At 39.8% G+C, this 57,671-nt stretch carries 47 protein-coding genes, 5 tRNA genes and 1 pseudogene (1 of these 53 running past the window's edge); 43 read left to right on the top strand and 10 right to left on the bottom strand.

Features of this window, described 5'->3' with window-relative positions:
• Window positions 1-215, top strand: a pseudogene (locus tag LO761_RS08455) (IS3 family transposase); the annotation flags it as partial.
• Between the two features lie 373 nt (window positions 216-588).
• Here LO761_RS08455 and upp read toward each other — a convergent pair.
• Window positions 589-1,248, bottom strand: coding sequence for a uracil phosphoribosyltransferase (upp, locus tag LO761_RS08460; protein ID WP_272817854.1), 660 nt, complete (start codon window positions 1,246-1,248; stop codon window positions 589-591).
• 253 nt (window positions 1,249-1,501) lie between these two features.
• Here upp and pckA point away from each other — a divergent pair, with 253 nt between their 5' ends.
• From pckA to LO761_RS08485, 5 genes are all read left to right on the top strand, one after another.
• Window positions 1,502-3,106 (top strand): phosphoenolpyruvate carboxykinase (ATP), encoded by a 1,605-nt coding sequence (pckA, locus tag LO761_RS08465; RefSeq protein ID WP_272817855.1) that lies wholly within the window; start codon window positions 1,502-1,504, stop codon window positions 3,104-3,106.
• A gap of 82 nt (window positions 3,107-3,188) precedes the next feature.
• On the top strand, window positions 3,189-3,839 hold the full coding sequence (locus LO761_RS08470) for a nitroreductase family protein (protein WP_272817856.1): 651 nt from the start codon (window positions 3,189-3,191) through the stop codon (window positions 3,837-3,839).
• A 207-nt stretch (window positions 3,840-4,046) separates the two neighbouring features.
• The gene (locus tag LO761_RS08475; RefSeq protein WP_272817857.1) at window positions 4,047-5,204 is read left to right on the top strand and encodes an NAD(P) transhydrogenase subunit alpha; all 1,158 of its coding nucleotides are present in this window, start codon (window positions 4,047-4,049) and stop codon (window positions 5,202-5,204) included.
• Between the two features lie 12 nt (window positions 5,205-5,216).
• A complete protein-coding gene (locus tag LO761_RS08480; protein ID WP_272817929.1) occupies window positions 5,217-5,525 on the top strand; it encodes an NAD(P) transhydrogenase subunit alpha in 309 nt (102 codons plus the stop codon).
• On the top strand, window positions 5,525-6,970 hold the full coding sequence (locus tag LO761_RS08485; RefSeq protein WP_336385768.1) for an NAD(P)(+) transhydrogenase (Re/Si-specific) subunit beta: 1,446 nt from the start codon (window positions 5,525-5,527) through the stop codon (window positions 6,968-6,970). The genes LO761_RS08480 and LO761_RS08485 overlap by 1 nt, the downstream gene beginning before the upstream one ends.
• Before the next feature lie 543 nt (window positions 6,971-7,513).
• Here LO761_RS08485 and LO761_RS08490 read toward each other — a convergent pair.
• Window positions 7,514-8,962: an aldo/keto reductase gene (locus LO761_RS08490; protein ID WP_272817858.1), complete on the bottom strand. Its 1,449-nt coding sequence runs from the start codon at window positions 8,960-8,962 to the stop codon at window positions 7,514-7,516.
• A 205-nt stretch (window positions 8,963-9,167) separates the two neighbouring features.
• Here LO761_RS08490 and LO761_RS08495 point away from each other — a divergent pair, with 205 nt between their 5' ends.
• The 7 genes from LO761_RS08495 (at window position 9,168) to LO761_RS08525 (ending at window position 15,018) form a co-directional block, all read left to right on the top strand.
• On the top strand, window positions 9,168-9,974 hold the full coding sequence (locus LO761_RS08495) for a helix-turn-helix domain-containing protein (RefSeq protein WP_272817859.1): 807 nt from the start codon (window positions 9,168-9,170) through the stop codon (window positions 9,972-9,974).
• 665 nt (window positions 9,975-10,639) lie between these two features.
• Window positions 10,640-11,584 carry a sugar phosphate isomerase/epimerase family protein gene (locus tag LO761_RS08500; RefSeq protein ID WP_272817860.1) on the top strand — a complete coding sequence of 315 codons (945 nt, stop codon included), beginning with the start codon at window positions 10,640-10,642 and terminating at the stop codon, window positions 11,582-11,584.
• A 25-nt stretch (window positions 11,585-11,609) separates the two neighbouring features.
• A complete protein-coding gene (locus tag LO761_RS08505) occupies window positions 11,610-12,233 on the top strand; it encodes a hypothetical protein (RefSeq protein ID WP_272817861.1) in 624 nt (207 codons plus the stop codon).
• A gap of 4 nt (window positions 12,234-12,237) precedes the next feature.
• Window positions 12,238-12,792 (top strand): cob(I)yrinic acid a,c-diamide adenosyltransferase, encoded by a 555-nt coding sequence (locus LO761_RS08510; RefSeq protein ID WP_272817862.1) that lies wholly within the window; start codon window positions 12,238-12,240, stop codon window positions 12,790-12,792.
• A 72-nt stretch (window positions 12,793-12,864) separates the two neighbouring features.
• Window positions 12,865-13,086 (top strand): DUF2795 domain-containing protein, encoded by a 222-nt coding sequence (locus LO761_RS08515; RefSeq protein WP_272817863.1) that lies wholly within the window; start codon window positions 12,865-12,867, stop codon window positions 13,084-13,086.
• 151 nt (window positions 13,087-13,237) lie between these two features.
• Window positions 13,238-14,293: a pyridoxal phosphate-dependent aminotransferase gene (locus tag LO761_RS08520; RefSeq protein WP_272817864.1), complete on the top strand. Its 1,056-nt coding sequence runs from the start codon at window positions 13,238-13,240 to the stop codon at window positions 14,291-14,293.
• Window positions 14,290-15,018 carry a phosphocholine cytidylyltransferase family protein gene (locus tag LO761_RS08525; protein WP_272817865.1) on the top strand — a complete coding sequence of 243 codons (729 nt, stop codon included), beginning with the start codon at window positions 14,290-14,292 and terminating at the stop codon, window positions 15,016-15,018. The genes LO761_RS08520 and LO761_RS08525 overlap by 4 nt, the downstream gene beginning before the upstream one ends.
• Window positions 15,019-15,025: 7 nt before the next feature.
• Here LO761_RS08525 and LO761_RS08530 read toward each other — a convergent pair whose 3' ends face one another.
• Together LO761_RS08530 and LO761_RS08535 are read right to left on the bottom strand one after the other, a co-directional pair.
• Entirely contained in the window at window positions 15,026-16,156 is a 1,131-nt protein-coding gene (locus tag LO761_RS08530; protein WP_272817866.1) for a glycosyltransferase family 4 protein, read from the bottom strand.
• Window positions 16,153-16,974, bottom strand: a complete 822-nt coding sequence (locus LO761_RS08535) for a LicD family protein (RefSeq protein ID WP_272817867.1) — start codon at window positions 16,972-16,974, stop codon at window positions 16,153-16,155. The genes LO761_RS08530 and LO761_RS08535 overlap by 4 nt, the downstream gene beginning before the upstream one ends.
• A gap of 432 nt (window positions 16,975-17,406) precedes the next feature.
• On the opposite strand from LO761_RS08535, the gene LO761_RS08540 reads away from it, so the two are divergent.
• Together LO761_RS08540 and priA are read left to right on the top strand one after the other, a co-directional pair.
• On the top strand, window positions 17,407-17,988 hold the full coding sequence (locus tag LO761_RS08540; protein ID WP_272817868.1) for a porin family protein: 582 nt from the start codon (window positions 17,407-17,409) through the stop codon (window positions 17,986-17,988).
• A gap of 9 nt (window positions 17,989-17,997) precedes the next feature.
• The gene (gene priA / locus LO761_RS08545; protein ID WP_272817869.1) at window positions 17,998-20,457 is read left to right on the top strand and encodes a replication restart helicase PriA; all 2,460 of its coding nucleotides are present in this window, start codon (window positions 17,998-18,000) and stop codon (window positions 20,455-20,457) included.
• A gap of 1 nt (window position 20,458) precedes the next feature.
• Here the strand turns inward: priA and LO761_RS08550 are convergent, their stop codons facing one another.
• Entirely contained in the window at window positions 20,459-22,567 is a 2,109-nt protein-coding gene (locus tag LO761_RS08550) for an HD family phosphohydrolase (RefSeq protein ID WP_272817870.1), read from the bottom strand.
• An 83-nt stretch (window positions 22,568-22,650) separates the two neighbouring features.
• Between LO761_RS08550 and gltX the strand changes: the two genes are divergently transcribed.
• Complete coding sequence (gltX, locus tag LO761_RS08555; RefSeq protein WP_272817871.1) at window positions 22,651-24,168, top strand: glutamate--tRNA ligase; 1,518 nt, start codon at window positions 22,651-22,653, stop codon at window positions 24,166-24,168.
• A 19-nt stretch (window positions 24,169-24,187) separates the two neighbouring features.
• On the top strand, window positions 24,188-25,411 hold the full coding sequence (locus LO761_RS08560) for a 3-deoxy-D-manno-octulosonic acid transferase (protein WP_272817872.1): 1,224 nt from the start codon (window positions 24,188-24,190) through the stop codon (window positions 25,409-25,411).
• Between the two features lie 981 nt (window positions 25,412-26,392).
• On the opposite strand, the gene LO761_RS08565 is transcribed toward LO761_RS08560, so the two are convergent.
• Both LO761_RS08565 and LO761_RS08570 read right to left on the bottom strand, forming a co-directional pair.
• Window positions 26,393-26,917, bottom strand: coding sequence for a gamma carbonic anhydrase family protein (locus tag LO761_RS08565; RefSeq protein ID WP_272817873.1), 525 nt, complete (start codon window positions 26,915-26,917; stop codon window positions 26,393-26,395).
• A gap of 7 nt (window positions 26,918-26,924) precedes the next feature.
• Window positions 26,925-28,706, bottom strand: coding sequence for an aminopeptidase P family protein (locus LO761_RS08570; RefSeq protein WP_272817874.1), 1,782 nt, complete (start codon window positions 28,704-28,706; stop codon window positions 26,925-26,927).
• Between the two features lie 168 nt (window positions 28,707-28,874).
• Here LO761_RS08570 and rpsU point away from each other — a divergent pair, with 168 nt between their 5' ends.
• The 17 genes from rpsU (at window position 28,875) to rpoC (ending at window position 43,380) form a co-directional block, all read left to right on the top strand.
• Window positions 28,875-29,066 (top strand): 30S ribosomal protein S21, encoded by a 192-nt coding sequence (rpsU, locus tag LO761_RS08575; RefSeq protein ID WP_272817875.1) that lies wholly within the window; start codon window positions 28,875-28,877, stop codon window positions 29,064-29,066.
• A gap of 74 nt (window positions 29,067-29,140) precedes the next feature.
• On the top strand, window positions 29,141-30,022 hold the full coding sequence (locus LO761_RS08580; protein ID WP_272817876.1) for a tyrosine recombinase XerC: 882 nt from the start codon (window positions 29,141-29,143) through the stop codon (window positions 30,020-30,022).
• Window positions 30,023-30,037: 15 nt separating this feature from the next.
• Window positions 30,038-30,337: a ribosome hibernation-promoting factor, HPF/YfiA family gene (gene hpf / locus LO761_RS08585; RefSeq protein WP_272817877.1), complete on the top strand. Its 300-nt coding sequence runs from the start codon at window positions 30,038-30,040 to the stop codon at window positions 30,335-30,337.
• Window positions 30,338-30,432: 95 nt separating this feature from the next.
• Window positions 30,433-30,506, top strand: a tRNA-Thr gene (locus tag LO761_RS08590).
• 22 nt (window positions 30,507-30,528) lie between these two features.
• A tRNA-Tyr gene (locus tag LO761_RS08595) sits at window positions 30,529-30,611 on the top strand.
• 25 nt (window positions 30,612-30,636) lie between these two features.
• Window positions 30,637-30,709: transfer RNA gene (locus LO761_RS08600), tRNA-Gly, on the top strand.
• Window positions 30,710-30,719: 10 nt separating this feature from the next.
• A tRNA-Thr gene (locus tag LO761_RS08605) sits at window positions 30,720-30,791 on the top strand.
• Between the two features lie 55 nt (window positions 30,792-30,846).
• Window positions 30,847-32,040 carry an elongation factor Tu gene (gene tuf, locus LO761_RS08610; protein WP_272817878.1) on the top strand — a complete coding sequence of 398 codons (1,194 nt, stop codon included), beginning with the start codon at window positions 30,847-30,849 and terminating at the stop codon, window positions 32,038-32,040.
• A 43-nt stretch (window positions 32,041-32,083) separates the two neighbouring features.
• Window positions 32,084-32,156 (top strand) — tRNA-Trp (locus tag LO761_RS08615).
• 16 nt (window positions 32,157-32,172) lie between these two features.
• Window positions 32,173-32,367: a preprotein translocase subunit SecE gene (secE, locus tag LO761_RS08620; protein ID WP_272817879.1), complete on the top strand. Its 195-nt coding sequence runs from the start codon at window positions 32,173-32,175 to the stop codon at window positions 32,365-32,367.
• A gap of 13 nt (window positions 32,368-32,380) precedes the next feature.
• On the top strand, window positions 32,381-32,926 hold the full coding sequence (nusG, locus tag LO761_RS08625) for a transcription termination/antitermination protein NusG (RefSeq protein WP_272817880.1): 546 nt from the start codon (window positions 32,381-32,383) through the stop codon (window positions 32,924-32,926).
• A 55-nt stretch (window positions 32,927-32,981) separates the two neighbouring features.
• A complete protein-coding gene (gene rplK / locus LO761_RS08630) occupies window positions 32,982-33,425 on the top strand; it encodes a 50S ribosomal protein L11 (RefSeq protein WP_272817881.1) in 444 nt (147 codons plus the stop codon).
• A 15-nt stretch (window positions 33,426-33,440) separates the two neighbouring features.
• A complete protein-coding gene (gene rplA, locus LO761_RS08635; RefSeq protein WP_272817882.1) occupies window positions 33,441-34,148 on the top strand; it encodes a 50S ribosomal protein L1 in 708 nt (235 codons plus the stop codon).
• Between the two features lie 12 nt (window positions 34,149-34,160).
• Window positions 34,161-34,679 (top strand): 50S ribosomal protein L10, encoded by a 519-nt coding sequence (gene rplJ, locus LO761_RS08640; RefSeq protein WP_272817883.1) that lies wholly within the window; start codon window positions 34,161-34,163, stop codon window positions 34,677-34,679.
• A gap of 36 nt (window positions 34,680-34,715) precedes the next feature.
• Entirely contained in the window at window positions 34,716-35,090 is a 375-nt protein-coding gene (rplL, locus tag LO761_RS08645; protein WP_272817884.1) for a 50S ribosomal protein L7/L12, read from the top strand.
• Between the two features lie 100 nt (window positions 35,091-35,190).
• The gene (gene rpoB, locus LO761_RS08650) at window positions 35,191-39,003 is read left to right on the top strand and encodes a DNA-directed RNA polymerase subunit beta (protein WP_272817885.1); all 3,813 of its coding nucleotides are present in this window, start codon (window positions 35,191-35,193) and stop codon (window positions 39,001-39,003) included.
• 30 nt (window positions 39,004-39,033) lie between these two features.
• Entirely contained in the window at window positions 39,034-43,380 is a 4,347-nt protein-coding gene (gene rpoC / locus LO761_RS08655; protein WP_272817886.1) for a DNA-directed RNA polymerase subunit beta', read from the top strand.
• Between the two features lie 224 nt (window positions 43,381-43,604).
• On the opposite strand, the gene LO761_RS08660 is transcribed toward rpoC, so the two are convergent.
• Both LO761_RS08660 and LO761_RS08665 read right to left on the bottom strand, forming a co-directional pair.
• Window positions 43,605-44,711 (bottom strand): TlpA disulfide reductase family protein, encoded by a 1,107-nt coding sequence (locus LO761_RS08660; RefSeq protein ID WP_272817887.1) that lies wholly within the window; start codon window positions 44,709-44,711, stop codon window positions 43,605-43,607.
• Window positions 44,712-44,750: 39 nt separating this feature from the next.
• Window positions 44,751-45,419, bottom strand: a complete 669-nt coding sequence (locus tag LO761_RS08665; RefSeq protein ID WP_272817888.1) for an HU family DNA-binding protein — start codon at window positions 45,417-45,419, stop codon at window positions 44,751-44,753.
• A gap of 275 nt (window positions 45,420-45,694) precedes the next feature.
• Here LO761_RS08665 and LO761_RS08670 point away from each other — a divergent pair, with 275 nt between their 5' ends.
• The 6 genes from LO761_RS08670 (at window position 45,695) to LO761_RS08695 (ending at window position 54,010) form a co-directional block, all read left to right on the top strand.
• Window positions 45,695-46,387, top strand: a complete 693-nt coding sequence (locus LO761_RS08670; RefSeq protein WP_272817889.1) for a peptidylprolyl isomerase — start codon at window positions 45,695-45,697, stop codon at window positions 46,385-46,387.
• A gap of 41 nt (window positions 46,388-46,428) precedes the next feature.
• Entirely contained in the window at window positions 46,429-46,770 is a 342-nt protein-coding gene (locus LO761_RS08675) for a DUF3467 domain-containing protein (protein ID WP_272817890.1), read from the top strand.
• 281 nt (window positions 46,771-47,051) lie between these two features.
• On the top strand, window positions 47,052-47,624 hold the full coding sequence (locus LO761_RS08680; RefSeq protein WP_272817891.1) for an RNA polymerase sigma-70 factor: 573 nt from the start codon (window positions 47,052-47,054) through the stop codon (window positions 47,622-47,624).
• Window positions 47,625-47,939: 315 nt separating this feature from the next.
• Window positions 47,940-48,941, top strand: a complete 1,002-nt coding sequence (locus LO761_RS08685) for a FecR family protein (protein WP_272817892.1) — start codon at window positions 47,940-47,942, stop codon at window positions 48,939-48,941.
• Window positions 48,942-49,071: 130 nt separating this feature from the next.
• On the top strand, window positions 49,072-52,461 hold the full coding sequence (locus LO761_RS08690; RefSeq protein ID WP_336385770.1) for a TonB-dependent receptor: 3,390 nt from the start codon (window positions 49,072-49,074) through the stop codon (window positions 52,459-52,461).
• Window positions 52,462-52,480: 19 nt separating this feature from the next.
• Window positions 52,481-54,010, top strand: coding sequence for a RagB/SusD family nutrient uptake outer membrane protein (locus tag LO761_RS08695; protein ID WP_272817894.1), 1,530 nt, complete (start codon window positions 52,481-52,483; stop codon window positions 54,008-54,010).
• Between the two features lie 163 nt (window positions 54,011-54,173).
• Here the strand turns inward: LO761_RS08695 and LO761_RS08700 are convergent, their stop codons facing one another.
• Window positions 54,174-54,320, bottom strand: a complete 147-nt coding sequence (locus LO761_RS08700) for a hypothetical protein (protein ID WP_272817895.1) — start codon at window positions 54,318-54,320, stop codon at window positions 54,174-54,176.
• 263 nt (window positions 54,321-54,583) lie between these two features.
• Between LO761_RS08700 and rpsL the strand changes: the two genes are divergently transcribed.
• From rpsL to fusA, 3 genes are all read left to right on the top strand, one after another.
• The gene (gene rpsL / locus LO761_RS08705) at window positions 54,584-54,967 is read left to right on the top strand and encodes a 30S ribosomal protein S12 (RefSeq protein ID WP_272817896.1); all 384 of its coding nucleotides are present in this window, start codon (window positions 54,584-54,586) and stop codon (window positions 54,965-54,967) included.
• 156 nt (window positions 54,968-55,123) lie between these two features.
• Window positions 55,124-55,600, top strand: a complete 477-nt coding sequence (gene rpsG / locus LO761_RS08710; protein ID WP_272817897.1) for a 30S ribosomal protein S7 — start codon at window positions 55,124-55,126, stop codon at window positions 55,598-55,600.
• Window positions 55,601-55,630: 30 nt separating this feature from the next.
• Window positions 55,631-57,671: the 5' portion of an elongation factor G gene (fusA, locus tag LO761_RS08715; protein ID WP_272817898.1), read on the top strand. Its footprint extends 80 nt past the window's final position; 2,041 of the gene's 2,121 nt are visible here — the first part of the coding sequence; its start codon is at window positions 55,631-55,633; the stop codon falls past the right edge of the window.

Consider the following 57,671-nt stretch of genomic DNA (forward strand, 5'->3'; position numbering starts at 1 on the left):
TCATCGGGCGATTCATCCACTTCTACAACTACCGCCGTCCGCACATGAGCATAGCTTATAAGATACCGGCAGTGGCGCATACGGAGCAAGGGGAGCAGGAGAAGAGGTGGAAAAACAGCTTTTATACCGGAAAAAGTGACACGGATGGGAAAAACATCGTAACTTTACCGGGGCAAACGGCAAGTCCGGAGGAAGGCGTAAACCGGTGCCCTTGACGGTCAAAAACCGGAATGCCCCATTGAGGGGTATCCGGTTTTAGCAAACGAGCAAAACCTGGACTCTGCATGTCCGGTTTTCTTGCACTGTCTATCAAAACAGCACGGGTTGCTCGATGGTGTATAGGGAATCAGTATGGCAAGGAAAAAAGTGTCTACAGGTTCAGCTAATGTAGCAAAAAAGTGTCTAGTAAAATCAGGTAAAGTCATTTCACTAATTCATGCGGATGAGTTGCTCAACTCATCCGCATGAGTTTATCAACTGATACGCATGAACCGAGCAACTCATACGTATCAGTTTATTTGTTTGTACGTATCACTCTGATAATCGATATTCATGAACATGTCAAGTGATAAGTTGGCTTCACTTATATTATAGTTTATTTCCGAATGCTAAGTCTCCTGCGTCACCTAATCCGGGAACAATATATTTATGTTCGTTCAGTATCGGATCGATAGCTGCACACCATAAAGTGGCTTTATCGCCGGGGAACAGCTTTTCCAAGTGCTTTACACCCTCTTCACTGGCTATAACACAAGCGAAGTGTAGCCGTTTAGGAGTTCCTTTCGTGAGGAATGCTTTCCATGCCAATTCCATGCTTTCACCGGTAGCCAGCATAGGATCTACTAATAATAAAGTATGTTCGGATAAATCCGGCGCGGCAATGTATTCGATACGGACATCAATCTCATGATTTCCTTTATCTTTATAATAGCGGTAAGCAGAAACGAATGCACAATCGGCTTGATCGAAGTAATTTAGGAATCCGGTTTGCAGAGGAAGACCTGCGCGGAAAACAGTCGCGACAATTACTTTATCATCTGTTGTATTAACATCGGCAATACCCAAGGGAGTCTGTACTTTCTTGGTAGAGTAATCCATTGTTTTGCTAATTTCGTACGCCATAATTTCACCTATACGCTCGATGTTATGACGGAATCGCATCCGATTACCCTGTACTTTTACATCTCTTAGTTCAGCAACAAATCTGTTGAGTATAGAGTTCGTTTTGCTTAGATTGTAAATTCTCATATATATATTTAATTATCGAAATAAAAATGTAAACTCGGCAAAGTAACGAATTTTTTTTCAATTTGTAAAGTAGAAGTGGCAATTAATGTTATACAACTTTAAATCCGTTTCTATTAAGATAATATTTAATTATTAAATTCTTTTTATAAGAATAATAAGTTAATTTTGCACTGAATTTTAAACGGTATGTTGAAAGATTACTAATAAGATTGATAAAACAGCAATTATAATATAATTTAATTCTTAAAAACAAATGGCAAATTTAGATTTAGCAAAGTACGGAATTAAAGATGTAAAGGAAGTCCTTTACAATCCTACTTATGAGGTTTTGTTCAACGAAGAGACAAAGCCGGGTTTGGAAGGTTATGACAAAGGTCAGGAGACTGAGCTTGGTGCAATCAATGTAATGACAGGTGTTTATACCGGTCGTTCTCCTAAGGATAAATATATCGTTATGGATGAGAATGCAAAGGATACAGTATGGTGGAATACTCCGGAATATCCAAATGATAATCATCCTTTGTCAAAAGAGAATTGGGCCGTTTTGAAGAAATTGGCTCAGGATCAGCTTTCAGGCAAGAGATTGTTTGTTGTTGATGGTTTCTGTGGCGCAAACAAAGATACTCGCATGAAAGTTCGTTTCATCGTAGAAGTTGCATGGCAGGCTCACTTCGTAACAAATATGTTCATCCGTCCACAGAATCAGGCTGAGTTCGATCAGGAACCTGATTTCGTTGTGTATTGTGCTTCCAAAGCAAAAGTTGAGAACTTTAAAGAGTTAGGCCTTCGTTCAGATACAGCTGTTGCATTTAACGTAACAAGCAAAGAGCAGGTTATCTTAAATACTTGGTACGGTGGTGAAATGAAGAAAGGTATGTTCTCTATGATGAACTACTATTTACCATTGAAGGGCATTGCTTCTATGCACTGTTCTGCAAATACTGATATGAACGGTGAGAATACAGCTATCTTCTTCGGTCTTTCCGGTACAGGTAAGACAACTTTGTCAACTGATCCTAAGCGTAAGTTGATTGGTGATGATGAGCACGGATGGGATGACAATGGCGTATTTAATTTGGAAGGTGGTTGCTATGCTAAGGTTATCAATTTGGATAAGGAAGCCGAACCAGATATTTATGGCGCTATCACTCGTGACGCTCTTCTTGAGAATGTTACTGTTGACAAAGCTGGTAAGATTGATTTCGCAGATAAGAGCGTAACGGAGAATACTCGTGTTTCTTATCCTATTTATCATATCCACAACATTGTACGTCCTATTTCTCATGCTCCGGCAGCAAAACAGGTTATCTTCCTGTCAGCTGATGCATTTGGCGTATTACCTCCGGTATCTATCTTGAATGCCGAGCAGACTAAGTATTATTTCTTGTCTGGTTTCACGGCTAAGTTGGCAGGTACAGAGCGTGGCATTACAGAGCCTACTCCAACATTCTCTGCTTGCTTCGGTCAGGCATTCTTGGAATTACATCCGACTAAGTACGCTGATGAATTGGTTAAGAAGATGCAGAAGAGTAATGCGAAAGCTTATTTGGTTAACACCGGCTGGAACGGAACAGGCAAGCGTATTTCTATTCGCGATACTCGTGGTATTATTGATGCTATCTTAGATCACTCTATTGATCAGGCTCCTACAAAGACTATTCCTTATTTCAACTTTGTAGTTCCTACTCAGTTGAATGGCGTTGACCCACATATCCTTGATCCTCGTGATACTTATAAGGACGCTTCTGAATGGGATGTTAAGGCTAAGGATTTGGCCGGTCGTTTCATCAAGAATTTTGTTAAGTATGAAGGCAATGAGGCTGGAAAGGCATTGGTTGCTGCCGGTCCGAAACTCTAATAGAATTTATCTTTAGACTAAATAAAAGAGGGGAGTAACCAATGGTTGCTTCCCTCTTATTGTTTCATTAATAATGAGGTATATGAAAAATCTATTTGTAACCATATTGACTGTCCTCACGCTATTGATGCCGTCGTGTCAGTCAAAAGCTCAGTCTGATGCAACAACCGAGACTGTGCCTCAAAATGATGGTAAGAATGTGGTAGTCGAGACCATTATGGCTCGCCGAAGTATTCGTAAATACCACCCGCAAGCAGTGAACCGCGATACCATGAACATAGTTCTGAAGTGCGGTATAAATGCTCCCAGTGCAATGAATGTTCAAGATTGGGAAGTTCGTGTAGTCGATAATCAGGAATTTCTTAATGGCCTGACAACAATCTTTAAAGAGAAGAATAAGGAGATGGCTGAACGTGACAAGGAAATGAGGAATATGTTTCGTAATGCCCCGACAGTTGCTTTTATAGCAGCAAAAAAAGATTCAAAGTTCTCTTCTGTTGATTGCGCTTTAATGGCAGAGAATATGATGATTGCAGCCAAGTCAATGGGAATTGGATCTGTCTGTATGGCCGGACCGGTCGAATTTTTAAAAGGTCCGGATTGTGCGGACTATTTGAATAAACTGGGATTCAGTGATGATTATGAATTGTTGTTGACCATTGGTTTCGGTTATCCTGCAGAAGAACCGGCAGCCAAACCGAGAGATGAAAGCAAATGTAAATTCGTCGATTAATAGATTTTGATATATAAGTAGAGTAGCGTTTTGATATGTTCAAAAGGCTACTCTTTTTATTTATTCTGTTTCTATGTATAAAAAGAATGTTAAATTCCATAGATTTTTTATCAAGTTGATAAAAATGAACTATATTTGAAGAAGTGAAAAAAGGAAGAATTTTTATTCTTTCCTCCATATTAAAAAATAACCTTAAATATAAGTATCATGATTATTGGTATTCCAAAAGAAATTATGCATGACGAGAATCGTGTTGCATGTACACCTGAAACAGTAAGTAAATTTGTTAAAGATGGTTTTGAAGTCTTAGTTGAAAAGCATGCTGGTGAAGGTGCTTTGTATCGTGATGAGGATTATATAGCAGCCGGAGCTAAAGTGTTAGCTGATCCTCAAGAGATATACGATAAGGCCGAACTGATTCTGAAAGTGAAAGAACCACTTTTCAACGACAAATTAGGTAAGCACGAAGTAGATATGATGCATAAAGGTCAGTATCTGATTACCTTTATTCATCCGGCATCTCCGGTCAATCATGAGATGGTGAAGAAGATGACGAAACAAGGTGTTATTGCGTTAACATTGGATTGTATTCCACGTATATCCAGAGCTCAAAGTATGGATGCGCTGACTTCTATGAGTACTTGTGCCGGATATAAAGGAATCTTGATGGCTGCCGATCATCTGACAAAATTTATGCCTCAGATGTTTACTGCCGTAGGCAGGATAGAACCGGCAAAAGTGATGGTTATCGGTGTTGGTGTGGCAGGTCTTCAGGCTTTGGCAACAGCAAAACGTTTAGGTGCTGTGGTTTATGCGGCAGATATTCGTCCGATGGCTGTGGAAAATGCTCAGAGTTTAGGAGCAAAAATAGTAGATACTACCGTTCCAGAGGAGTTGGCTGTGGGTGAAGGTGGCTATGCAAAGAGCCTTCCGGAAGATGTATTAGCTAAAGAACGTGAAGCCTTAAAGAGTACTATCCAAGATATGGATATCGTATTTTGCTCCGTTCTTATCCCGGGAAAGATCGCTCCTATGATTATTACAGAAGATACTGTTAAGGGAATGAAGCGTGGTTCTGTTATCGTTGACATTGCTATTGATCAGGGAGGTAACTGCGAAATCACTCCGAAAGGGGCTATTGAGGTCAAGCATGATGTTACGCTCATTGGCATAAAGAATATTCCGGGAGAATTACCGCAAAGTTCAACTTGGATGTTCTCGAATAATATGTACAACTTGGTTAAATATTTGACCAAGGATGGTAATATTGTTTTGAATCGTGAAGACGAAATAGTAGCCAAAAGTTTGGTATGTATAGATGGAGAATTAGTTCACACCGGAGCTCGGGAAGCGATGGGCTTATAATTTTCGCGTATGATTGACCCAATTTTATTAGTCATTATATTTGTAGTGTGCACCGTGGTAGGATATTTTATTATCCGCACGGTGCCCAGTTTGCTTCACACTCCGTTAATGTCGGGTATGAATGCCTTGTCGGGAGTTACTATTGTTGGAGCCATCACAGCAGCAGGTGTTTCGTTATTGAATCCGTTTGGTTCGGTTTTGCTTTCTCAAATATTGGGATGTATAGCTATTATTCTGGCGGCTATTAATGTTGTTGGAGGTTTTATGGTTACCCACCGTATGCTCAAAATGTTTGATAAAAAAGAAAAGGAGGATAAGTAATGGGGACAATACAGGTTATATTTAGTGTTATTCTTTCCATAGCTGTCCTTATCGGAATATCTATGATGAGCAAGGTGAAGACTGCTGTTACCGGAAACTTGATTTCTGCTTTGGCCATCCTGATAGGAATAGTCGCGACGTTGTTGTTAAGTGGAGTAGTGAGTGCGTGGACTATATATCCGGCAATGATCATAGGCTTACTGATAGGTAGTTTGATTGCCAGAAAGGTAAAAATGATACAAATGCCTCAGACGGTAGCATTGTTTAACGGATTAGGTGGCGGTGCTTCTGCGTTGGTTGGTATTATGACAGCTTTACTTTATGGCTTTACTGCGGAAGAGTTAAATGCTTTTTCTACCCATGGGGCGAAGTTTATAATGTTTACGTCTCTTTTGGCAATTGCCGTGGGAATGACGACATTGATAGGTAGTTTGGTAGCTGCCGGTAAATTGAGCCGAATATTGAATCAGCGTCCGGTGATTTGGGCGGGGCATTCGGCTATCACTATATTGCTCATTATATTGACATTCATTTTCATTGTTTTAGGAACTATTGACGGATGGGTTAATGTATCCTATATAGTAGGAGTGTTAATTACTTCTTCGCTTTTTGGATTGTTTTTCTCCGTGAGGGTTGGTGGGGCAGATATGCCTATTACCATCTCATTGCTGAATTCTTTATCGGGTGTGGCAGGAGCTATTGCAGGTATGGCAATCAGTAATATTTTCCTTGTGGCTGTTGGTGGAATTGTTGGTGCATCAGGTTTGTTACTTACTCAAATTATGTGTAGAGCGATGAATCGTAATTTAATGAGCATTCTTTTAGGCGGAACATCAAAGCAACCGGTAAATGTTCAGAAGGAGGAGAAATCGGCTGAGGAGAAGATAACAGACAGCCCTTCTGCTGAGGAAAGAGTGATAGAGGAAAAGCCTGTTGCTCAAAGGAGTCCGGGTGAAATTCTGGCTATGGCAAAAGATGTGATCATTGTTCCGGGATATGGTATGGCTTTGGCACAGGCACAGCATTTAGTGAAATTATTGGCAGACAAATTAGCTGCTAAAGGGGTGAGAGTACGTTTCGCCATTCATCCGGTTGCCGGAAGAATGCCCGGACACATGAATGTTCTATTGGCTGAGGCTGATGTTCCATACGAACAACTCTTTGAGATGGAAACGATAAATGAGGATTTTGCTAAGACAGATGCTGTGGTGGTGATTGGAGCTAACGATGTGATGAATCCGGCTGCACGAAATGCAGAAGGTACGCCTATATACGGTATGCCGGTATTGAGTGTTGATCAAGCACCGGAAGTAATCATCTGTAATTTTGACCTTAAACCGGGATATGCCGGTGTTGAGAATCCACTTTACTCGAGAAAAGAAGGCGTTTATTTGTTGTTAGGTGACGCAAAAGAGAGTTTAAATAAGCTGATAACTCAGTTTTAAATAGAGTTTCTTGTGCTGTAAGAAGGGTGTTTCATTATGAAGTGTCTTCGAAAGTTAGATAAAAACTTTCAAGGTTCACTTCATTTGATACACCCTTTTGCTTATGGATAACGGAGGTGAATTAGCCGAGCTTTTTGGGATAGCTAAAAAGCTGGAAGTAATGTGTTTATTACTATCGACTTTTACGCTTTATGGCGGAAGGGTGTTGTGAAAATACGAATAAACTTATTAGACAATACATACTAAAAGAATCTGATATCAGCACTATTACAAACGAGAATATTAAGAGAATGCAAGCTAAAATAAATAGAAGGCCAAAGGAAGAACTGAAATTTTCTATACCCACCAAGGAGTTTTTTTATATTATGCTTAATATTACATTTGTTGGTTGATTCTTTAACACTTAAAAAAAAACACAAACTCAACTGAGTAGCGGCTACTATTTTGAACTGGTGTCCATTCTGAGCAAGCAAAGTTGCAGAACTCCACTAATTTGTTGTGACCTTATTTCCGTGAATTAAGTTCATCGCTCATGCGCCTTTGCTATGCGTCATTTCCGCCATCCTGCTGATCGGGCAAGGGTACATTGACAAACTGGCGAGTGGCATTGATGTCCATCTTATAGAAGCGGTCAGCTTTATCAAGATCGTTCATCTGCTGCATTTCTGCATCGGTCAGACGGATTCGGAGGGCATCAATGTTCTCCTGTATGTGGGCAGGATTGGTTGATTTGAGGATAACGGAATGTCCAGTCTGAATATGCCAAGCTAAGATAATCTGTGCCGCAGTAGCATGATGGTTGCGAGCTATCTCGGTGATGACAGGGTCACGTAACAATTCACCCCTACTGGCAGCTCCTCCTAACGGATACCAGCACTCTATTGCCATATTGCTCTTTTTAATTAGTTCCGATTCCTGCTTGCGTTGTGCATAGGGGTGACATTCCATTTGGAGGACTACCGGCTTTATTTCGGTAGAATCCACACACCACTTATATAGCTCTTCAGCTCCCTTCACCTCAAAGTTTGACACCCCAAGGCAACGTACTTTGCGTTCTTTTACTGCCTTTTCCAGATTGCGCCATCCTGCCTTTACGTCGCCAACGGGCTGATGAAGGTAAACAAGGTCGATATATTCCAGTCCAAGTCGCTTCAGCATCTTGTCAATAGCTGTTGGGTCAGCGTATTCCGTAGGCCATAATTTGGAAGTTATCCAGATTTCCGCACGACTCACACCGCTTTCCTTGCAGAATTCATTGACAGCTTCGCCTACGCCCTGCTCGTCCTGATAGGCATGAGCGGTATCAATATGTCTGTATCCGGCACGCAGTGCCGTAAGCACGGCTTGTTTGCACTCTTTATTGTTGCGCATGAGGAATGTACCAATACCGAATTGGGGCATCATCACGTTATTGCTGAGTCGTATCTGAGGATTGAGTGCCGGCACTGTCGACTGATACTTTGCTGTGTTCCGGCTATCATCTCCTGTGTCTACGTGCTCAATGCGTACCTTGTTACCGTCTGGACCACTGATGCGTGTAGTGAAAATAAAGGAGCCGAGCTGCCAGCGGCCTTTCTCTTTTTTGAAAAGCGAAGTAACGTAAAACGGCGTAACCACTTCTCGGTCGCCAACACCTGCCGTCAGAGTGATAGTGCTATAGACAAGGGCATCGGCACCAACAAACTTCACATCAACGTGGAAGATGTCGGCTTTCTTATACCAGAGAAACCCGTTGCCGATGGCTTGCAGTTCTTGTTCTTTACCCCAGTAGCCACCCATGTGTACGAACATTGCCTGGTCATGGAAGAGTGTACGCAGACTGTTGGTGTCTTTCTTTGCCATTAGATTCCAGATTTTCTGCTGAAGGTCTACAATTTCTTTCTCCTGTTTGGGCCATGTTTGCTCGGCATAGGGCGTTGGCTGTGGTTCACGCTGTGCGTAGGCTGCGACTGCTAAGAGACAGACTACAATGAATGACATTAACTTTCTCATATTGTTCTGAATTTATGTTTTGTTTGTTTATTGTTGCAAAGTTATGTCAAGTATTTATATGAGTTGTTATATAATTTAAGGACGTATTTTTACAATTCAAGGTTTCTTGTTATATTTGTATAATATAGGTTGCGCTCAGGTAATTTGAAAGCAAATTTTCATTGCGCTCGCTTGCACAATCTTTATTCAAAAGGAGACATTATAAATGGATATAGCTGACAAATTTATCTTTACCGATAATATCTTCCAATGGTCTGACTATTGCATGAAAGATTATCTTCCGCATATCTTCTGTATGGACGGTAGTCTGAACTTTGTGCTTGACGGCAAGCCCTATTATGCTGTCGATGGCGACTGCATAATTCCAAGTATCCTGAAGCCTGCCTATCAGATTACGCCCAGTGAGGATTTTCGTTGTCGCATCATGTTTATCGACGCAGGCTATATTGATCAGAATAAACCTGTTATGCATTATAATGTCATCGGGCACTTAGGGCTGATACAGAATCCAATAATCCATCTACTGCCTGCTGAATTTCAAATGTGTCTTGAGAACGTGGATGTCATACGGAAACGTTTCCTCCGTTCTTACCATTCTTTTTATTTGGAGGCATTGCGCACAGCTTTCCAAGCGTTTGTGCTTGACATGTACGACATTCACTGCCGACAGGGAGGATTGAAGCAGGTAGGCTCATCGCAGGCTGAAGTCCTTGTTCGTCGTTTTATCGCCATGTTGCAGGAAGGAGGCTGTCGCACTCATCGCTCGCCCAGTTATTATGCAGACAAACTTTATATCACACCTATCTATCTTACTGAGATATGCCGTCGCGTCACCCATAACACACCGACTTATTGGATAGATTATTTTACGGCATCAGAAATCAAGACACTACTTGCCGACAAAAACCTTTCGCTTCAGACCATTGCCGACCAGCTGGGATTCTCTTCTCTTGCTTACTTCAGCCGATATTGCACCAAATTGTTCGATAATCCTCCATCGCGAATGAGATAAGTTAAGGGTGTTCTTTTGAGTGACATAACTTACACATATCAATAATTTTTTCTATGATATTTTAAAGTATTTATTCAGCATATCAAATATCATTAGGATTCTTGAGCTATATGAAAAGATTTATACAGAATCTGGAAGGATAGGAATTTATAGATGCATTTTATTGTAAAGGGCTTATCTGAAAGAGTCTGATTATCCACAAAGACTTCAACACTTAGTGTGACTTATCAACCACCGTTCCGATGTATATGAACATGGAAAGTGATACGTATGAGTTGGGTGATTCATCCGCATGAGTTGCTCGATTGATGCTGATGAGTTACTCGATTCATCCGTATGAGTTGGGCGATTCATCCGCATCACTTTTTGCCATCACTTGATACTAAAGGATACAAACACACAGGTTCCTTAGATTCCTCCAAGTTCCCTTATATGGCTTTCCGAGAACCGAAAATGATGGGAAAAATACAGAAGCATTGAATTATAGGAAGACATAACAAAACAGACTATTAGCACACTACTCTGCATGCCAGTTGGCAGATCTTTATATTTTGTTCAACGCATGTTTTTTTATATTATGATGGCTAAAAAATAGAAGGGAAAAGAAAATCTATTAACTTTGTTGGCGTTCAATAGAAAATATAAAAGATTAAAATTATAACAATATGAAAAGAAGTTATTCCACATGGGCATTGCTTGGATTAATAGGATTTTGCTTTTTAGCCCAACCTTTACAGGCAGAAAGCATTGAAAAGGGAGATATTGCAAAAGAAGTTAAAGCGTCATCGAGTAAAATTACTATCGGAACGATAGTTTATAAATGGCAGGATATAGATAATCAATTCAAATTTCTGAAAGAGAATGGCTTTACTTCTTGCCAGTTGAATTATAATAAAGGCATGGACGCAGTTTTCGCGAAGGAAGTAAAGACAGTTTCAGAGAAATATGGAATAAAGGTTACGACAGTTGTAGGTGTTCCGGGACATAGTGAATGGAATTTTATAAAAGGTCCGTCTACTATCGGACTTGTTCCCACTGAAGGTCGTGCAGAGAAGATTGAGACCTATCATCAGATGATTGATTTTTGTGCTGAGGCAGGTGTTCCTGCTATGCATTCTCATTTCGGATTTATTCCCGAAGATCCTTCTTCTGAGCAATATAAGGATTTTATTGAGGTTATGAAACAGTTGGCCGGTTATGCAAAAGATAAAGGAATTATGATTTATTTTGAAACAGGTCAGGAGACTCCGACCACGCTTATTCGGGCTTTAACAGATATAGGTACCGAAAATGTATTTATCAATTGCGATGTGGCTAATCTTTTACTTTATGGAAAAGCTAATCCGACAGATGCCATTCGTGTGTTTGGGCCGTTGGTAAAAGATGTCCACGCAAAGGATGGCTGCTATCCTACACGTGAAGATCCTTATCATTTGGGAGCAGAGAAGCCTATTCCCGAAGGCGATGTAGATTTTCCTGCTATCATTAAGATTTTGAAAAAGGAAGGTTATGAAGGCGCCCTTACCATTGAGTGTGAGTTGAATGGATCGAGTCAAGCTTACTTGGCTAAGACTCGGCAGTATCTGCAGGATTTGATTGATAAGGAGTAATTCTATAAAAGGTAAATAACAAATCATGATAACCCCTCGTCGTATATGGAACTGGTGTCAGCGAATTAAGCACAGAAGAGGTTACGGAGTACAGTCTCCAACCGATTTCTTTTTGATAACTTCGGTCATCTATGAGAGGCGGCCATATTATGCTTACCGTATGCTAAAGTCGCGTATGTACGACTACTATCTTCCACATTACAGAGATAAAGTCAATCGGCTTCTTTTCCGGCTGGTTAACTTTTATCAACCGTCTAATTTAGTTGAGGTGGGACGTGAAAACGGAGAAGCATTTAGTTATATGCGGGCTGCCTCGCAAAAAATGGTTGCTTTTTCTATACGCGGGAAAGAAAAAGAGATGGTTTTACTTCAATTGGAAAGATATTTGGAAGAAGTGAACCGGATAGGATGCTTGCATATTGGGCATACTCCTTTTTATAAAGAAGTTTATGAATTGGCAATTTCGTATGTGAATCAAGATAGTTGGTTTATTGTGGGCGGTATACATGAATCCGGAGAGAAACGGATGTGGTGGAAGCAGGTGAAAGATGACCCACGTACCGGAATAACTTATGATTTGTTTGATATCGGATTAGTCTTCTTTGATAAGAAGCGTTACAAGGAGCATTATATTGTTAATTTTTTATGATGTCATGAAAATATATACTAAGAGAGGAGATAAAGGAACGACTTCGTTAGTAGGAGGAGTTCGTGTTTTAAAAACAGATATACGCCTTGAAGCGTATGGTACAGTGGATGAATTGAATTCACAGTTGGGTGTGTTGGAAACGTATCTTACAGATCCGGAGGATATAGAATTGATGGAATATATTCAGCGAAAATTGTTTGCTATTGGCGGCTATTTGGCTACCGATCAGTCGAAGACAGAAGTACGTCAGAGTTTTATCGTTACTTCTGATGATGTGAAGAAAATAGAGGACGCAATCGATGCGGCAGAAGCACTTCTTCCACCGTTACGTTCGTTTGTTCTTCCTGGAGGGGCAAGGGGAGCAGCTGTTGCTCACGTATGCCGTACAGTGTGTCGACGGACAGAACGCCGTATCCTTGCGTTGGGAGAGCAATATCCGCTTGATGAGCAGTTATTGGCCTTTATGAATCGATTATCAGATTATCTTTTCAATCTCGCAAGAAAGATTAACATAATAACAAACGAAAATGAAAAAATTTTAGATAATGGGAGGAAATGATATAAATTATACTATCTTTGCGCGGAAAATGTAGAAAAGGTAATTATTTTTAACGACTTAAAGGGATTTACTATGTACTGGACATTAGAATTGGCCTCAAAGCTTGAGGATGCTCCTTGGCCTGCAACCAAAGATGAACTGATTGACTATGCCGTTCGTTCAGGAGCACCAATGGAGGTAATTGAAAATTTGCAGGAAATAGAAGACGAGGGCGAAGTGTATGAAAGTATAGAAGATATTTGGCCTGATTATCCAACTAAGGAGGATTTCTTCTTTAACGAGGATGAGTATTGATTCTTTTGCATTTAAAACGCTTAGAGTTAGTATTTTATATAAATAAAAAGAGGGCATTGTTGCTCTCTTTTTATTATTTTTATACTTTAGATTCGTTTTTTATTTTGTGTATTTTTTGAATTAGATTACCTTTGCACAAATTTATGAGGGTATGCAACAAGATATGAATTTTCTGGACCGTAATGAGTTTAATTTTGAACCATCGGAAGAAGTTGTTAAAGCTTTTAAGAACTTTGACATAAAAAAGTTATGCTTTTATACACGTATCTATGGAGAAGGAAAGAAGAGTATTTTTTCTGACTTCCTCTCAGAACGTTATGATATAAATGAACAACAAATCATCTTGGGCTACGGCGCGGAAGATTTATTGAAGCAAGCTGTTCATTATTTTCTGACTGAAGGAGGAAGTAAGACAATGTTGATACCTAAATACTCATGGTGGTATTACAAATCAATTGCTGATGAGGTGGCAGGGACAACGTTGCAATATCCCGTATATGAGAATGGTGATACTTTTTGCTATGATTTTGAAGGGCTAAAAGCTATGGTAGACGAGGTGAAACCAAAGATATTGCTGGTCGCTTCTCCAAATAATCCTACAGGAAACGGATTGGAACCATCAGAGTTGGAACGACTTCTTCAAATGGTTCAACCATCGACCATTGTTTTGGTCGATGAAGCTTATGCTTCTTTCGTAAGCGATGATACATCGTACGTAAAAAAACTTGTTGAGACTTATTCTAATGTTGTTATTTGTCGTACGTTATCCAAATTTTACGGACTTCCGGGGTTGCGTATGGGCTTTGGCTTTGTGGGACGTGGTGAAGAAATGGATCGCTTTACACGCTATTCTAACAAGTATTTAGGTTATGATCGGTTATCCGAAGAAATTGCTATTGCGGCATTGAAGTCGGAAGAGCATTATCGACACGTAGCAAATGTAATGCAAGAAGCAAGGGAGATGTACAATCGTGAGATTGCTCCGCTGAATGGATTCAAAGTTTATCGGTCTGTGGCCAACTTTATACTCATTAAATATCCCATTGAATTAAAGGAAGCATTACAACAAGCATTCGCAGACCAAAGCTATAAGATTAAATTCATGGATGAGCCCGGAATTAATACACACATGAGGATTACATTGGGACGCAGAGAGCAGAATCGTACAGTTTGCGATACTATTCTTCATATAGCGAAGCAACAATGATAGCGGTTATTTTAGCTGCAGGCATGGCAAAACGTTTACGTCCTTTGACAGACGCCTGTCCTAAGTGTCTGTTGAAGGTTGGAGGACGGACGTTGCTTGAACGTATTGTCGACGCTGTAGTTTCCTGTGGTATACATGATTTCGTCGTGGTTACGGGATATCGAGCTTCGATGATAAGCGATTTCCTTAAAGAACATTATCGGGAGGAAACATTCCACTTTATTCATAATGCAGATTACGCTACTACGAATAATATTTATTCGCTGTGGCTGACAAGATCTTATGCCGATCGAAACGATTTTATCTTATTGGATAGTGATATTTTGTTTGATTCTGCTCTTATTTCCCGTTTGATGAATGAAACTGATACGGTTTTGGCTGTTAATCGGCATGAATTGGGTGAAGAAGAAATGAAGGTGATTGTGGATGAACATCATCGTGTGACGCACATAAGCAAAACTTGTGACATCTCTCAAGCTATGGGAGAATCGGTCGGTATTGAAGTAATACGGGCTGACTATTCTGAAAAGCTCTTTGAAGAAATGGAACACATGATGAATGTTGAACATTTAACAGACACGTTCTATGAACAATCTTTTGAACGGCTTATATTGAAAGGATTTTCATTTCATGCCATAGATACGACTGATTTGTTTTCTATGGAACTTGATACGGTGGAAGACTTTGAACAAGCTTGTAATAAAATTCCTGAAAATCTACTTTAATTACTCTTTAGCCGATGAGACTTTGATATAGTTTGATAAGTTTCTTGGCTTGTAATTCATCGGAAAAGTTTTCTCTTTGTTTTAATCCGTCAGCAATTAACTGTTGGCGGAGAGAACTATTTGTCAGTATGGATAATTCTGCTTGAACAAGTTCATTGACATCGGACGGATTAACATAGACCGCAGCTTTTCCTCCGGCTTCTTCCATACATGAATGGCTGGTAGTAATTACCGGAACTTTGGAATTCAGAGCCTCAAGTACCGGAATACCAAAACCTTCGTATATGGAAGGATAGATAAACAGGGAAGCCATCTGATAAATTGCCGGAAGATCTTCGTATTTCACTTCTTTTAAAATATGAACACGATTTTCCAGCTGATGCTCGGCCATATACTTTTCTATTTCTTCCGTATACTTCGTTCGGCGACCAACAATGACTAAATGGATATCTGGTGGCAGTTGAGGGAGAGATTTCACTATGAAGAGGGCATTCTTCCGTTTCTCTATAGTCCCTACATTTAGTATATACCGTTCAGGTAAATGATGAATTGTTTTTACTTGTTGTTTCTTTTCTTCTGTTACCGGAATACCGAAAACCGGATCGCAATTCTGATAAATGGTGGTAATCTTTTCTTCCGGAATTTGATAAAGCTCTACTATATCCTTTTTTGTTCGGTCGCTTACAGAAATGATATGATCGGCATCAACACATGCTTGGTGAAATTTGTAATCGTATATTTTTCGATCGATGGGAGCGTAACATTCCGGCAGGCGGAGAAAAATCAAATCGTGTATGGTGACGATACTTTTTATTCCACTTTTCTTAATGTTCAGGGGAATTTCGTTGCTGAGGCCATGATAGATTTGTATGCCACTGACTTCCATCTGATGGGTAATGCCCCACGAGCGCCAAACAGCCGGAAACCGTTTGCCCAATCCCTGAGCATAAACCATTTTCAGCGAAGGATGCTTTTTCAACAGTACATTCATTCTGCCTGCCGTGTCTGATGTAGCGGAAAAAATATCGTATTCATTTTCCGGATAGTATCGGCTAAGTATATCGAGTACATATCGGCTGTAGTTTCCTAAGCCGGTGAAGTTACGAACTGCCCTTTTGCCATCGAATCCGATTCTCATTCTTCTTTATATTTAAATTCTCTGTAAGGCTGATCTAAATTCATGTAATAAAAATTGTGTTGGCGTTGATGCTCTTTATCCGGAAGCTTCATATAATCTCTGTAAATTTTAGTTAGGTATTCATCGTATAGCTTCGGTCCCTGAACCATTTCTCCTTCAAACAGATAACGAGCGTACGTATTGTAAACAGATCTTTGCATCACACCTCGCAAGCCGTCGGTGTAGTCAGCCGTATACTCGCATTGGTTATAATCATACTTCATTAGAATTTTCCGAATTCTTTGTTGAACGCCTTGTTTGGTGAACATTTTCTGCACCAACAACGGAGCCCAGGAGCTTGGCCCATGCCCATGTTTGTAGGGGTCTCGATAGACTAAATACAGAAGTTGTTTATAGAATTCAAATGCCGCATAGTGCATTCGGCGTGTTAACATATTGGTCGGCACTCCGTCATACGGAAAAACATCTACATAGATACCTCCAAGGTAGCTCAAGTGTTTACGTTCTATCAATGTGGTACTTGAATCTTGTATCTTTCCGAAAGGCAAAGGGTAATTCGGATCATTTTCGGCACAAACAAATTCAAATGGCGCGGGTAACCATTCCTTTGAATGCTTGATAAACTCTTCGTAATATGGGCGGGGCATGCCTACATCCATGTCATCGTCCCAAGGAATAAATCCTTTATGACGTATAGCTCCTAAAAGCGTACCAGCAAAAATACAATACTGCAAATCGTGTTCCACGCAAATCTTATCAAAAGCAAGTAAGATTTTCAGCATTCGCAACTGAAGTGGGCGTATGTCGTAACAGGCCATAAAACAATTCTTTTTGCAAAAATAGCCAAATTAGTCGAATGATACGTGTTCTTTATTTCCTTTTTTAAGCGTATTACGTTTTTCATGCAATAAATTAAGCAAAGTCATCTCCGTCAATCGTTCAACTCGTCCGCATGAATCGTTCAACTCGTCCGCATGAATCGTTCAACTCATCCGCATGACTTGTCCAACTCATCCGCATGAATTTCTTAACTAATCTTTATAAAACAGATAAATTGTCTTTTCAGTCGGATAGTTTATGAAGACGAACGGGTTATTTTATGTTATAGTATTAGTTTTTAGTCGGTCAAAAAGTGCGCGAGGAGGGTGTCAGTCGGTTCTTATTATAAGCTTTAAGATTATTTTAGAAGCTATAAGTTTGACCTATAATCTTTTTGTGTATGTTTGCAAATGAACAAAAATAGTACGCTTATGAAAAAGATTGTTAGTATTTTATTCATGATTTGCTGCATGATGGTCGTATTACCATCGCAGGCACAGATTAAGTTTGGTGTTAAGGGAGGTCTTAACGTTACTAAACTTGATTTTAAGGAGAGCACGTTTGACGGTAAAAATAAGACCGGTTGGTTCATCGGCCCTATGGTTGATTTCAAACTTCCGGTTCTTGGATTGGGAATGGATGCTGCTGCGCTCTATTCACAAAATGATTTGGCTGTTTCGACCTCAAACGGTGAAGCTACGTTACAACAGAAGACGTTGGAATGTCCTATTAATTTAAAATATAACTTCGGGCTTGGTAATTCTCTTGGTTTCTATTTGGCTGCCGGTCCGCAGTTCGGATTTAATATAGGCGATAAAGACTTCGGGGAATTTGTTAATGATTTCAAGTTGAAAGGCAGCGAGGTTACTTTTAATGTAGGAGGCGGTGTCCGTTTGATTGATCATTTGCAAATAGGTGTAGGGTATAATTTCTCTATCAGCAAAGTTAATAAGGATAATAAGTACGAAGTAAACAAGAATACGTGGCAGGTTACTGCTGCTTTTTTATTTTAATGTGAGAGATTGAAACAGTTTGTTAATGTTATAGTGCCGTTGCCGATAGCCGGTCTGTACACTTATTCCGTTCCGAAAGAAATGGAAGGTCAGGTACAGGTCGGTTGTCGTGTTATTGTACCTTTCGGAAAGAAGAAGTTCTACACGGCAGTAATTATTAAGGTGCATCACATAGCTCCGGAAGGTTATAAGACGAAAGATATTGAAGAAGTGCTCGATTCCAGCCCTATCTTATATGCGTATCAGTTTGATTTCTGGAAGTGGATAGCGTCGTACTATTTATGTACGGTGGGCGATGTGCTGAAAGCAGCTTTACCTTCAGGAATGAAGTTGGCAAGTGAGACAAGAGTTATTTGTAATACGGATTATGAGGCGGATGTACCTTTGACAGAAAAGGAACAGCAGATATTGAATGTGCTTGAAAAAGATAAGGAGTTGATGTTGAATCAGTTGGAACGTATGACAGGTTTAAAGAACCTGTTATCGGGCATCAATTCTTTATTGGATAAAGGGGCTATATATGTGAAAGAAGAGATAAAGCGGACTTATAAACCAAAGCTGGAAGCTCGTGTCCGACTGAAGGGAACCCCGACAGAACAGCAATTGTATATATTGTTTGATGTATTGAGCAGGGCACCTAAGCAATTGAACCTGTTGATGAAATATATCGAACTTTCGAAATGGACAAGTGGCTCAGAGAATCTGTTAGAGGTAACGAAAAATAATCTGTTGGAGCAGGCAAATGCATCTGCTACTCATTTGAAAGGATTGGTTGATAAAGGCATTTTTCAAATTTACTTTCAAGAGATTGGGCGATTAAAGAAGAACAGTAAGTGGGATGCCGTATTAAACCCATTGAATACATCGCAACAAGCTGCATATCAAACTATAAAAGAACGTTTTGAAGAGAAAGATGTCTGTCTTCTGCACGGAGTGACATCCAGTGGAAAAACGGAAATCTATATTCATTTAATCAATGAAGCAATTCTGCGGGGAAAACAAGTGCTTTATCTGTTGCCAGAGATAGCTTTGACCACTCAGATTACGGAACGTTTGTATCGTGTGTTCGGAGATAAGTTGGGTGTGTATCATTCTAAATATCCGGACGCTGAGCGTGTTGAAGTCTGGCAAAAACAGTTGAGCAAACACCCGTATCAAGTGATTCTCGGAGTGCGCTCATCCATATTTCTGCCTTTTCAGAATTTGGGACTTGTCATTATTGATGAGGAACATGAGAATACGTATAAACAACAGGATCCGGCTCCGCGCTATCATGCACGGAGTGCAGCTATCATGTTGGCTCATTCGTTTGGAGCAAAGGTGCTTTTGGGTACAGCAACTCCAAGTATTGAAAGTTATTTCAATGCCATGACCGGTAAATATGGAATGGTTGAATTGCAAGAGCGTTACAAAGACATGGAGCTTCCGGAGATTGAAGTTGTTGACACGAAGGAATTGGCTCGGAAAAAGATGATGGCCGGACCGTTTTCTCCTCGTTTGATTGAGGAAATGAAGAAAGCGCTTGAGAATAATCAGCAAGTTATTTTATTTCTTAATCGGAGAGGTTTTGCTCCGATGATAGAATGCAATGTCTGCGGATGGGTTCCAAGGTGTGAACATTGCGATGTGAGTCTCACTTATCACCGAGGATTGAAGCAATTGACTTGTCATTACTGCGGATGCTCCTATTCTGTACCGGAAGTATGCCCGGCATGTGGCAGTACCGACTTGGTTAACAGGGGATTTGGTACGGAACGTATTGAAGATAATGTGAAAGAAATCTTCCCTAAGGCAAAAGTTGTCCGCATGGACTTGGATACAGCGAAGAGTCGTACAGCTTATGAGCGGATTATCTCTGATTTTGCGGAAGGTAGAACAGATATTCTTATTGGAACACAGATGGTTTCGAAAGGACTGGATTTTGATCGTGTCAGTGTGGTAGGTATTATAAATGCGGATAGCATGTTAAATTATCCTGATTTTCGAAGTCATGAGCGGGCGTTCCAATTGATGGCTCAAGTGGCAGGACGAGCGGGGAGAAAAGGGAAACGTGGGCTGGTAATCCTTCAGACCAAGTCGCCGGATATGCCGGTAATCAAACAAGTGGTAGAGAACAATTACGATGATATGTATAATGACCAGTTGGCCGAACGTCAACTTTTCAGGTATCCTCCATATAATCGTTTGATTTATGTCTACTTGAAACATAAAAAGGAGAATATCCTTAATCAGGCAGCCGAAGAGATGGGCAATATGTTACGGGGTGGCATGGGAGAACGCATTCTTGGTCCGGACAAACCACTTGTTGCCCGAGTACAGACTTGGTTTATTAAAAAGATAATGATAAAGATAGAACCTCAAGCATCCATGATCAAAGTTCGAAAGTATCTATTGTTTGTTCAATCACAACTTTTGCTGGATGACCGGTTCCGTGGCTTACAGGTTTATTATGATGTAGACCCTCAGTAAGTTATTTCTTCTCTTCGTTTTCTTTTTCATTCGGTACCTCAAGCAGCTTTGTGTCACCTTTTAATTCCGGATAACTGATTCGTGTATGGTACATCGTCTTCAGTTTTTCCTTGAAAAGTTCTTTGACATTAGCTATATCGGCAAAAGTGATAGGACATTCTTTAAAGAAACCTTCATCCACCTGAGCATCAATAATTTTATCCACCAAATTACTGATGCTTTCCTCGGTATATTCTTTTAGACTGCGTGAAGTAGCTTCTATGGCGTCAGCCATCATCAGAATGGCTTGTTCTTTCGTGTACGGATTTGGTCCCGGATAACGGAACGGTGTATCATCTATTTCTTCGTTCGGATGCTCATTTTTATACATGATATAGAAATACTTTGTAACTCCGCGTCCGTGATGGGTAGGGATAAAGTTCTTTACCTCAAGCGGCAAGCGATGTTTTTCTGCTAATTTATATCCGTCGGTAACATGACTGATAATAATCTTAGCACTCTGCATGTAGGTTAATTTCTTATGTGGATTGAATCCCGACTGATTTTCTGTAAAGAAAGCCGGATTGACCATTTTTCCGATATCATGATATAATGCTCCGGTACGAACTAACTGGGCTTTGGCACCAATCTTGTTTGCGGCTGCAGCAGCCAAGTTGGACATTTGAAGTGAGTGCTGGAATGTGCCCGGCGCAACTTCTGAAAGCTCGCGAAGCAAAGGATTATTGATATTTGACAACTCGACCAATGTAACGTTGGAAGTGAAGCCGAATAGCTTTTCTACCAGATAGAGCAAAGGGTAGGTGAACAACAATAATACACTGTTAATGACAAAGTAAACATACATGCCAATGTTGAGGTTCAGCGTTCCTGACTGACGCGTCAGCTCAAGAGAAAAATAAGTCAGGCAGTAGCTTCCTAACACAATGAAAGCCGACTGAAAAAGTTGCGATCGTTGCGACAATTCACGTAAACTGAATATAGCCGCATAACTTGCCACTATCTGAAGCATAATGAAGTCTACTTGGTTATGTAACGGGATGGAACTTAACAATATAATGATTATTTGAGCGGCCATAGCCGTTCGAGAATCAAGGAATATACTGATAAAGATGGCGCTCATAGCGAATGGCACCACATAGATGCTTACTATGTTATGTTGTAATGCAAATGCGGCGATCACGGGGAAAATTATTATCAGCGAGATCAGTAGCAACATAGTATTCTTTTTTTGATAATATTCTTTGCGGAACAGCTCTAAATATATCATGAAGATCATCAATAGAATACCGACAAATAAAGCTTGACCGATGGTCATGATCTGTTTCTCTTTCAGGGAACTGCTTCTGTTTGACCATTCTTTTTTTAATGATTCCAAGATGTTGAATGTCTGTTCATTGACAATTTCGCCACGATCGATGATTTTCTGACCATTCAGTACATAACCGTTTGCCCATGATACCGTGGAGAGTAAGTCTTTCTTTGCTTCTTCCGATTTGTCTGCATTGTAAACTAAGTTAGGAGTGATGTAGTCGTTTAAGTCGCATTGTTGAAGAATTTCTTTTTTGTAATGTGTGGTATCAGCTTCTAACAACTGTTCATAGGCCTGTTTTGAACTAAGAAACTGACTTAGAGAGAAACTAATGGCTGTATTCTCGTTGACCAAGCGGATAGATTTCACATTGTTCTTTTCCATTTGCTCTAAGTCAGTCACCGAAATAATACCGTCCTGATAAATCATGTGGAGCATACGCTCTATGTAAAAATAGTATTCGTGGTTGGGCAACTTTTTCTTCAACACCTTCTCATAGTCCGCCTTCAGTTTTGACAGCATATCTTTTTCTACACTATTATCAATGTGAAAGTATGGCTGATATTGTGTCATGATGCTGTCCTGCTCTTTTTGGACTTGTTCATCATTTTTGTAGATAGGGAAGTCGAACATCGCTTGGAGTAATCCGTACCGCCATGGGCGATTTATCTCAAACTGATAGTTAAAGCTGCTTCCTTTGGGCAGAAAGTAGACAATAACCGTCACCGCGAAGACAAATATAAGGATCTTATATAGAAAATCTTTGCTGAAGATTTTTCTTTTCTTATCGGAACTTCTCATAATAATTATTTATTTTGGTCGCAAATTACGAAAAAATCGGGAATTTAGATTAAATTTGCAACGTATTTTTATCATGGATTATAATGGCTGAAAGAAAAGTTAGAGTTCGTTTTGCTCCGAGTCCGACAGGACCGTTGCATATTGGTGGTGTTCGTACAGCGTTGTATAACTATTTGTTTGCAAAACAGCATGGAGGTGATCTCATTTTCAGAATAGAAGATACAGATTCGAATCGCTTTGTGCCGGGAGCGGAAGATTATATATTGGAATCTTTCAAATGGTTGGGTATCAAGTTCGATGAGGGTGTTGGCTTTGGTGGAAGTTACGGACCTTACCGTCAATCGGAACGCCGTGATATATATAAGAAGTATGTTCAGGTCTTGCTGGATAATGGAACGGCATACATTGCTTTTGATACGCCTGAAGAGTTGGATAAAAAACGTGAGGAGATTAAAAACTTTCAATATGATGCTACTACCCGTATGTCAATGCGTAATTCGCTCTCTCTCTCAAATGAAGAGGTTGATTCGTTGATTGCTGCCGGTAATCAGTATGTTGTTCGTTTTAAGATAGAGCCGAATATAGATGTTCATGTACAAGATATTATTAGGGGTGATGTGGTTATTAACTCATCTATACTGGACGATAAAGTGCTTTATAAGTCGGCCGACGAGTTGCCCACTTATCATTTGGCAAATATTGTTGATGACCATTTGATGGAGGTTACACACGTTATCCGCGGTGAGGAGTGGCTTCCGTCAGCTCCTTTACATGTCTTGCTTTATAAAGCTTTCGGATGGGAAGATACAATGCCTCAGTTTGCGCATCTACCGTTGTTGCTTAAGCCGGAAGGTAACGGAAAACTGAGTAAGCGTGACGGTGATCGTCTCGGTTTCCCTGTATTTCCATTGGAATGGCATGATCCGAAGACGGGAGAAAAGTCTTCAGGTTATCGGGAGGCAGGTTATCTGCCGGAGGCTGTATTGAACTTCCTGGCACTTTTGGGGTGGAATCCGGGAAATGATCAGGAGATTCTTTCGATGGATGAGTTGATCAGCATGTTCCGTCTGGAACATTGTAGTAAGTCGGGAGCTCGTTTCGACTATGAGAAAGCGAAGTGGTTTAACCACGAATACATATTGCTCATGGATGATGAAAAGTTGGCCGATTTGTTCACCCCTATGATGAAAGAACATGATATAGAGGCTCCGCGCGAAAAAGTTGTTACGGTTCTTGGAATGATGAAAGAGCGGGTTAGTTTTGTGAAAGATTTGTGGGACACCTGCAAGTTCTTCTTTATTGCTCCGACGGAGTATGACGAGAAGACACGCAAGAAACGCTGGAAAGAAGATTCAGCTAAGTGCATGACGGAACTCGCTGATTTGCTGGAGAGTCTTAACGATTTCTCTTTGGAGAATCAGGAAAAGGTGGTTATGAAATGGATTGAGGATAAAGGTTACAACACAGGTAACATTATGAATGCTTTCCGTTTGACATTGGTAGGCGAAGGAAAGGGACCACACATGTTTGATATTTCTTCAGTGCTCGGCAAGGAGGAGACTATCCGCCGTATGCGTCGTGCTATAGATATACTAAAATAGGACGAAAAGCAGTAGGCGAATGTATAATTTTGCGATATTATTATATTTATTAGGGGTGAAAATTGCTGCTTTCTTTCAGCCGAAGTCAAAAGCAGCGAGAATGGTGAAGGGGCATCAGGAGGTATTCTCTTTGTTAAAGGAGAAGATTGATCCGAATGCCCGCTATCTTTGGTTTCATGCAGCATCGTTGGGAGAGTTTGAACAGGGACGTCCCTTGATAGAATGGATTCGGACGAACTATCCGGAATATAAAATTCTTCAGACATTCTTTTCGCCTTCAGGCTATGAAGTGCGTAAAGATTATAAGGGAGCCGACGTGGTGTGCTATTTACCTTTCGATACTCCGCGTAACGCTCGTCGTTTTGTTGAGCTTGCCCATCCGTATATGGCGTTCTTTATCAAGTACGAGTTCTGGCATAATTACCTGAGCCAGTTGAAAAAACGGAATGTGTTTGTGTATAGTGTCTCTTCTATCTTCCACCCAAATCAGATCTTTTTTCGTTGGTATGGTTGTTCTTATCGTAATGTACTGAAATGTTTTACAGAACTGTTTGTGCAGAATCAATGCTCGAAGGATTTGCTGAGTGGTATCAACATAAATAATACGATGATTGTGGGTGATACCCGTTTCGATAGAGTGCTTGATATCTATAAGGCTTCTAAGCAGTTACCAATAGTTGAACAATTTAAGGGCAATAGTATGACGATGGTTGCCGGAAGTTCGTGGGGACCGGACGAAGACATCTTTATTGATTATTTTAACCGTCATCCGGAGATAAAACTCATTATAGCGCCTCATGTAGTAAACGACGCGCGTCTGACAGAAATAAAGTCGAAGTTGAGACGTACGACTGTTTTATATACTCAGGCGACCGACGAGAATGTAAAACAGGCCGATTGCCTGATTATTGATTGCTACGGCTTACTTTCGTCTATTTATCGTTATGGCGAAATAGCTTATGTGGGCGGTGGCTTCGGAGTGGGCATTCATAATGTGCTCGAAGCTGCTGTTTATGGTATTCCGGTTATCTTTGGCCCTAATAATAAGAAGTTTCGTGAGGCTCGGCATTTACTGGAGGCGAAAGGTGGTTTCGAGATTGTCGATGCAGCCGGTTATGATTTGCTCATGAATAGGTTTCTGAAAGATAAGCATTTTCTTATTGAGGCAGGGGAGGCTGCCGGAGGGTATGTGAAGAATAATTCCGGTGCTGCTCAAAGGATTTTGGAAACAATTGAGTTTTAGACAGACATAAGAATAAGACGTATTGATAAGGTGGATTCTCTTTTAGGTTATTCATTGAAATTATACCACTTACTATTCAATTTATTTTACCATTTTGTCTTATCAATAAAGAGTCTGCTTTTTCAGGTTTTCGTACCGTGTTTCGTATTCGGGAATGAAGAATACAACCCGTTCATTTTTTTTCTTGTTATTCGAAAAAGCGGGCTTTGGATATATCAAAACATCGTTTTGATTTTTTTTAGGTGTCACAGGTGTCATAGGTGTCATATAGGCTATCTCTGACACCTTCTTTAGGATTTTTGTGTTCTTTATATACTACTTTCTTTGTGGGAAATAAGTTTATTTTTGACAAACTTTTTCAAAGCTCTACTATAAGTGCTTTTTGAAAATGTGCTTCTTTCGGGTAACCCAAAATTCCCTCTGGTGTAAATCATATCCAAGAGGATAGAGAATACTCCCCCATTGCTTTTAGTCGGCTGCATTTCCTCTATTCTGCCGGGCAATAAGATGAACAGTGCCGCACAAAGCAAAACATCACATTCTCTATCGGTATTCGCTGCATTTATTATTGTAAGCAAAAATTGAATAAAATTGGTGTAATTACAACGGGCATGAAGGATAGTATACTAATGGGAGTTCTATTATATCTTCTTGTTAATCAATATTTTATATATTTCTTCGGTATCAGAAAGAGCCTATATGACACCTATGACACCTGTGACACCTGCGTGTTAATTAAATTTATCATCAAAATGCTGGAGAAAAGTGCTCCGTATGAGTTGACTAACTCATACGTATGAACAGACCAATTCATGCGTATGAATCGCTCAACTCATACGGATGAGCGGACAAAAACTTCTGATGAATATGAAAATTCATGCAGTTCACTTTGATTGGCTATAAGCATCGGAACAGTAACCGATTATGATGGGTTACAAAAAAGCCGAAGATAAACTCCGGCTTTTTCATGACAGAACGAAATTATTTTTCATCTTCTTTAAACCATTCTTTATACATCAGATAACCCTTTGAAGTTTTATCGTTGATTCGTGCGACTTCCTCTTCCGGAAGTTTTTTGATAAACTTAGCAGGAACGCCTGCCCAGAGCGTATGCGGTTCGACAATGGTGTGACTTAAAACTAAAGCCCCGGCTCCGATGATGGCTCCTTCACCTATCTCGGCATAATCTAAAATGGTTGAACCCATTCCCACGAGCACTCCTTTTCCTATTTTCGCTCCGTGTATGGTCACATTATGTCCTATGGATGCATCGTCTTCAATCTCAACCACAGAACGTTGATAGAGCGTATGTAACACTGTCCCGTCCTGAATATTCACTCGGTTGCCTATTTTAATGGGGTTGACATCGCCACGGAGAACGGCTCCATACCAGATACTGCAATCGTCTCCCATTGTCACATCACCAATGATGGCGGCATTCTCGGCCAAAAAACAGTTCTTTCCTATTTTTGGCTCAAAGCCTCTAATTTTTCTTATGATAGCCATATTCCTATTATTTTAAAGGTGAAGTAGCATTCTTTAACCATGTCTTTTCTTCCTCGTTTAAATATGGGGAGAGACGATCGTAAACCATCTTGTGATATTCATTGAGCCATTGAAGCTCTTCCGGAGTGAGCATATCAATAATGATAGGCTCTTTATAAATAGGACAGAGTGTTAGTGGTTCGAATTTTAAGAACTTACCATCAGCGGTTTCCATAGCCGGAACCACTAACAATGTATTCTCATGACGAACACCATGACGTCCGGGCTTATAGATAGCCGGCTCGTCGGTCAGTGTCATACCTGCCATTAAAGGAGTCGGCATCCAATTCATGCGCATTTGGTGGGGACCTTCGTGAACACTTAAATATTCGCCTACTCCATGACCGGTTCCGTGTAGATAGTTAATGCCATGTTTCCACATGGCAAGACGAGCCAGACAGTCAATTTGCGTTCCACAAGTCCCTTCAGGGAAGACAGCATTTTGAACCTGCAGATGACCTTTTAAATCCAATGTATAGTCGATGCGTTCCTCTTCTGTAGTCGGTCCGAGCGGGAAGGTGCGTGTAATGTCGGTGGTACCATCCAGATACTGTCCGCCGCTGTCCAGCAGGAACAAGCCCTTTGGAAGCAATTCGCAGTCCGATTCCTTGGTGGTATGATAGTGCGGTCCGGCCGCATGAGCACCATAAGCTGCTATGGAATCAAAGCCTATTCCCTTACAGTCGGGTTGCTCTAAACGTAATTGGGTTACTTTTGCGTCTGCCGACAGTTCGGTTACTCCACCCTGTGGGACAGCTTTCTCCAGCCAGATACTGAATTTTACCATGGCAACACCATCTTTTTCCATAGCTTTGCGGAATCCTTTGATTTCAATGTCATTCTTCACGCATTTCATCACATCCGTTGGAGGTTCTATACGTTTAACTCTCTTTAGATGACGCAAAGCTTCAAGCGTAAGAGTCAGATTCAGTTTCTGTGAGATTTGAAGGGTACCTTCGGCATGCTTAATATCCTCTTTGACAGCCTCGTATGGCTTTACCTGAACGTTATTTTCTTTCAAGTAGACCTCCACTTCCGGAGTGAGCTTTACCTTATTAATATATAGTACCACTTTATTTTGAGAGATATACAGGTAGCTGATGAATACCGGAACGCAATGAACATCGTTACCTCGAAGGTTCAATGTCCATGCAATATCTTCCAAACAATCAATCAGTACACTGTCGCATCCATTCTCTTTGACGGCTGCGCGAATGTGCTTTAGCTTCTCTTGTGTGGTACGTCCAGCGAACTTCATGGGATGAATGTTCACTTTTTCGAGAGGAATGACAGGGCGGTCTTTCCAAATTTTGTCAAACGGGTCGTCTATTAATTTCAGTTTTATGTTTTTCTCACCACACACCTCATCAATCTCATTCTTTAAAGGTAAGCCGTTTACCCATCCGTCTACACCGATAAAGTCACCCGCTTTCAAAACATTCTTCAACCATTCCGGTCGAGTAGGTGTTCCCGGTATTTTCTCTTTAAACAGTTTGATATCACTTCCTTTTAACATCTCGGCAGCTGCAATAAAGTAGCGGGAATCAGTCCAAAGTCCGGCGTCGTTTAAAGTCACGACAACGGTGCCATACGATCCATTGAATCCGGAAATCCATTTACGGGCTTCCCAATGTTCAGCGGGGTATTCACTACTGTGAGGATCGGTTGTAGGTATGATAAACGCACTTACACCATCCTTGCGCATTACTTCGCGTAACGCGTTTAATCTGTCATTAATTATATTTCCCATAATTTGGATATTTAAATCATTTATTGCTAACAAAGATACGATTTCTTATCTATTTCAGATAAAATTTTAGTGAAAGTTTTGTAGATAAAGAAAGTATGTGTAATTTTGTCCCACTTATTTTGAAAGTAAAGTATACATATATTTATATCTAAATTTTAATAACAAAAAATGATTATTGTACCAGTAAAAGAAGGCGAAAACATTGAAAGAGCCTTGAAGAAGTTTAAACGTAAATTCGAAAAAACAGGTGTTGTTAAAGAGTTAAGATCAAGACAGCAGTACGACAAGCCATCTGTATTAAAGAGACTTGAGCGTGAGCATGCTATCTATGTTCAGAAACTTCATCAACAGGAAGATTAATTTCTCAGTTTTTTCTTTGAATTATTGAATTCTTTCCATATATTCGTTGCTGAATAATAAAAGTAACGTTTCTTATGCTGATAGAGTCCTTTTTAAATTACCTTCAATGGGAACGGAACTATTCGAAGTTGACAGTGAACAGTTATAGGATAGATTTGACACAATTTGAGGTATATTTTAAAAGTGTAGATGCGGAAATAGATTTTACGACGGTAGATACCGATATCATTCGAAATTGGATGATGAGTCTGATGGATGAGCAGATGGAGGCTACTTCGGTAAATCGGAAATTGAGTTCGCTGCGTTCGTTCTATCGCTTCTTGTTAAGAAAAGGTATTGTTGATGCGGATCCGACGTGTAAGATTGTCGGTCCAAAGAAAAAGAAGCCATTACCTGTTTTTGTCAAGGAAGACGAGATGAACCAATTGCTGGATGACATTCCGTTTGAGAATGATTTTGAAGGCTGCCGGGATAAAACAATCATTGAAATGTTTTATGACACAGGCATGAGATGCTCCGAATTGATTGGGCTGAATGAAGCGGATATAGATTTTTCCGGATCGCTTATTAAAGTAACAGGAAAAAGGAATAAACAGCGGCTGATTCCGTTCGGCGAAGAGCTGAGAGAGATGATGCGGTATTATGTAAAGGTAAGAAACGAGGCTGTTCCGAATCGGTGTGAAGCATTCTTCGTTCGAAAGAATGGAATGAGATTGTACGCAGGTTTGGTTTATAATTTAGTAAGACGAAACCTTTCGAAAGTTGTTACGTTGAAGAAAAAAAGTCCTCACGTGTTGCGACATACGTTTGCTACGAATATGCTGAATAATAATGCGGCATTAGGAGCAGTGAAGGAATTATTGGGACACGAGAGTTTATCGACGACGGAGATTTATACGCATACAACTTTTGAGGAACTAAAAAAAGTTTATGAACAAGCTCATCCAAGAGCGTAAAAAAAGGAGGTACTTATGGAAGTTAGAATTCAAGCTATTCATTTCGATGCATCTGAGAAACTTCAGAATTTCATTCAGAAGAAGACTGCGAAATTGGAAAAGTATTGCGATAATATAAGTAAGGTGGAGGTGTTATTAAAAGTAGTAAAACCGGAAACTGCAAATAACAAGAACGCGAGTATAAAAGTTAATGCGTTGAATGGTGAGTTTTTTGCAGAGAAGGTAAGTGATACATTTGAAGAGTCTGTGGATGTTTGTATAGATGCGTTATCTAAGCAATTAACAAAGGCAAAAGAAAAACTTCGTGGTAAATAAAAAAAAATACGAAAAGTTTTTGCGATAAGAAATAATTAACTAACTTTGCAGCCGCTTAGCTTCGAAATACGACGGCTGCAAAGTTTATTAAATAAGCCTCTTTAGCTCAGTTGGCCAGAGCACGTGATTTGTAATCTCGGGGTCGTTGGTTCGAATCCGACAAGAGGCTCGAAGAGAGTTAAGCGAAAGTTGGGCAAATTCCAGAGTGGCCAAATGGGGCAGACTGTAAATCTGCTGGTTTATACCTTCGGTGGTTCGAATCCATCTTTGCCCACAGGGTTGAAAACAGCCTTTAAATTGCGGAAGTAGCTCAGTTGATAGAGCATTAGCCTTCCAAGCTGAGGGTCGCGGGTTTGAGTCCCGTCTTCCGCTCTGATTGATTGCTGTTATAGCTCAGTGGTAGAGCACTTCCTTGGTAAGGAAGAGGTCCCGAGTTCAACTCTCGGTAACAGCTCTTTAAATTAAAGAAGTAAAATTGATCATTAATCAAATAAATAACAAGTAAAGCTATGGCTAAAGAGAAATTTGAACGTACGAAACCGCATGTTAACATTGGTACAATTGGTCACGTTGATCATGGTAAGACCACTTTAACAGCTGCCATTACAAAAGTTTTGGCTGAGAAGGGTTTTTCAAAGAATGATGAGGTTAAATCATTCGATCAGATTGATAACGCTCCGGAAGAGAAGGAACGTGGTATTACTATCAACACATCTCACGTAGAGTATGAAACTGCTAATCGTCATTATGCTCACGTTGACTGCCCGGGACATGCCGATTATGTAAAGAACATGGTTACCGGTGCTGCTCAGATGGATGGTGCTATTATTGTTGTTGCCGCAACTGATGGTCCTATGCCTCAGACACGTGAACATATCCTTTTGGCTCGTCAGGTAAACGTACCGCGTTTGGTTGTATTCTTGAACAAATGCGACTTGGTTGATGATGAGGAAATGTTGGAATTGGTAGAAATGGAAATGCGTGAATTGCTTTCATTCTATGGCTATGATGGCGATAATACTCCTATTATTCGTGGTTCTGCTCTTGGCGCGTTGAATGGTGTTGCTAAGTGGGAAGATAAAGTATTGGAGCTGATGGAAGCTGTCGATACATGGATTCCATTGCCACAGCGTGATAAGGATAAACCATTCTTGATGCCGGTTGAGGATATCTTCTCAATTACAGGTCGTGGTACTGTTGCTACAGGTCGTATTGAGACAGGTGTTATTAAAGTTGGCGATGAGGTTGAAATCCTTGGTCTTGGTGAAGATAAGAAATCGGTTGTTACAGGTGTTGAGATGTTCCGTAAGATTCTTGATGAAGGAGAAGCTGGTGATAACGTAGGTTTGTTACTTCGTGGTATTGATAAGGCGGAAATTAAGCGTGGTATGATTCTTTGCCATCCGGGACAGGTTAAAGCTCACGCTAAGTTCAAAGCTGAGGTTTACATTCTGAAGAAAGAAGAAGGTGGTCGTCATACTCCATTCCATAATAAGTATCGTCCACAGTTCTATATCCGTACAATGGATTGTACCGGTGAAATTTCTCTTCCGGAAGGTGTAGAAATGGTAATGCCGGGCGATAACGTAACAATCAGTGTAGAGTTGATCTATCCGGTTGCTCTTAGCGTTGGTCTTCGTTTCGCTATTCGTGAAGGTGGCCGTACCGTAGGTGCTGGTCAGATTACAGCTCTTGAAGATTAATTTTTAAAATAAGATTCGGTTCTCGTATTGAGAACCGAATTCTACGGGAGTGGCTCAGTTGGTAGAGCATCGGTCTCCAAAACCGAGGGTCGGGAGTTCGAGTCTCTCCTCCCGTGCTAATAATTAATAATTATGTTTCAGAAAATTGTCAATTATTGCAAAGAATCTTATGACGAATTAGTCCATAAAACTACATGGCCAACTCGTAAAGAATTATCTAATAGCGCAGTGGTTGTTTTATATGCTTCCCTACTCATTGCGTTGATAGTGTTCATTATGGATTCGGTCTTCCAATTCTTGATGGAGGATATCATTTATCCGCGTTAATTAATTCTGCAAAATGTCTGAGGTTGAAAAAAAATGGTACGTTTTACGTGCTGTAAGTGGTAAAGAGAGCAAGGTGAGGGAATATATCGAGGCTGATATGAAAAATGACCCTACCTTTGCTAAACACGTATCTCAGGTGTTGATTCCGACAGAGAAGGTATATCAGGTTCATGGCAGTAAGAAAATCCTCAAAGAGAAGAGTTATCTTCCGGGATATGTGCTTATTGAAGCTGAACTGGTAGGCGAGGTTCCTCATCACTTAAGAAATACTCCTAATGTGTTGGGCTTTTTAGGTGGTATGGATAATCCGACTCCACTTCGTCCTTCGGAAATCAACAGAATTCTTGGTACGGTAGATGAACTTCAAGAAGAAAGGGAAGAACCCATTGTTCCATATATAGTTGGTGATGCTATAAAAGTTATTGTTGGTCCTTTTAACGGATTTAGTGGTACCATTGAAGAAGTTAACAAGGATAAGCGGAAACTTAAAGTTATGGTTAAGATCTTCGGACGTAAAACTCCGGTAGAACTTGGCTTTATGGATGTCGTGAAAGAATGATGAGTGAATAAAGCTCATTATCTTTCTATATATTAAATAATAAATTATAAACGAAATGGCTAAAGAAGTTGCTGGATTAATCAAATTACAGATTAAAGGAGGCGCTGCTAATCCATCACCTCCCGTAGGACCTGCTTTAGGTTCTAAGGGTATTAATATTATGGATTTCTGCAAGCAATTCAATGCCAGGACCCAGGATAAGGCAGGTAAGATTTTGCCTGTTGTTATCACTTATTATTCTGATAAGTCTTTTGACTTTGTCGTTAAGACCCCTCCTGTAGCAGTACAGTTGGTTGAGATGGCTAAGTTAAAAAAAGGGTCTGGTGAACCCAACCGTAATAAGGTTGCCCAATTGACTTGGGATCAGATCAAGACAATCGCTCAAGACAAGATGGTTGATTTGAATTGTTTTACTGTAGAGTCTGCAATGACAATGGTAGCTGGTACAGCTCGGAGTATGGGTATCGCCGTTAAGGGAGATTTCCCGGTAAAAAATTAATAAACTTCAATTATAATGAGTAAACTGACAAAAAATCAAAAGTTGGCCGCTGAAAAAATTGAAGCAGGGAAAGCATACTCACTCAACGAAGCTTCTAAACTTTTAAAAGAAATTACTTTTACAAAGTTTGATGCTTCTGTCGATATAGCAGTGCGTTTAGGTGTTGACCCTCGTAAAGCTAATCAGATGGTTCGTGGCGTGGTTTCATTACCTCACGGAACAGGAAAGGTTATACGAGTTTTGGTACTTGTTTCACCTGACACTGAAGTTGCTAATGCTGCAAAAGAAGCTGGAGCTGACTATGTTGGTCTTGAAGAATATATTGAAAAGATCAAAGGTGGATGGACAGATGTTGATGTTATCATCACTCAGCCGTCTAATATGGGAAAGATCGGTGCCCTTGGTCGTATCCTCGGTCCTCGTGGATTAATGCCTAATCCTAAGAGTGGCACTGTAACAATGGATGTTGCTAAGGCTGTTAAGGAAGTTAAGCAAGGTAAGATAGATTTTAAAGTAGATAAGAGTGCTATTATCCATACATCTATTGGTAAAGTTAGCTTTGCTCCGGAGCAGATTGCAGAAAATGCGCGTGTATTCCTTGATACAATTATTAAGCTGAAACCTGCAACAGCTAAAGGTACTTATATGAAGAGCATTTATCTTTCAACAACAATGAGCAAGGGTATTAAGGTTGATCCTAAAGCCATTGATGATAACCAATAATAGGAGGAAATCATGAAAAAGGAAGATAAAAGCGTAATTATAGGTCAGCTCACTGAAACCGTAAAGAAGTACGGACATTTCTATTTAGTTGATGTAACTGCTATGAACGCAGAAGCAACAGCTGAACTTAGAAAAAAATGTTTTGATGCTGGCATCAAATTGGTTGTTGTGAAGAATTCTTTGCTTCACAAAGCTCTTACGAGTATAGAAAATGTAGATTATTCACCGTTGTATGATTCGTTGAAAGGTACTACAGGTGTAATGTTTACAGAAGTAGCCAATGTTCCTGCTAAACTTTTGAAGGAATATAAAAAAGTAAATCCTACTTTGAAAGCTGCGTATGCGGAAGAAGGTTTCTACATTGGTGCAGATCAATTAAATACTCTTGCAAGTATCAAGAGCAAGAACGAAGTTATTGCCGATATTGTTGCATTGCTGCAGTCTCCGGCAAAGAATGTTGTTTCTGCTCTTCAGTCTGGTGCAAACACCATTCATGGAGTCCTTAAGACTCTGGGCGAGCGTCCCGAATAATTCTAATTAGTAACAAACAATTAAATTCATACTAAAATGGCAGATTTAAAAACTATTGCTGAACAATTAGTTAACTTGACAGTTAAGGAAGTTAATGAACTTGCAACTATCCTTAAAGACGAATATGGTATCGAACCTGCTGCTGCTGCTGTTGCTGTTGCTGCTCCTGCCGCTGCTGGTGAAGCTGCTGCTGTAGAGAAAACTTCTTTCGATGTTGTTTTGAAAGAGGCCGGTGCCGCTAAACTTAAAGTTATTAAAGTGGTTAAGGAAGAATGTGGTCTTGGCTTGAAAGAAGCTAAGGACTTGGTAGATGGTGCTCCTTCAACATTGAAGGAAGGCTTGTCTAAGGATGATGCAGAGGCTCTGAAAGCTAAAATTGAAGCTGAGGGTGCAACTGTTGAACTTAAGTAAAGTTGCCTGTTAATCAGGATATTTCGGTTAAGGATTCTCATGGGAGAATTCTTAACCTTTTTCTGTTTTTATTCTATTAGTTCTTTTAATTATTTATCAGATGTCTTCAAATACGGAAAACAAAAGAATTAGCTTTGCTTCCATTAAGAATCCGATGCCTTATCCGGATTTTCTGGAAGTACAATTGAAGTCATTCCAAGACTTTTTACAATTGGATACTCCTCCTGAGAAACGAAAGAAAGATGGTTTGTACAAAGTTTTCTCGGAAAACTTTCCTATTGCAGATACACGTAACAATTTCGTCCTTGAGTTTCTGGACTATTACATTGACCCACCAACATATTCGATTGAAGAATGTTTGGATCGCGGTCTAAGTTATTGTGTACCTTTAAAGGCCAAATTGAAACTTTATTGTACAGACCCAGATCATGAAGATTTTGATACTGTCGTTCAGGATGTTTATCTTGGACCTATTCCTTACATGACCCCGCAAGGTACATTTGTCATTAATGGCGCAGAGCGAGTGGTAGTTTCTCAATTACATCGTTCTCCTGGCGTTTTTTTTGGACAAAGTATTCATGCGAATGGTACAAAATTATATTCTGCTCGCATTATTCCTTTTAAAGGATCGTGGATTGAATTTGCTACTGACATAAATAATGTCATGTATGCATATATTGATCGTAAAAAGAAATTGCCTGTTACAACTTTATTGCGTGCTGTTGGTTTTGAAACGGATAAAGATATTCTGGAGATTTTTAATCTTGCAGAGGAGATTAAGGTAAACAAAACAAATTTGAAGAAGGTAGTCGACCGTAAGTTGGCAGCACGTGTTCTAAAGACTTGGACTGAGGATTTTGTAGATGAAGATACGGGTGAAGTCGTTTCCATAGAACGAAATGAAGTTGTTGTTGAACGTGAAACAGTATTAACAGAAGATGATATAGACAAGATTATTGATTCAGGGGTTTCTACAATACTTGTTCATAAGGATGGCACAAACTTATCTGATTATTCTATTATATTTAATACACTTCAAAAAGATCCGAGTAACTCTGAAAAAGAGGCAGTCCTCTATATTTATCGCCAGTTACGTAATGCAGATCCGGCAGATGACGCAAGTGCTCGTGAAGTTATTAATAATCTGTTTTTCTCCGAAAAACGTTATGATCTTGGAGATGTAGGTCGCTATAGAATCAATAAAAAGTTGGGCTTAACCACCGATATGGATGTTAAGGTTCTGACAAAGCAAGATATTATAGAGATTATCAAATATCTTATTGAATTAATTAATTCTAAAGCTGATGTTGATGATATTGATCATTTGAGTAATCGGCGTGTGCGTACTGTTGGGGAACAACTCTCTAATCAGTTTGCTATTGGTTTAGCTCGAATGGCACGAACTATTCGTGAGCGCATGAATGTTCGTGATAATGAGGTATTTACTCCTGTAGATTTAATTAATGCAAAAACAATTTCGTCTGTAATTAATTCATTTTTTGGAACAAATGCCTTATCTCAGTTTATGGATCAAACGAATCCGTTAGCTGAAATTACACATAAGCGTCGTATGTCGGCCTTAGGTCCTGGCGGTTTGACTCGTGAACGTGCAGGATTCGAGGTTCGAGATGTACATTATACTCATTATGGTCGTTTATGTCCTATTGAAACTCCGGAAGGTCCGAATATTGGATTGATTTCTTCTTTATGCGTTTATGCAAAGATTAATGAATTAGGATTTATTGTTACCCCATATCGCAAAGTTACAAACGGAAAGGTAGATCTTTCAGAAGATGGTCTTAGCTATTATTCTGCAGAGGAAGAGGAGGATAAGATTATAGCTCAAGGTAATGCGGTGCTAAAGGATAATGGTTCTTTTGTTAATGAGAGAATTAAGGCTCGTTTGGACGCAGATTTTCCGGTTGTTTCTCCTGAGAAGATAGATTTGATGGATGTATCTCCACAGCAGATTGCCTCTATTGCAGCTTCTTTGATTCCTTTCTTAGAGCATGATGATGCGAATCGTGCGTTGATGGGATCTAATATGATGCGTCAAGCCGTACCATTGTTGCGTACAGAAGCTCCTATAGTAGGTACAGGGATTGAGAAACAATTAGCGGAAGATTCCAGAACTCAAATTACAGCTGAGGGAGATGGTGTTATTGACTTTGTTGATGCCACTACGATTCGTGTTTTATATGATCGTACAGAGGATGAAGAGTTTGTTAGTTTCGAATCTGCTCTTAGAGAATATAAAATTCCAAAATTCCGTCGTACCAATCAGAGTATGACAATTGACCTTCGTCCTGTTTGTAGCAAAGGACAAAGAGTTCATAAAGGTGATATTCTTACTGAAGGTTATTCTACAGCAGATGGAGAATTGGCATTGGGTAGGAATTTCTTAGTCGCGTATATTCCGTGGAAGGGTTACAATTATGAGGATGCGATTGTTTTAAACGAACGGGTTGTTCGGGAAGATCTTTTGACATCTGTTCATGTTGATGAGTATTCTTTGGAAGTTCGAGAAACTAAACGTGGAATGGAAGAATTCACTTCTGATATTCCAAATGTTAGTGAAGAAGCAACAAAAGATTTGGATGAAACAGGAATTGTACGTATTGGAGCTCGTATTCAGCCTGGAGATATATTAATAGGTAAGATTACCCCTAAGGGAGAATCTGATCCTTCACCCGAAGAGAAGTTATTACGCGCAATATTTGGAGATAAGGCAGGAGATGTAAAAGATGCTTCTTTAAAGGCTTCTCCTTCTTTACACGGAGTTGTTATTGGAAAGCGTTTGTTCTCTCGTGCTATTAAATCTCGTAGTGAGAAGAATTCTGATAAAGCTTTGATGCCGAAATTGGATGAGGAGTTCAAGACTAAGACCGATGAACTAAAAGGCATTTTAATTAGTAAACTTCTTACTCTTACTAATGGTAAGGTGTCACAAGGTGTAAAAGATTACACAGGAGCCGATATTATAGCTAAGGGGGCTAAGTTCAATAAGGGTGTTTTGGAGAGTTTGGATTATGAGACTGTACAGTTGAACAAGTGGACTACAGATGCTCACAAAAATGATATGATTCGTGACCTTGTTATGAATTATTTGAAGAAATACAAGGAAATGGACGCGGAATTGAAACGTCAGAAGTTTGCTATTACTATTGGTGATGAACTACCTTCTGGTGTTATTCAGATGGCGAAAGTGTATATAGCTAAGAAGCGTAAGATCGGTGTTGGAGATAAAATGGCCGGTCGTCATGGTAATAAAGGTATTGTTTCAAGGGTTGTTCGTCAAGAAGATATGCCGTTCTTGGCAGATGGTACTCCCGTTGATATCTGTTTGAATCCGTTGGGCGTGCCTTCTCGTATGAATATTGGTCAGATATTTGAGGCTGTATTAGGACGTGTAGGTAAAACTTTGGGATTGAAGTTTGCAACACCTATTTTTGATGGCGCTACTTTAGAGGATTTGGATAAATGGACCGATAAGGCAGGATTATCAAATTACTGCAAAACAGATTTATATGATGGTGAAACCGGAGAGAAATTCGATCAGCCTGCAACAGTTGGTGTAGCTTATATGCTGAAGTTAGGTCACATGGTTGAAGATAAGATGCACGCTCGTTCAATTGGCCCATATTCTTTGATTACGCAGCAGCCTCTTGGTGGTAAAGCGCAATTTGGCGGTCAGCGTTTTGGAGAAATGGAGGTTTGGGCATTGGAGGCATTTGGTGCAGCTCATGTTTTACAGGAAATTTTGACTATTAAGTCTGATGATGTTAATGGTCGTTCTAAAGCTTATGAAGCAATTGTCAAGGGAGAACCGATGCCAACTCCTGGTATTCCGGAATCTCTGAATGTATTGTTACATGAATTGAAAGGCTTAGGATTAAGTATCCACCTTGAATAAATTAAATAACTCTTTACAAATAATATAAATATGGCATTTAGAAAAGATAATAAGCTAAAGAGTAATTTCTCAAAGATTTCTATTGGATTAGCTTCTCCTGAGGAAATTTTGGAGAATTCGTACGGTGAGGTTTTAAAGCCTGAAACAATTAATTATCGTACATATAAGCCGGAAAGAGATGGTTTGTTTTGTGAACGTATTTTCGGTCCGGTAAAGGATTATGAGTGTGCTTGTGGTAAATATAAACGTATCCGTTATAAAGGCATTGTTTGCGACCGATGTGGAGTGGAAGTGACAGAAAAAAAAGTTCGTCGTGAACGTTCCGGTCATATCCAGTTGGTCGTTCCTGTAGCACATATATGGTATTTCCGCTCATTACCGAATAAAATAGGATATCTTCTTGGATTGCCAACAAAGAAGTTGGATTCTATTATTTATTATGAACGTTATGTAGTTATTCAAGCCGGTGCTGCAGCCGAATTGGATACTTCAGTTCAGAAATTTGATTTGCTTTCAGAGGATGAATATCTTGATATCTTGGATAAGTTACCGAAGGATAATCAGTATTTAGAGGATACAGATCCGAATAAATTTATCGCTAAGATGGGCGGGGAAGCTCTTCTCGATTTACTTTCGCAAATCGATTTGGATGCATTATCTTATGAGTTGCGCGATAGGGCTAATACAGATTCTTCACAGCAACGTAAGAATGAGGCATTAAAGAGATTGCAAGTTGTTGAGGCATTCCGTGCTTCTCGTGGTAGAAATAAGCCAGAATGGATGATTATGAAAATCATTCCAGTTATCCCTCCAGAACTTCGTCCGTTAGTTCCGTTAGATGGCGGGCGTTTTGCTACATCGGATTTAAATGATTTATATCGTCGTGTCATTATACGTAATAATCGTTTAAAGAGATTGATTGAAATCAAAGCTCCTGAGGTTATTCTTCGCAATGAGAAGCGTATGTTGCAGGAAGCAGTTGATTCTCTATTTGATAATTCTCGCAAGTCAAGCGCGGTTAAGAGTGAGGCTAATCGTCCTTTGAAATCACTTTCAGATAGTTTGAAAGGTAAGCAAGGCCGTTTCCGCCAGAATTTGTTAGGTAAACGTGTTGACTATTCTGCTCGTTCTGTAATTGTTGTAGGCCCTGAATTAAAGATGGGTGAATGTGGTTTACCTAAGTTAATGGCAGCAGAACTCTATAAGCCATTCATCATTCGTAAGTTGATTGAGCGTGGCATTGTGAAGACTGTTAAATCTGCAAAGAAGATTGTAGACCGTCGTGAACCTGTTATATGGGATATATTGGAACACGTAATGAAGGGACATCCTGTATTATTAAACCGAGCTCCTACATTGCACCGCTTGGGTATTCAGGCGTTTCAACCACATATGATTGAAGGTAAAGCTATTCAGTTGCATCCATTGGCATGTACTGCATTTAATGCCGATTTTGATGGTGATCAGATGGCTGTTCACTTGCCTTTAGGCAATGAAGCTGTTTTGGAAGCTCAGTTATTGATGCTTGAGCCACATAATATTTTGAATCCCGCGAACGGCGCGCCTATTACAGTGCCTGCGCAGGATATGGTTCTTGGTCTTTATTACATTACTAAACTCCGTACCGGCGCAAAAGGTGAAGGGCTGACATTCTACGGACCAGAAGAAGCAATCATTGCCTATAATTTAGGTAAAGTAGATGTTCATGCTATTATTAGTGTGGTAGTAAAAGATTTGGATAAAGATGGTAACATTGTAGACGTGATGATGAAGGAAACTTCTGTAGGCCGTGTCATTGTTAATCAGATTGTTCCAGATGAGTGCGGATACTTGAATACTGTTATATCAAAGAAATCTTTGCGTGATATTATTAGTGACGTTATTAAGAAAGTTGGAGTAGCACGTGCTTGTAAATTCTTGGATGGAATTAAGAACTTAGGTTATCGCATGTCATATAAAGGTGGTCTTTCTTTTAACCTTGAGGATATTATTATTCCGAAAGAGAAAGAGGAACTTGTACGTCGCGGTAATGAAGAAGTTGAGCAGATTATGGCTAACTTTAATATGGGTTTCATTACAGAGAATGAGCGTTATAATCAGGTCGTTGATACTTGGACACACGTTAACAGTGATTTGTCCGATATTCTTTATAAGACTATTAAGAATGATAATCAGGGATTCAATTCTGTATTTATGATGTTGGATTCCGGAGCTCGTGGTTCTAAAGAACAGATTCGTCAGTTGTCCGGTATGCGTGGTCTGATGGCTAAACCTCAAAAGGCAGGTGCTGAAGGTGCTCAGATTATTGAGAACCCGATTTTGTCAAATTTCAAGGAAGGCTTGTCCGTGTTGGAGTATTTTATTTCTACTCACGGAGCTCGTAAAGGTTTGGCTGATACTGCATTGAAGACTGCCGATGCCGGTTATTTAACTCGTCGTTTAGTTGATGTTTCACATGATGTAATCGTTACAGAAGAAGATTGTGGAACACTCCGTGGATTGGTTTGTACAGCGTTAAAGAATAATGATGAAGTTATTGCTACTTTGTATGAACGTATCTTAGGTCGTGTTTCTGTGCATGATATTATTCATCCGACAAGTGGAAAGCTAATTGTCGCTGCCGGAGAAGAAATTACTGAGGAAATTGCACAAGAAATAGAGGATTCTCCAATTGAGAGCGTGGAAATTCGTTCCGTATTGACATGTGAGGCTAAGCATGGCGTTTGTGCAAAGTGCTATGGACGTAACTTGGCGACCAGTCAGATGGTTCAGAAAGGCGAAGCTGTCGGTGTTATTGCCGCACAGTCTATTGGTGAGCCTGGAACTCAGTTAACATTACGTACATTCCACGCTGGTGGTGTTGCGGGTAACATGGCAGCCGATGCTACGATTGTCGCAAAGAATAATGGTCGTTTGGAATTTGAAGAACTTAGGACTGTTCCTGCCAAAGATGAAACGGGAGAGAATGTGAAGATCGTTGTTGGTCGTTTAGCGGAACTCCGTTTGGTTGATGTTAACACAGGAATAGTTCTTTCCAGTCACAATCTTCCTTATGGTTCTACTTTGTATGTTAATAATGGTGAAGTCGTAGAAAAAGGTAAGTTAATTGCGAAATGGGATCCATTTAACGCGGTTATCATTACAGAATCTGCCGGTAAGATTCATTTTGATGCAATGATCGAGAACGTTACTTATACCGTTGATTCAGATGAATCTACGGGCTTGCATGAGGTGATCATTATTGAATCAAAGGATAAGACCAAGGTTCCTACTGCTGATATTCTGGATAAAGATGGTAATGTTCTTAGAACATATAACTTCCCTGTAGGTGGGCATATTGTTGTTGAAGATGGTAAGGAAGTTAAGGCCGGAGATATTCTTGTTAAGATTCCGCGTGCCGTTGGTAAGGCGGGCGATATCACTGGTGGTTTGCCTCGAGTAACAGAATTATTTGAGGCCCGTAATCCGTCCAATCCTGCTGTCGTTTCTGAAATTGATGGTGAGGTTACTATGGGAAAAATTAAACGTGGTAATCGTGAAATTATTGTTACATCAAAAACAGGAGAACAGAAGAAATATTTGGTTAACTTATCTAAGCAGATATTAGTACAGGAGAACGATTATGTCCGCGCCGGAACTCCGTTATGTGATGGTGAAATTACCCCTTCTGATATCTTGGCTATCATGGGACCTACTGTGGTTCAAGAATATATTGTAAACGAGGTTCAGGATGTATATCGTTTGCAGGGTGTTAAGATTAATGATAAGCATTTTGAAATTATCGTTCGTCAGATGATGCGAAAGGTTCAGATTGATGAGCCAGGTGATACTCGCTTCTTGGAACAGCAGGTGGTTGATCGTCTCGATTTCCGTGATGAGAACGACCGTATCTGGGGTAAGAAAGTGGTTGTCGATCAGGGGGATTCTCAGAATTTGCAGGCTGGTCAGATAGTAACTGCACGTAAGTTACGTGATGAGAACAGTGCTTTGAAACGTCGCGATATGAAGTTGGTTGAAGTTCGTGATGCCGTCCCTGCTACATCTACTCAGATTTTGCAGGGTATCACCCGGGCAGCTTTAGGTACGAAAAGTTTCATGTCTGCTGCATCATTCCAGGAAACTACTAAGGTGTTGAATGAGGCTGCAATTGAAGGTAAGGTTGATTTCTTGGAGGGAATGAAGGAAAATGTGATTACTGGTCATTTGATTCCTGCCGGAACAGGGCAGCGCGAGTTTGATAAGTTGGTTGTGGGATCAAAAGAAGAATATGACCGCATCCTTGCTAATAAGCGAAACGTGTTGGACTATAGTGAAGTAGAAGATGATGATGCTGATTTAAAGCATAAGAAAGAATCAACATTGAGCGAAGTAAAATAATTTTTGGAATGAAGTATATTAAAGAGGTTGGACAGTAATGAGTTCAACCTCTTTTTTATTAATTTGTTTGACATTTACTTTCTTCTTTGTATCTTCATCGTTTAGAATAATCTTATATATAATATCGCTATGAATAAAGCACAGATCTATTTGATGATAGCATTTCTTTTAAATCATATTCATAATCTTCACTTGGATACCGGAGGTCGGTTAAAGAGTGTGATTTATTTGAATAATTCTTCCAATTTCGTACTTAAATTGTCACCACGTAAGTCGGCGGCTATTATTTTTCCGTTTTGATCAATAAGGATAGAGGCTGGGATGGAGTTGATTCCATACAGACGGGCTGCTGCGCATTGCCAATATTTTAAGTCGGAAAGTTGTATCCAGTTTAAATCTAAATCTTCTACGGCTTTTAACCAAGATGCTTTGTCTTTGTCAAGTGATATTCCTACAATCTCGAATCCTTTATTGTGATATTTCTCGTAAGCAGCCTTTACATAAGGCATTTCACGACGGCATGGACCGCACCATGAAGCCCAGAAGTCTACCATGGTAACCTTGTTATTCTTCACATACTCCGACAAGTTATGTTTCACACCGTCCTTGTCGGCCATTTTAAAATCTGTATAGTCAGTGCCGATAGCCTTTGCTTTCGCGGCTGTCATCTGTTGAAGAATGCTTTCTACAGGGGAATAGGTCTTGAATTTTCTACCGGCTTTTGCTAATATTGCGTCTTTTTCGGCTATGCTTAGATTATTATATATATTTAGAAAAAGGAAAGCACCAACTATGTTGTCTTCGTTTAGTGTGACATGCTTTTTGCTTAACTCCAGCATATCTTCTTTGTATTTCGCTAACTTTGCTTTTATTTCATTTCGACGAGTCTCGGTAGTGGCATTATTCTGCATTTCTTTTTGGTAATCAGGGAATTTTTCCACGTTGTGCTCCCGACTTAGCGCAATTTGCTCCACTCTGTAAGCGTTATATTTGTTGTTCAGCTCACCGCCTTTTATGATTGGGGTATCGCCTGTAAAGTCGATGGTTACCGGAGCGTTTTCCAAAACGAAGTAACAACTGATGTCTTTCCCGTCTATTGTTGCAGTAACGCATGCAATGTCTTCCGAATTGTTCGTTCCTTCAAAATGGAACATTCCATTAGTTATAGGAGTTGATTCATAGTCGGAAATTTGCTGGCTGGCCGCGAAGAGCAGGTACATTTCTTTTCCATTGAATACTGTCGGAACGGTTCCGCTTATATCGTACTTAACTTGCGCTGAGATATTCAGAACCATTAGCGAGGTAAGTAAAGTAAAAAGGATTTTTCTCATTTCGAAATCAATTTCTCATTTGTCAGTTGCAAATATACGTTATCTTTTGGGAGCACCAAATTGTTTCGCAGTCTCTTCTGCGCCTTCTAATTCCATCAGTTTCAATATATTCGGGTCATTCATATTTTTTCCGGGGACATAGACTGGGGTGTGTTTAGTCCCTTCATTTTCAAGTATATGCTCAGCAATGAAGGCGTTAATACGACGAGTGGCCGTTATTTTGGTAAGCGAGCAGAGCGATTGCATTTTTGCTCGACTGATGTTGTGGTGTGTACGGAAATAACGAAAGAGTTTAATGTGCAGTTCTGTCTTGCCTAAATTATCCGATTGGCGGACTTTTCGATGTTTCAGTTCAATGTTATTGAATGATTTTTTTAATTGTTTCTCCGCCTCAAAGTTGAGTGATTTGAATTTGATGCTCTCTGCACGGACAGAACGTGGAACCGCATTTTTAGGTCCTTTTAAAGAAATCTGAAAGAAACCGAGTCCATCAATATGGATTCGCTCACCTTTCTTCAGGTGCATCACTATATAGTCGATAAGCGCAACGGATGTAGCCTGCACATCAGCTGCAGTCAGCGAAGTTCCATGCTCTATTTCACGTGAGAGTTCTTTGATACCTATACTACGTTTGCAAATTACACGCGGATGAAATGAAGTTACCTCTTCATTTGGGTTGGGAGATTTATAAGATTCGTATTCTATCATGATAATTTAATTATTTAATATAGATAAAGTTATTGTTTCACTATTGTGATTCACTCGTTTCACTATTGTGATTCACTTGTTTCACTATTGTGATTCACTTGTTTCATATAAGTGAAACGATATTGTTATATAATACAAATGTAGTAATAATTATCTTAGTATCAAAAAATGATAATATGAATACAACTCTCTACTTGTGCTTTGTATGTAAATTAACGGTTAAAGCGTATTGGAATAAAGAAAAAGTATTATATTTGTCCTAAATGTTATAAAGTATGAAAAGAATTGTTCCGGTAATATTGATGTGTATGGTGGTGTTTGTGAGTTGTCATCGTAAAATTTCCATTAGCAATGTTGCGGATTCTTTTTTCAGTGATACGTTGAAGCATGTCGTTGATACATTTTTGCATGTTCCACCGTTCAATCCTTATACACTTGGCGACGAACCGATATTTGATATTGTTACCACGAAAGGTACTATTCGGGTAAAACTCTATAAGGAAACTCCGCTTCACAGGGAGAATTTTGCTCGTCTGGCAGCCGGTAGGTTTTATGATAATGTGTTGTTTCATCGTGTAATCAATAGGTTTATGATTCAAGGAGGTGATCCTTGGACAAAAGATCCGAATCGTACCGTAGATGAATATGGCTGGGGAGATCAGGGCTTTTGGATTCCTGCCGAGTTTGTAGATACTATCCGGCATAAAAAAGGAGCTTTGGCAGCAGCCCGTGAGGGAGATGATGTTAATCCGGAAAAGATGTCATCCAGTTCCCAATTTTATATAGTTCAGGATGAAGATCGTTGTAAACGGCTTGATGGGAACTATACCGTATTTGGTCAGACTATCGGCGGAATGGATGTTATAGATTCCATTGCAAATGTTCCAACCGGAGCTGAGAAGTTGGATATGCCGAATGAGCCGGTGAGAATCATTACTATCAAGTTGGTTGACGCGGGGATGAAATAAAAGTGTAGCTATATATAATAATGTATAAAAAATATGGAAGTATGGAAGACGAAAAGAATAACAACGGTCAGTTGCAGATAGAATTAAAAGATGAGATTGCTCAGGGAACCTATGCAAATCTTGCTATTATCACTCATTCCAGTTCCGAGTTCATTCTCGATTTCATTCGCGTGATGCCCGGTTTGCCTAAGGCGAATGTGCAGTCGCGTATTGTTCTTACTCCGGAACATGCAAAGCGTTTGTACAAGGCATTGGAAGATAATATAGCTAAGTATGAACATACCTTTGGCCGAATTCGTATGCCTGAAGAAGCGCAAGGTGGCAGTTCACCGGAAGGGAAAACCTTTATTCCGCCATTGAGTGGATTTAAGGGAGAAGCTTAATCCTTTTCCGATAAGCAAATTATGAATCAGCCTGTCTTTCAAAAGTTTTTTGAGAGACAGGCTAATTTTTGAGCAGAAAAATGTTGAAGGATGGAAGACGAAAGAATTATTCGCGGACAGCAATGAAGAAAATAACAGATTCGTAAAGCATAAATGATGAAGCTGTGACGTCTGTGAGATACATGCTGTTTGTAAATATGATTATAGAAAATTGCATTTATTATGAAAATGAGTTATATTTGTTCGTGTTAACATAATAGGAGGAAATGCAAGCTATTGATATGGAAAAAGTAAAGAAGGGAGATGAACATGAGTTCAGTCTTCTCTTTTCACTTTTTTATCCTAAATTAATGTCTCTGGCTTGTCGTTTTGTGCCTGAATATATTGCAGAAGATCTGGTACAGGGTGTTTTTGTGATGTATTGGGAAAATAAGCATTGTTTGGAATGCTGCAACACTTTGTCTTTTTTTTATAAATGTACACAAAACAGTTGTTTGAATTATCTGAAACATCAGGCTGTCATAAACAGACATGAAGAAGAAGTGCGTCTGGCAGAAGAACGTATCACGTTCCAATTATCGCAATCGAATGCTAATGATCTGTGGGATAAAGTTGTAGAAAGTAATATAAAAGAAATATTGGAGCGATCTGTTTCTAAGCTGCCTCCTAAATGCAGACAAGCGTTCGAATTGTCTTTCTTTGGCGAAAAGACTTATAAGGAAATTGCTGAAATTATGCATATTTCATCGCGTACGGTTGAAGAACACGTGCAAAAAGCAATGAAAATATTGCGTTCCGATTTGAAAGATATTTTATTCTATCTATGCTTATGTTTGTTTAAAAGCGTATTATAGCGTATTTGCTCTCTGCCTCATAAAGCAAATTCATAAACCTGCCTATAATTAATAGCTTATTTTTATTTTCTTGCTTTCGATAGCAAGCGACAATTTTATACCGTTTGCATCAGACCATGTATCTGAATGGTTGAACATCGAAAAAGGATAAGGTAACCTCAAAGAGAAAACATTATCGCTAAAAGAGCGGAGAAAGCTTTTTCTCTTCCATTTATTTTGTCGGTAATTGAAATATTTCTTATTCGACCCCGTAGTTCTTTTTCTCTCGATTGTCTTATTTATAAAGACCCTTATAATTATTTGTATACATTATATATGAGTGAAGAGTTGCTGATACGATATTTGGATAGAAAATGTTCTGATGAAGAAGTGGAGTACGTCTGTAATTGGCTGATGAAGAGCCCTGCTAATCGCCGTATACTATTTGAATTGGAACAAATCTGGGGAATAAAAATGCAATTGCGTTTTGCGGATAAGGAACGCATAGACAAAGCTTACCAGCAGTTGAGCAGAAAGCTGGGATTTGAAAAATCTGAGAAGGCAAAAAAGACAACGGGATTATTGCTCAAATTCAGAGTGAGAGAATGGATGAAATATGTTGCCATACTAGTTTTAGCGTCTTTATTAGCAGTGAATCTGTTGTATGATGGTAAGGAACGCTCATTAGTGTATAATACGGTTATTGTTCCTAAAGGACAGCGTGTGTCTTTAAAATTAAGCGATGGAACGATGGTTTGGCTGAATGCCGGCAGTCGATTTTCTTATCCAAGCCAATTTTCGCAAAAATATAGAAAAGTGAGTCTGGAAGGAGAAGGCTATTTTGAGGTGACACATAATGAGAAATCTCCTTTTACGATAGAGCTGCAAAAATTGAATGTCAAAGTATTGGGTACAAAGTTTAATGTAAAAGCGTATAAAGACGAACCTTATTGGGTGGCATTGAAAGAGGGAAGCATTGAGGTGGCTACTTTCGACAAAAAAGAGAAAAAAAGGCTGAAGCCCAATGATCAGGTCTACTATACCGAACAGTCGGGACTACTAATGGTAAAGAGTACGCATGCTGTTTCGGCGAATGCATGGATTACGGGAGACTTGAAGTTTGAAAATAAGACACTTCAAGAAATTATTCACAGCATGGAGCGTCGTTACGATGTGAGAATTAAGATAATAGATAGCACGGAGTTGGTACAGGATCTTTTCACATGTCATTTTAGAAAGGATATCAGTTTGCGGCAGGCGATGGATTTATTGAAAGAAACAAGAAGGGTGAATTACAGAATCGAAAAAGATACTGTCTACCTATATAGAAGTAAATAGTATGTTAAACAAAAAAAATATGCCTATGGGATGAATCATTAAAACAAAGGCCGGAGAATAGTGACGCATCTCCGACCCCTTAATTAACAAGTAACCTTTTATTTATTACTAATTAATCAATCACAAATGTATGAATTATATTTTGAAATGCACGCCATTGGGTGAGCGGAAATCATCGTGGCTTAGAAAAATATTATTGAAGATGAGGTTTTTTCTGTTTTTTATATTGCTGGGAACGCTGCAGTCGTTGGCCAATGTAACTTACTCACAGAATGTGAAATTATCTTTGGATATGCAGAACGTCACTGTACGTGATGTCATTACTTCCATTGAAAAGCAAGGAAATTTCTACTTTACGTATAATCTGAACCAGATAAATGTAGATAGAAAAGTATCTATTAAAGTGAAAGAGCGTACGGTGAAGGAGATCCTCGATTATTTGTTTTCCGGAAACGAGGTGGAATATAAGATTGAGAACCGACACATCGTTTTATATAAGAAGAACTCGAAAGAGAGCATGTCTTCGAGACAGCAAAAAACAATCAAAGGTCTTATTGTCGATGCGGGAGGTGACCCCATTATAGGGGCATCGGTTGCTGTATCCGGAACTACCAATGGCACAGTGACCGATTTGGAAGGAAACTTTATTCTGTCTGTTCCCAATGGAGCGGAGTTGACTGTTTCGTATGTAGGTTATATTACAAAAACTATTAAAATTGAAAATCAGTCTTTCATAAAAGTGGTTTTGGTAGAGGATACGAAAACTTTGGATGAAATCGTTGTTGTAGGTTATGGAACTCAGAAGAAATCGGATGTATCGGGTTCTGTAATTACGGTTTCGGGAGAGAAGTTGGGCAAAATACCGACAGCTAATGCTGAATTTGCTCTGCAGGGTATGGCTCCCGGGCTGGCTGTTAACTTTGGTAGTGGTGCTGCCGGTTCTTCTACTACGTTGCAGGTTCGTGGCGTAACAACCTGGGGCACAGACAACACTCCTTTGGTTATCATTGATGGTGTTCCGGGAGATATGTCGTATCTTAATCCTGAAGATATTAAATCAATGTCTGTGTTGAAAGATGCCGCGACTGCCGCTATTTATGGTGCACGTGCCGCTGCAGGAGTTATTCTGATCGAAACTCATCGTGGAACTTTGCAAGTACCTAAAATTCATTTTTCTGCATATTGGGGTATAGAAGATCTTCCTAAGCGTATGGAGGTTTGTAATTCGGAAGAATTTGTCAAAGTACGGAAGATGGCTTTGACAAATGCGGGCATTGCAGAAAACAGATGGCCGAAATATATCGCTGAATACGAGAGAGAGCCGGCGCAGTTTGCTGATACTGATTGGCAAAAGGAGTATTATCGTCGTGGATTTGTTCAGAAATATGATTTTGGATATACTTCTGGTAATGAGAATATGAATGTAGCTCTTTCTGCCTTTTATTCTACGACCGATGCTGTTGTTATCGGTACGGGAGAAACGAAATACGGATTTCGCTTAAACTCCGATTTGTCACGTGGTAAGTTCAAAATGGGAGAGTCTGTGAGCTACAGCCGTTGGGAAGCCGATTTGGAAGCAAATACCGGATTCCCAAGCATGTATCAGATAACTAATATCGAACCGCTGGCTTTTGTGCACGATGAAAAGAATGACGGTGGTTACGGTGGTGCCATTAGAGGAATGGGAATGTCGGATGCCAATAATGTTGTGGGGTATAATCAATTGGTGGAATATATCTCTGTACAGGATTACATTTCTGCATCCGGATATTTGCAGTACGAACCTGTTAAAAATCTAATAGTTAAAGCCAGGGCAGCCCGTAGCATGTATTTTGGAAGCATGAGGCAATTTATACCGACGTATGAGTTGGGAGTCATGAATGTCAATAATAGGGCTTCTCTTTCAGAAGATCGGTCAAGGACGGTAAATGACCTGCTCGAATTAACAGCAAACTGGAATCAATCATTTAAAGAAACTCACAACATACAAGCTTTATTGGGTATTTCTCAAGAAGAGAGTCATTATGAAGGCATCAATGCATCGGGTAAGAAGTTTGAGAACAATGAAATGAGATTGCTGGGACATGCGCAGGAAGATTTTATTGCAGGTGGGGACAAAACTCGTAGCGGACTGCGTTCTGTTTTCGGACGATTAAATTACAATTATAAATTACGCTACATGTTCATGGCATCGTTTCGTTATGATGGCTCTTCGAGATTTGCCTCCGGTAATAAATGGGGATTTTTTCCTTCAGTATCGGCTGGTTGGAATATCGCCAACGAATCGTTTTGGGATAAAATGAAAGAAACAGTTTCCACTTTTAAGCTACGTTTAAGCTATGGTGGGTTGGGTAATCAATCAATAGGTCTATACAAATATATTCCCGCATTAACTTCTAATACTAACACTCTTAATTATCCGTTCGGGGGAAAGAACGTGTCACTGGGCTATGCCGTTATCGGACTTCCTTCGATAAATATTAAATGGGAGACAACTATTTATAAGAATATCGGTGTCGACCTTGGTCTTTGGAACAACAAGTTAGAGCTTTCGGCAGAAGCTTATATTAAGGATACGCGCGATATGCTCTCTTCTAAAAATATCAGCCTGTGTACCGGCTTTGGTCCATTGACGGTTAATGACGGAAAATTGCGTACTACCGGATTTGAGTTTCAAGCTATTTATCATGGGAAAATGGGAAAACTGAAGTATGATCTTGATATGAATCTGACCCATTATAAGAGTGTTTTGAAAGCTATGGCAGATCCTAACTACATGTATGAATATGGTGCGTTGCGCACTTACGTAGGTGGTGAAATCGGAGAGTTTTGGGTAACAAAGACTGCCGGCATCTTCCAAAATGAACAAGAAGTGCAAGATTGGAATAAAACACATGGTTTTTATGATCAGAAAGGCAATTGGCAAGGTATACAGCCTTCGGCAAAACCGGGTGATATACGCTTTGTCGATCAAAATGGAGACGGACTGTTAGATATAAAAGATAAAGTGAAAGTAGGAAGTGGAACTCCAAAGGTGGCATTAGCATTTAATGTGAATTTGGCGTATCGAGATTTCGACTTAGTGGCTAACTTTTATGGACACTTGGGGGTTAAACGCTACAATTATACGAAATATCAACTGCAACGTATGGATCATGTGTTTAACTATGGGAAAGATGCGCTGAAAGCTTGGACGCCTGAAAATAAAAGCAGAGATATTCCTCGAGCGGTTCAGGGAGACCCGAACAAGAACAATCGTGTATCAGACCGTTTTGTTGAAAATGGTGATTATATTCGTCTGAACAATCTGCAATTCGGCTATAATTTGCCAGTCCAGATATGTAGAAATTTGGGCATTTCGAACTTGCGTTTCTACATAGGAGGAACCCGTTTGTTCACTATAACAAAATACAAAGGGTACGATCCTTCTACGGGAGATTCGGTTGGAAAGATAGGCTATGACTATGCTGCCACTCCGCTGAGTCGTTCATATATGGCGGGTCTTAAATTTGGTTTCTAACAGATAAAAGAAGAGTATTATGAAAAGGAAAAATATATTATTATGCGCTTCTATCTTAAGCGGATTGTGTTTGTCATCTTGCACTGGAGGGTTTTTGGATGAAGACCGAAATCCTAACTCTCTTTCACCAAATATTTTTTGGAAAAGTGAAACGGACATTATGAAAGGCTTGACCAGTGCTTACGCCGCTTTGCAACCCAGTGCCAGCTGGGCAGTTCCTTATGAGCGATATGTTGTAATTGACAATTACCGTAGCGATGAAATCGATTTCCGTGCAGATGTCACTTCATGGATGAGCATTGCGATGTTTACTAATGATCCAGATAATAGTGTGACCAAAAAAGAATGGACTAATTTGTATACAGGCATAAATTATGCTAATCAATGTATAGACAATATTCCGAATGTTTCGGGGGAAAACGCTGATTTGGAAGTCGTAAAGAAGCAAGCGATGGCTGAAGCCCGATTCTTGAGAGCCTATTTTTATTATCGGTTGTATTTGAACTATGGAGAGAAGATACCCATTTACCTTCATGAGCTTAAAGGAACTGAAAAAGAGTTCTATCCGGAACAGGCAAAAGAAGGAGAACTTGTTAACTTCATTGAAACGGAGCTTTCTGAAATTCAGAAGGATTTGCCCGAAAGCTATGAGGAAGATCAAGGAGGGAAAATTACCCGATATGCGGCTGCAGCTATTTTAGGTAAATTTTATATGTTCCGTCATGAAGTAGGAAAGGCTGAGAAGGAATTTGAGAAGCTGATAGGTAAATTTGAGCTGATGAAAAACTATGCGGACAATTTTGATGGGATGCACAAGAATAATCGGGAGTCTGTTTTTGAGATTCAATTTACAGGAGACATGACCGGAGGTCATAGGGAATATAACTTGTTCGCAATTCATCTTGCTCCATTTTCTGCTTATGACGGTGGTTATGAAGAGGCTTATCCGTCAGATTGGCTATTTGAGTTGATGAAGACAGATAAAACTGTTGACGGAAAATATAGCGACCGTATTTTATCTACTATTATTTTTGACGATCCGCATTGTCGTCCATCATACTATGATGCCGGAAAGAGTTTTTCTGATTACCATTCTCAAGGACAATTTTTCTGGCATAAATATGTGACTTGGAGTCCGGAGTTAAGTGCCGAATGGTATCGAAGCGGATACAACATTCCGGTAGTTCGATATGCAGATGTTTTACTGCTATATGCCGAGTGCCTGAATGAAAGAGGAGCTACGGCAGAAGCTATTTCGTACATTAACAAGGTGCGTAACCGTGTCAACGTACCTACTTTGCCTGCCACTCTTTCCAAAGCAGATGTATTGAAACATTTGCAGGATGTGGAACGTCCGTGCGAGTTAGCGTTAGAGGGAATTCGTTGGTATGATTTGATTCGGTGGGGTATTGTTGGTGAGACATTGAAAACACACAAAAAGCCCTATGTGGAAAATTATGTAGATACGAAACACACATTGTTTCCTATTCCCAGCAATGAATTTCTTATGAATCCCGATTGGGAGCAAAATCCGAATTTTAGTAAATAATTCGATATTCAAATTTCAGGATGAGGGTGTGTTAAGACTAAACTGATCAATCGGAAAAGTATGGGATTGTAAGAGACAAACATAAAATAGCCTTATCAAACTTCATTTTGAGGTAATGATAGGGCTATTTATACAGCAGCTGAAGATAGAGTGTAATTTCAGATTAGAAGTTTATCTTCACTGTATTGAGTTTTGGCATACCTTCATCCTTTTTAACCTTACAGTATACCTTCCCCGGTTCGGGATAAGTTTTTCTAAAATAATGTAAGCTGCTTTTTATCTTCAATAGTGTATCTTTCTTACCAATCATATTTTTCAATTATTAATATTGCTGTCTGGTAAAACTTTTATTCCGCCATTGAGCGGATTTAAGGGCGAAGCTTAATTCGTTTCCGATAGTAAAATTCTTGATTAGCCTGTCTTTCTGAAGTTTTTTGAGAGACAGGCTAATTTTTGAGCAAAAAATATTGTTTCTTAAAAAATAATATGTAACTTTGCAGCCCAAAATGTATAATTTTGACTTTAGTATAGATAATTAATAAACAATAATATATAAATTAAAAACAAAACAAAATGCCTACTATTCAACAATTAGTAAGAAAAGGAAGACAGGTTTTGGTAGACAAGAGTAAATCACCGGCACTTCAGTCATGCCCTCAGAAGCGTGGCGTGTGTGTTCGTGTGTATACTACTACGCCTAAGAAGCCTAACTCAGCAATGCGTAAGGTTGCTCGTGTCCGTTTGACCAATTCACATGAGGTCAACTCTTACATTCCGGGAGAAGGACATAATCTTCAGGAACACTCTATCGTACTTGTACGTGGCGGTCGTGTAAAGGATTTGCCGGGTGTTCGTTACCACATCGTGCGTGGAACATTGGATACAGCCGGTGTAGCCGGTCGTACACAACGTCGTAGCAAGTATGGCGCTAAACGTCCTAAAGAAGGCAAGAAGTAATTAACAGGATACTTCTGGAGTTTTAAACAGTATTTTTTTTTGAAATTTAGTTTTTGGTTTGTTGGAAGAAGCAATAAAGGTTGAGTAAATGCTTCGGTGGAAGTGTTGAAGTAGACGAAGAGTGCAGCCCCAAACAAAAACATTAGTTTTAGAACAATGAGAAAAGCAAAACCAAAAAAACATGTGATCCTGCCGGATCCGGTGTTCAATGACGTAAAGGTCTCAAAATTCGTTAATCATCTGATGTATGATGGTAAGAAGAACACCTCTTATGAAATCTTTTATGACGCGCTGGAAACAGTAAAGTCAAAACTTCCAAACGAAGAGAAGTCGGCATTGGAAGTTTGGAAAAAGGCACTTGACAATATCACTCCTCAGATTGAGGTTAAATCACGCCGTATCGGTGGCGCGACATTCCAGGTTCCTACAGAAATTCGTCCGGAACGTAAGGAGTCTGTTTCCATGAAGAATATGATTTCTTTCGCTCGCAAGCGTGGTGGTAAATCTATGGCAGACAAATTGGCTGCGGAGATTGTTGATGCGTATAACGAACAAGGCGGTGCTTTCAAACGTAAGGAGGATATGCACCGTATGGCTGAAGCTAACCGTGCATTTGCACACTTCAGATTCTAATCAAGTTTTAATTTTAAGCAAGAATAACAAATGGCAAATCAAAATTTGAATTTGACCCGTAATATTGGTATCATGGCTCACATTGATGCCGGTAAGACAACCACTTCAGAGCGTATTTTGTATTACACAGGGTTGACTCACAAGATTGGTGAAGTTCACGACGGTGCTGCTACAATGGACTGGATGGAGGAGGAGCAGGAGCGTGGTATTACTATTACCTCAGCTGCTACTACTTGTCATTGGAAGTGGAACGATAACACTTATAAAATTAACTTGATTGATACTCCGGGACACGTTGACTTTACCGCGGAGGTTGAGCGTTCACTTCGTGTACTCGATGGCGCGGTTGCTACGTATGCTGCTGTCGGTGGTGTTGAACCACAGTCAGAAACAGTATGGCGTCAGGCAGAAAAATATGGTGTGCCATGTTTGGCTTATGTTAATAAGATGGACCGTTCCGGTGCCGACTTTTTTGATGTAATGAATCAGATGATAGAAAAGTTAGGCGCAAACCCATGTCCTGTGATGATACCTATTGGTGCTGAGGAAAACTTCAAAGGTATTGTTGACCTTATTAAGATGAAGGCGATTTATTGGCATGATGAGTCAATGGGTTCAGAATATGAAGTTGATGATATTCCTGCAGATATGGCAGATCAGGCTCAGGAATGGCACGATAAGATGATTGAGAACGCAGCTTCATTTGATGATGCCTTGATGGAGAAATATTTTAATGACGCCTCTTCTATTACTGAAGAAGAAATCATTGCTGCTATTCGTAAAGGCACTGTAGCTCACGAGCTTGTTCCTATGACTTGTGGTTCTTCATTCAAGAATAAAGGTGTTCAGCCTTTGCTTGATTATATCTGTGCGTTTTTGCCTTCACCATTGGATACTCCAAACATTGCAGGAACAAATCCGGAAACAGGTGCAGAAGAAGACCGTCGTCCATCAGAGGATGAGGCTACTTCAGCTTTGGCATTTAAAATTGCAACAGATCCATACGTAGGTCGTTTGGTTTATTTCCGTGTTTATTCGGGAAAAGTTGCTGCCGGGTCGTACATTTATAACACTCGTTCTGGAAAGAAAGAGCGTGTTTCCCGTTTATTCCAGATGTTTTCGAATAAACAGAATCCGGTGGAAGAAATCGGTGCCGGAGATATCGGCGCAGGTGTTGGCTTTAAGGATATTCATACAGGTGATACTCTTTGTGATGAAAATCATCCTATTGTACTTGAGTCTATGGACTTCCCTGATCCGGTTATCGGTATCGCTGTTGAGCCTAAGACTCAGAAAGATATGGAAAAACTTTCTAACGGTTTGGCTAAGTTGGCGGAAGAGGACCCAACATTCCGTGTTCATACAGATGAACAGACCGGCCAGACAGTCATCGAAGGTATGGGTGAGCTTCATTTGGATATTATTCTGGAGCGTTTGAAACGTGAGTTTAAAGTAGAATGTAACCAGGGACGTCCTCAGGTTGCTTATAAAGAAGCCATTACTCAGACTGTTGAGCTTCGTGAGGTTTATAAAAAGCAGACAGGTGGTCGTGGTAAGTTTGCAGACATTATCGTTACGGTTGGTCCGGTTGATCCAGACTTTACGCAGGGTGGTTTGCAATTTGTTGATGAGGTTAAGGGCGGTAACGTTCCTAAAGAATATATCCCTTCAGTGCAGAAAGGCTTTACTACCGCAATGAAGAGTGGTGTTCTTGCAGGTTATCCTCTTGATTCTTTGAAAGTGGTTTTGAAAGATGGTTCTTACCATCCGGTCGATTCAGATCAACTTTCATTTGAAATTTGTGCTATTTCAGCCTATAAAAAGGCGTGTGAAAAAGCAGGTCCTACCTTATTGGAACCTATTATGAAGTTGGAGGTTGTTACTCCGGAAGAGAATATGGGTGATGTTATTGGTGACTTAAACAAACGTCGCGGTCAGGTTGAAGGAATGGAATCAACTAAGTCCGGTTCCCGCATCGTTAAGGCGATGGTTCCTCTGTCAGAGATGTTCGGTTATGTAACCGCATTGCGTACCATTACTTCCGGTCGTGCAACATCTTCAATGACATACG

The sequence above is a fragment of the Phocaeicola oris genome, assembly GCF_021295095.1.
GTDB classification, from domain to species: domain Bacteria; phylum Bacteroidota; class Bacteroidia; order Bacteroidales; family Bacteroidaceae; genus Phocaeicola; species Phocaeicola oris.

Excerpts from the sequence above, each read along its gene's own strand:
- upp (WP_272817854.1), bottom strand. The coding sequence starts at position 1,248 with ATGAGAATTTACAATCTAAGCAAAACGAACTCTATACTCAACAGATTT.
- LO761_RS08665 (WP_272817888.1), bottom strand. The coding sequence starts at position 45,419 with ATGATAGAATACGAATCTTATAAATCTCCCAACCCAAATGAAGAGGTA.
- LO761_RS08695 (WP_272817894.1), top strand. The coding sequence starts at position 52,481 with ATGAAAAGGAAAAATATATTATTATGCGCTTCTATCTTAAGCGGATTG.
- rplK (WP_272817881.1), top strand. The coding sequence starts at position 32,982 with ATGGCTAAAGAAGTTGCTGGATTAATCAAATTACAGATTAAAGGAGGC.
- LO761_RS08500 (WP_272817860.1), top strand. The coding sequence starts at position 10,640 with ATGAAAAGAAGTTATTCCACATGGGCATTGCTTGGATTAATAGGATTT.
- LO761_RS08670 (WP_272817889.1), top strand. The coding sequence starts at position 45,695 with ATGAAAAGAATTGTTCCGGTAATATTGATGTGTATGGTGGTGTTTGTG.
- LO761_RS08515 (WP_272817863.1), top strand. The coding sequence starts at position 12,865 with ATGTACTGGACATTAGAATTGGCCTCAAAGCTTGAGGATGCTCCTTGG.
- pckA (WP_272817855.1), top strand. The coding sequence starts at position 1,502 with ATGGCAAATTTAGATTTAGCAAAGTACGGAATTAAAGATGTAAAGGAA.
- LO761_RS08690 (WP_336385770.1), top strand. The coding sequence starts at position 49,072 with ATGAATTATATTTTGAAATGCACGCCATTGGGTGAGCGGAAATCATCG.
- secE (WP_272817879.1), top strand. The coding sequence starts at position 32,173 with ATGTTTCAGAAAATTGTCAATTATTGCAAAGAATCTTATGACGAATTA.
- LO761_RS08475 (WP_272817857.1), top strand. The coding sequence starts at position 4,047 with ATGATTATTGGTATTCCAAAAGAAATTATGCATGACGAGAATCGTGTT.
- LO761_RS08485 (WP_336385768.1), top strand. The coding sequence starts at position 5,525 with ATGGGGACAATACAGGTTATATTTAGTGTTATTCTTTCCATAGCTGTC.
- LO761_RS08535 (WP_272817867.1), bottom strand. The coding sequence starts at position 16,974 with ATGGCCTGTTACGACATACGCCCACTTCAGTTGCGAATGCTGAAAATC.
- LO761_RS08560 (WP_272817872.1), top strand. The coding sequence starts at position 24,188 with ATGTATAATTTTGCGATATTATTATATTTATTAGGGGTGAAAATTGCT.
- LO761_RS08490 (WP_272817858.1), bottom strand. The coding sequence starts at position 8,962 with ATGAGAAAGTTAATGTCATTCATTGTAGTCTGTCTCTTAGCAGTCGCA.
- LO761_RS08550 (WP_272817870.1), bottom strand. The coding sequence starts at position 22,567 with ATGAGAAGTTCCGATAAGAAAAGAAAAATCTTCAGCAAAGATTTTCTA.
- LO761_RS08680 (WP_272817891.1), top strand. The coding sequence starts at position 47,052 with ATGGAAAAAGTAAAGAAGGGAGATGAACATGAGTTCAGTCTTCTCTTT.
- LO761_RS08520 (WP_272817864.1), top strand. The coding sequence starts at position 13,238 with ATGCAACAAGATATGAATTTTCTGGACCGTAATGAGTTTAATTTTGAA.
- LO761_RS08495 (WP_272817859.1), top strand. The coding sequence starts at position 9,168 with ATGGATATAGCTGACAAATTTATCTTTACCGATAATATCTTCCAATGG.
- rpsL (WP_272817896.1), top strand. The coding sequence starts at position 54,584 with ATGCCTACTATTCAACAATTAGTAAGAAAAGGAAGACAGGTTTTGGTA.
- hpf (WP_272817877.1), top strand. The coding sequence starts at position 30,038 with ATGGAAGTTAGAATTCAAGCTATTCATTTCGATGCATCTGAGAAACTT.
- LO761_RS08580 (WP_272817876.1), top strand. The coding sequence starts at position 29,141 with ATGCTGATAGAGTCCTTTTTAAATTACCTTCAATGGGAACGGAACTAT.
- LO761_RS08530 (WP_272817866.1), bottom strand. The coding sequence starts at position 16,156 with ATGAGAATCGGATTCGATGGCAAAAGGGCAGTTCGTAACTTCACCGGC.
- LO761_RS08685 (WP_272817892.1), top strand. The coding sequence starts at position 47,940 with ATGAGTGAAGAGTTGCTGATACGATATTTGGATAGAAAATGTTCTGAT.
- rpoB (WP_272817885.1), top strand. The coding sequence starts at position 35,191 with ATGTCTTCAAATACGGAAAACAAAAGAATTAGCTTTGCTTCCATTAAG.
- gltX (WP_272817871.1), top strand. The coding sequence starts at position 22,651 with ATGGCTGAAAGAAAAGTTAGAGTTCGTTTTGCTCCGAGTCCGACAGGA.
- nusG (WP_272817880.1), top strand. The coding sequence starts at position 32,381 with ATGTCTGAGGTTGAAAAAAAATGGTACGTTTTACGTGCTGTAAGTGGT.
- LO761_RS08700 (WP_272817895.1), bottom strand. The coding sequence starts at position 54,320 with ATGATTGGTAAGAAAGATACACTATTGAAGATAAAAAGCAGCTTACAT.
- LO761_RS08510 (WP_272817862.1), top strand. The coding sequence starts at position 12,238 with ATGAAAATATATACTAAGAGAGGAGATAAAGGAACGACTTCGTTAGTA.
- LO761_RS08470 (WP_272817856.1), top strand. The coding sequence starts at position 3,189 with ATGAAAAATCTATTTGTAACCATATTGACTGTCCTCACGCTATTGATG.
- rpoC (WP_272817886.1), top strand. The coding sequence starts at position 39,034 with ATGGCATTTAGAAAAGATAATAAGCTAAAGAGTAATTTCTCAAAGATT.
- tuf (WP_272817878.1), top strand. The coding sequence starts at position 30,847 with ATGGCTAAAGAGAAATTTGAACGTACGAAACCGCATGTTAACATTGGT.
- LO761_RS08505 (WP_272817861.1), top strand. The coding sequence starts at position 11,610 with ATGATAACCCCTCGTCGTATATGGAACTGGTGTCAGCGAATTAAGCAC.
- rpsU (WP_272817875.1), top strand. The coding sequence starts at position 28,875 with ATGATTATTGTACCAGTAAAAGAAGGCGAAAACATTGAAAGAGCCTTG.
- rpsG (WP_272817897.1), top strand. The coding sequence starts at position 55,124 with ATGAGAAAAGCAAAACCAAAAAAACATGTGATCCTGCCGGATCCGGTG.
- rplL (WP_272817884.1), top strand. The coding sequence starts at position 34,716 with ATGGCAGATTTAAAAACTATTGCTGAACAATTAGTTAACTTGACAGTT.
- rplJ (WP_272817883.1), top strand. The coding sequence starts at position 34,161 with ATGAAAAAGGAAGATAAAAGCGTAATTATAGGTCAGCTCACTGAAACC.
- LO761_RS08565 (WP_272817873.1), bottom strand. The coding sequence starts at position 26,917 with ATGGCTATCATAAGAAAAATTAGAGGCTTTGAGCCAAAAATAGGAAAG.
- LO761_RS08570 (WP_272817874.1), bottom strand. The coding sequence starts at position 28,706 with ATGGGAAATATAATTAATGACAGATTAAACGCGTTACGCGAAGTAATG.
- LO761_RS08525 (WP_272817865.1), top strand. The coding sequence starts at position 14,290 with ATGATAGCGGTTATTTTAGCTGCAGGCATGGCAAAACGTTTACGTCCT.
- LO761_RS08675 (WP_272817890.1), top strand. The coding sequence starts at position 46,429 with ATGGAAGACGAAAAGAATAACAACGGTCAGTTGCAGATAGAATTAAAA.
- LO761_RS08540 (WP_272817868.1), top strand. The coding sequence starts at position 17,407 with ATGAAAAAGATTGTTAGTATTTTATTCATGATTTGCTGCATGATGGTC.
- rplA (WP_272817882.1), top strand. The coding sequence starts at position 33,441 with ATGAGTAAACTGACAAAAAATCAAAAGTTGGCCGCTGAAAAAATTGAA.
- LO761_RS08660 (WP_272817887.1), bottom strand. The coding sequence starts at position 44,711 with ATGAGAAAAATCCTTTTTACTTTACTTACCTCGCTAATGGTTCTGAAT.